General features: G+C 70.7%; 52 protein-coding genes, 1 tRNA gene and 1 pseudogene (1 of these 54 only partly in view). 12 read left to right on the forward strand and 42 right to left on the reverse strand.

What is annotated here, in order from left to right; all coding sequences use genetic code 11:
- From Q7L65_RS04515 to Q7L65_RS04525, 3 genes are all read left to right on the forward strand, one after another.
- Window positions 1-605 carry the 3' portion of a hypothetical protein gene (locus Q7L65_RS04515; protein WP_304719058.1) on the forward strand. It extends 280 nt beyond the left edge of the window, so the window shows 605 of its 885 coding nt (coding positions 281-885); its start codon lies off the left edge, out of view; the stop codon is at window positions 603-605.
- Between the two features lie 111 nt (window positions 606-716).
- Window positions 717-1,904, forward strand: coding sequence for a hypothetical protein (locus Q7L65_RS04520; RefSeq protein ID WP_304719059.1), 1,188 nt, complete (start codon window positions 717-719; stop codon window positions 1,902-1,904).
- A gap of 269 nt (window positions 1,905-2,173) precedes the next feature.
- Window positions 2,174-2,656 (forward strand): hypothetical protein, encoded by a 483-nt coding sequence (locus Q7L65_RS04525; protein ID WP_304719060.1) that lies wholly within the window; start codon window positions 2,174-2,176, stop codon window positions 2,654-2,656.
- A 73-nt stretch (window positions 2,657-2,729) separates the two neighbouring features.
- Here the strand turns inward: Q7L65_RS04525 and Q7L65_RS04530 are convergent, their stop codons facing one another.
- The 5 genes from Q7L65_RS04530 to Q7L65_RS04550 all read right to left on the reverse strand — a co-directional run bounded on the left by Q7L65_RS04530 (window position 2,730) and on the right by Q7L65_RS04550 (window position 4,722).
- Entirely contained in the window at window positions 2,730-3,017 is a 288-nt protein-coding gene (locus Q7L65_RS04530) for a helix-turn-helix transcriptional regulator (RefSeq protein ID WP_304719061.1), read from the reverse strand.
- The gene (locus Q7L65_RS04535) at window positions 3,017-3,475 is read right to left on the reverse strand and encodes a hypothetical protein (protein ID WP_304719062.1); all 459 of its coding nucleotides are present in this window, start codon (window positions 3,473-3,475) and stop codon (window positions 3,017-3,019) included. The genes Q7L65_RS04530 and Q7L65_RS04535 overlap by 1 nt, the downstream gene beginning before the upstream one ends.
- Window positions 3,472-3,891 carry a hypothetical protein gene (locus Q7L65_RS04540; RefSeq protein WP_304719063.1) on the reverse strand — a complete coding sequence of 140 codons (420 nt, stop codon included), beginning with the start codon at window positions 3,889-3,891 and terminating at the stop codon, window positions 3,472-3,474. Before Q7L65_RS04540 ends, Q7L65_RS04535 begins: the two co-directional genes overlap by 4 nt.
- An 11-nt stretch (window positions 3,892-3,902) precedes the next feature.
- The gene (locus tag Q7L65_RS04545; RefSeq protein WP_304719064.1) at window positions 3,903-4,358 is read right to left on the reverse strand and encodes a hypothetical protein; all 456 of its coding nucleotides are present in this window, start codon (window positions 4,356-4,358) and stop codon (window positions 3,903-3,905) included.
- Between the two features lie 290 nt (window positions 4,359-4,648).
- A tRNA-Pro gene (locus Q7L65_RS04550) sits at window positions 4,649-4,722 on the reverse strand.
- Window positions 4,723-4,776: 54 nt separating this feature from the next.
- Here Q7L65_RS04550 and Q7L65_RS04555 point away from each other — a divergent pair.
- The 5 genes from Q7L65_RS04555 (at window position 4,777) to Q7L65_RS04575 (ending at window position 9,410) form a co-directional block, all read left to right on the forward strand.
- Window positions 4,777-5,565, forward strand: a complete 789-nt coding sequence (locus Q7L65_RS04555) for a Nif3-like dinuclear metal center hexameric protein (RefSeq protein WP_304719065.1) — start codon at window positions 4,777-4,779, stop codon at window positions 5,563-5,565.
- A 96-nt stretch (window positions 5,566-5,661) separates the two neighbouring features.
- Window positions 5,662-5,850 carry a hypothetical protein gene (locus tag Q7L65_RS04560; protein WP_304719066.1) on the forward strand — a complete coding sequence of 63 codons (189 nt, stop codon included), beginning with the start codon at window positions 5,662-5,664 and terminating at the stop codon, window positions 5,848-5,850.
- 134 nt (window positions 5,851-5,984) lie between these two features.
- Window positions 5,985-7,787: a long-chain fatty acid--CoA ligase gene (locus tag Q7L65_RS04565; RefSeq protein ID WP_304719067.1), complete on the forward strand. Its 1,803-nt coding sequence runs from the start codon at window positions 5,985-5,987 to the stop codon at window positions 7,785-7,787.
- A 23-nt stretch (window positions 7,788-7,810) separates the two neighbouring features.
- On the forward strand, window positions 7,811-8,290 hold the full coding sequence (locus tag Q7L65_RS04570) for a hypothetical protein (RefSeq protein ID WP_304719068.1): 480 nt from the start codon (window positions 7,811-7,813) through the stop codon (window positions 8,288-8,290).
- A gap of 13 nt (window positions 8,291-8,303) precedes the next feature.
- Window positions 8,304-9,410, forward strand: a complete 1,107-nt coding sequence (locus Q7L65_RS04575; protein ID WP_304719069.1) for a histidinol-phosphate transaminase — start codon at window positions 8,304-8,306, stop codon at window positions 9,408-9,410.
- 32 nt (window positions 9,411-9,442) lie between these two features.
- Here Q7L65_RS04575 and Q7L65_RS04580 read toward each other — a convergent pair whose 3' ends face one another.
- Window positions 9,443-10,726 carry a patatin-like phospholipase family protein gene (locus Q7L65_RS04580; RefSeq protein ID WP_304719070.1) on the reverse strand — a complete coding sequence of 428 codons (1,284 nt, stop codon included), beginning with the start codon at window positions 10,724-10,726 and terminating at the stop codon, window positions 9,443-9,445.
- Window positions 10,727-10,819: 93 nt separating this feature from the next.
- Here Q7L65_RS04580 and dacB point away from each other — a divergent pair, with 93 nt between their 5' ends.
- The gene (gene dacB / locus Q7L65_RS04585; RefSeq protein ID WP_304719071.1) at window positions 10,820-12,229 is read left to right on the forward strand and encodes a D-alanyl-D-alanine carboxypeptidase/D-alanyl-D-alanine-endopeptidase; all 1,410 of its coding nucleotides are present in this window, start codon (window positions 10,820-10,822) and stop codon (window positions 12,227-12,229) included.
- A gap of 37 nt (window positions 12,230-12,266) precedes the next feature.
- Window positions 12,267-12,704, forward strand: coding sequence for a large conductance mechanosensitive channel protein MscL (mscL, locus tag Q7L65_RS04590; RefSeq protein ID WP_304719073.1), 438 nt, complete (start codon window positions 12,267-12,269; stop codon window positions 12,702-12,704).
- 68 nt (window positions 12,705-12,772) lie between these two features.
- Here mscL and Q7L65_RS04595 read toward each other — a convergent pair whose 3' ends face one another.
- The gene (locus Q7L65_RS04595) at window positions 12,773-14,011 is read right to left on the reverse strand and encodes an MFS transporter (RefSeq protein ID WP_304719074.1); all 1,239 of its coding nucleotides are present in this window, start codon (window positions 14,009-14,011) and stop codon (window positions 12,773-12,775) included.
- A gap of 100 nt (window positions 14,012-14,111) precedes the next feature.
- Here Q7L65_RS04595 and Q7L65_RS04600 point away from each other — a divergent pair, with 100 nt between their 5' ends.
- Window positions 14,112-15,020 carry a LysR family transcriptional regulator gene (locus Q7L65_RS04600; protein WP_304719075.1) on the forward strand — a complete coding sequence of 303 codons (909 nt, stop codon included), beginning with the start codon at window positions 14,112-14,114 and terminating at the stop codon, window positions 15,018-15,020.
- On the opposite strand, the gene Q7L65_RS04605 is transcribed toward Q7L65_RS04600, so the two are convergent.
- From Q7L65_RS04605 to Q7L65_RS04645, 9 genes are all read right to left on the reverse strand, one after another.
- Window positions 15,017-16,372 (reverse strand): glycosyltransferase family 39 protein, encoded by a 1,356-nt coding sequence (locus Q7L65_RS04605; RefSeq protein ID WP_304719076.1) that lies wholly within the window; start codon window positions 16,370-16,372, stop codon window positions 15,017-15,019. The two genes, Q7L65_RS04600 and Q7L65_RS04605, sit on opposite strands and share 4 nt — an antisense overlap.
- Before the next feature lie 57 nt (window positions 16,373-16,429).
- Entirely contained in the window at window positions 16,430-17,512 is a 1,083-nt protein-coding gene (locus tag Q7L65_RS04610) for a LysR family transcriptional regulator (protein WP_304719077.1), read from the reverse strand.
- 107 nt (window positions 17,513-17,619) lie between these two features.
- Window positions 17,620-18,615, reverse strand: a complete 996-nt coding sequence (locus Q7L65_RS04615; RefSeq protein WP_304719078.1) for a glycosyl hydrolase family 18 protein — start codon at window positions 18,613-18,615, stop codon at window positions 17,620-17,622.
- Window positions 18,612-20,534: a glycosyl hydrolase family 18 protein gene (locus Q7L65_RS04620; RefSeq protein WP_304719079.1), complete on the reverse strand. Its 1,923-nt coding sequence runs from the start codon at window positions 20,532-20,534 to the stop codon at window positions 18,612-18,614. Before Q7L65_RS04620 ends, Q7L65_RS04615 begins: the two co-directional genes overlap by 4 nt.
- Window positions 20,531-22,363 (reverse strand): glutamine--fructose-6-phosphate transaminase (isomerizing), encoded by a 1,833-nt coding sequence (gene glmS, locus Q7L65_RS04625; RefSeq protein ID WP_304719081.1) that lies wholly within the window; start codon window positions 22,361-22,363, stop codon window positions 20,531-20,533. The genes Q7L65_RS04620 and glmS overlap by 4 nt, the downstream gene beginning before the upstream one ends.
- Before the next feature lie 2 nt (window positions 22,364-22,365).
- Window positions 22,366-22,539 carry a hypothetical protein gene (locus Q7L65_RS04630; RefSeq protein WP_304719082.1) on the reverse strand — a complete coding sequence of 58 codons (174 nt, stop codon included), beginning with the start codon at window positions 22,537-22,539 and terminating at the stop codon, window positions 22,366-22,368.
- Window positions 22,536-23,849: a glycosyltransferase gene (locus tag Q7L65_RS04635; protein WP_304719083.1), complete on the reverse strand. Its 1,314-nt coding sequence runs from the start codon at window positions 23,847-23,849 to the stop codon at window positions 22,536-22,538. Before Q7L65_RS04635 ends, Q7L65_RS04630 begins: the two co-directional genes overlap by 4 nt.
- Entirely contained in the window at window positions 23,849-25,174 is a 1,326-nt protein-coding gene (locus Q7L65_RS04640; RefSeq protein ID WP_304719085.1) for a nucleotide sugar dehydrogenase, read from the reverse strand. The genes Q7L65_RS04635 and Q7L65_RS04640 overlap by 1 nt, the downstream gene beginning before the upstream one ends.
- A 326-nt stretch (window positions 25,175-25,500) precedes the next feature.
- Window positions 25,501-26,370, reverse strand: a complete 870-nt coding sequence (locus tag Q7L65_RS04645; protein ID WP_304719086.1) for a MerR family transcriptional regulator — start codon at window positions 26,368-26,370, stop codon at window positions 25,501-25,503.
- Window positions 26,371-26,566: 196 nt separating this feature from the next.
- Here Q7L65_RS04645 and Q7L65_RS04650 point away from each other — a divergent pair, with 196 nt between their 5' ends.
- Entirely contained in the window at window positions 26,567-27,208 is a 642-nt protein-coding gene (locus tag Q7L65_RS04650) for a TetR/AcrR family transcriptional regulator (RefSeq protein ID WP_304719087.1), read from the forward strand.
- Here Q7L65_RS04650 and ligA read toward each other — a convergent pair.
- From ligA to Q7L65_RS04780, 26 genes and pseudogenes are all read right to left on the reverse strand, one after another.
- A complete protein-coding gene (gene ligA, locus Q7L65_RS04655) occupies window positions 27,188-29,293 on the reverse strand; it encodes an NAD-dependent DNA ligase LigA (protein ID WP_304719088.1) in 2,106 nt (701 codons plus the stop codon). The two genes, Q7L65_RS04650 and ligA, sit on opposite strands and share 21 nt — an antisense overlap.
- Window positions 29,290-30,108, reverse strand: a complete 819-nt coding sequence (gene surE, locus Q7L65_RS04660; protein WP_304719090.1) for a 5'/3'-nucleotidase SurE — start codon at window positions 30,106-30,108, stop codon at window positions 29,290-29,292. The genes ligA and surE overlap by 4 nt, the downstream gene beginning before the upstream one ends.
- 7 nt (window positions 30,109-30,115) lie before the next feature.
- Window positions 30,116-30,889 carry a tRNA pseudouridine(38-40) synthase TruA gene (gene truA, locus Q7L65_RS04665; RefSeq protein WP_304719092.1) on the reverse strand — a complete coding sequence of 258 codons (774 nt, stop codon included), beginning with the start codon at window positions 30,887-30,889 and terminating at the stop codon, window positions 30,116-30,118.
- 107 nt (window positions 30,890-30,996) lie between these two features.
- The gene (rplQ, locus tag Q7L65_RS04670; RefSeq protein WP_304719093.1) at window positions 30,997-31,350 is read right to left on the reverse strand and encodes a 50S ribosomal protein L17; all 354 of its coding nucleotides are present in this window, start codon (window positions 31,348-31,350) and stop codon (window positions 30,997-30,999) included.
- Window positions 31,351-31,374: 24 nt separating this feature from the next.
- A complete protein-coding gene (locus Q7L65_RS04675) occupies window positions 31,375-32,370 on the reverse strand; it encodes a DNA-directed RNA polymerase subunit alpha (RefSeq protein ID WP_304719094.1) in 996 nt (331 codons plus the stop codon).
- Window positions 32,371-32,476: 106 nt separating this feature from the next.
- The gene (locus Q7L65_RS04680; RefSeq protein ID WP_304719096.1) at window positions 32,477-32,644 is read right to left on the reverse strand and encodes a hypothetical protein; all 168 of its coding nucleotides are present in this window, start codon (window positions 32,642-32,644) and stop codon (window positions 32,477-32,479) included.
- A 12-nt stretch (window positions 32,645-32,656) separates the two neighbouring features.
- Entirely contained in the window at window positions 32,657-33,055 is a 399-nt protein-coding gene (rpsK, locus tag Q7L65_RS04685) for a 30S ribosomal protein S11 (RefSeq protein WP_012932845.1), read from the reverse strand.
- A complete protein-coding gene (rpsM, locus tag Q7L65_RS04690) occupies window positions 33,056-33,436 on the reverse strand; it encodes a 30S ribosomal protein S13 (RefSeq protein ID WP_304719144.1) in 381 nt (126 codons plus the stop codon). It abuts the gene before it with no gap.
- A gap of 2 nt (window positions 33,437-33,438) precedes the next feature.
- A complete protein-coding gene (gene rpmJ / locus Q7L65_RS27680; protein WP_012932843.1) occupies window positions 33,439-33,552 on the reverse strand; it encodes a 50S ribosomal protein L36 in 114 nt (37 codons plus the stop codon).
- A 185-nt stretch (window positions 33,553-33,737) separates the two neighbouring features.
- Complete coding sequence (gene map, locus Q7L65_RS04700; protein ID WP_304719100.1) at window positions 33,738-34,511, reverse strand: type I methionyl aminopeptidase; 774 nt, start codon at window positions 34,509-34,511, stop codon at window positions 33,738-33,740.
- Complete coding sequence (locus Q7L65_RS04705) at window positions 34,508-35,182, reverse strand: adenylate kinase (protein WP_304719102.1); 675 nt, start codon at window positions 35,180-35,182, stop codon at window positions 34,508-34,510. The genes map and Q7L65_RS04705 overlap by 4 nt, the downstream gene beginning before the upstream one ends.
- Window positions 35,183-35,344: 162 nt before the next feature.
- Window positions 35,345-36,616 (reverse strand): preprotein translocase subunit SecY, encoded by a 1,272-nt coding sequence (gene secY, locus Q7L65_RS04710; RefSeq protein WP_304719105.1) that lies wholly within the window; start codon window positions 36,614-36,616, stop codon window positions 35,345-35,347.
- A gap of 14 nt (window positions 36,617-36,630) precedes the next feature.
- Window positions 36,631-37,143 carry a 50S ribosomal protein L15 gene (gene rplO / locus Q7L65_RS04715; protein ID WP_304719107.1) on the reverse strand — a complete coding sequence of 171 codons (513 nt, stop codon included), beginning with the start codon at window positions 37,141-37,143 and terminating at the stop codon, window positions 36,631-36,633.
- Window positions 37,140-37,328, reverse strand: coding sequence for a 50S ribosomal protein L30 (gene rpmD, locus Q7L65_RS04720; protein WP_304719108.1), 189 nt, complete (start codon window positions 37,326-37,328; stop codon window positions 37,140-37,142). Before rpmD ends, rplO begins: the two co-directional genes overlap by 4 nt.
- Window positions 37,325-37,939 (reverse strand): 30S ribosomal protein S5, encoded by a 615-nt coding sequence (rpsE, locus tag Q7L65_RS04725; RefSeq protein ID WP_370552508.1) that lies wholly within the window; start codon window positions 37,937-37,939, stop codon window positions 37,325-37,327. Before rpsE ends, rpmD begins: the two co-directional genes overlap by 4 nt.
- Window positions 37,940-37,978: 39 nt before the next feature.
- Entirely contained in the window at window positions 37,979-38,332 is a 354-nt protein-coding gene (gene rplR / locus Q7L65_RS04730) for a 50S ribosomal protein L18 (RefSeq protein ID WP_304719109.1), read from the reverse strand.
- On the reverse strand, window positions 38,329-38,862 hold the full coding sequence (gene rplF / locus Q7L65_RS04735) for a 50S ribosomal protein L6 (RefSeq protein WP_304719111.1): 534 nt from the start codon (window positions 38,860-38,862) through the stop codon (window positions 38,329-38,331). The genes rplR and rplF overlap by 4 nt, the downstream gene beginning before the upstream one ends.
- A 7-nt stretch (window positions 38,863-38,869) precedes the next feature.
- The gene (gene rpsH / locus Q7L65_RS04740) at window positions 38,870-39,277 is read right to left on the reverse strand and encodes a 30S ribosomal protein S8 (protein ID WP_304719112.1); all 408 of its coding nucleotides are present in this window, start codon (window positions 39,275-39,277) and stop codon (window positions 38,870-38,872) included.
- Between the two features lie 4 nt (window positions 39,278-39,281).
- Window positions 39,282-39,467 (reverse strand): type Z 30S ribosomal protein S14, encoded by a 186-nt coding sequence (locus Q7L65_RS04745; protein ID WP_304694357.1) that lies wholly within the window; start codon window positions 39,465-39,467, stop codon window positions 39,282-39,284.
- 4 nt (window positions 39,468-39,471) lie between these two features.
- Complete coding sequence (gene rplE, locus Q7L65_RS04750; protein ID WP_304719113.1) at window positions 39,472-40,053, reverse strand: 50S ribosomal protein L5; 582 nt, start codon at window positions 40,051-40,053, stop codon at window positions 39,472-39,474.
- Window positions 40,054-40,061: 8 nt separating this feature from the next.
- Window positions 40,062-40,382 carry a 50S ribosomal protein L24 gene (rplX, locus tag Q7L65_RS04755; RefSeq protein ID WP_304719115.1) on the reverse strand — a complete coding sequence of 107 codons (321 nt, stop codon included), beginning with the start codon at window positions 40,380-40,382 and terminating at the stop codon, window positions 40,062-40,064.
- Window positions 40,382-40,750, reverse strand: coding sequence for a 50S ribosomal protein L14 (gene rplN, locus Q7L65_RS04760; protein WP_012932830.1), 369 nt, complete (start codon window positions 40,748-40,750; stop codon window positions 40,382-40,384). Before rplN ends, rplX begins: the two co-directional genes overlap by 1 nt.
- Window positions 40,747-40,986: pseudogene (gene rpsQ / locus Q7L65_RS04765) on the reverse strand (30S ribosomal protein S17); the annotation flags it as partial. The pseudogene rpsQ and the gene rplN, both read right to left, overlap by 4 nt.
- Before the next feature lie 326 nt (window positions 40,987-41,312).
- Window positions 41,313-41,531, reverse strand: a complete 219-nt coding sequence (gene rpmC / locus Q7L65_RS04770) for a 50S ribosomal protein L29 (protein WP_304719116.1) — start codon at window positions 41,529-41,531, stop codon at window positions 41,313-41,315.
- A 1-nt stretch (window position 41,532) separates the two neighbouring features.
- Window positions 41,533-41,946 carry a 50S ribosomal protein L16 gene (rplP, locus tag Q7L65_RS04775; RefSeq protein WP_304719117.1) on the reverse strand — a complete coding sequence of 138 codons (414 nt, stop codon included), beginning with the start codon at window positions 41,944-41,946 and terminating at the stop codon, window positions 41,533-41,535.
- Window positions 41,933-42,275, reverse strand: a 343-nt coding sequence (locus tag Q7L65_RS04780; protein WP_304719119.1) for a hypothetical protein, incomplete at its 5' end; no start/stop codon positions are given. The genes rplP and Q7L65_RS04780, both read right to left, overlap by 14 nt.

Below are 42,275 nucleotides of genomic sequence, written 5' to 3' on the forward strand. Positions count from 1 at the left end.
GGTTGGGCTACAACGAGCTGAACTTCGTCGGCAACAACTCCGGCAGCGCGCACACGATCCTCGGCGGCTCCGACCCATACAGCGGATTCGCCGCGCGCCGCTCCAACGGGTCGCAGACCGCGACCGCCGCAGTGACGGGCGCGACGGTCGCTCCGTCGACGGTCGCTGCGGATGTGCGCAGTCAACTCGGCGTGCTGCGTACCGCGCCCGCGTCGGGGAAGATCCCGACGATCACCGGACCGGGCGACCAGGTGTCGCTGCGGACGACGCGTGATCGGCTGTGCCTGGACTCCGGGCTCGCCGGCGGCGAGATCACCTGTCAGGACCATGAGTTGGCCGCAGAGGGCTATCTCCTCGCAGCAACGGTCTGCGGGCTGGACCAGCCGCGCGAGGACATCGTCGTGTACGGGGTGGTCCCGGACGGCGTCTCAGCCGTCCAGGTCGAAACGGCGGAGGGCAGCGAACTCGGTCAAGCCGCTGTCACGTCCAACACGTTCCGCATCCAGCTGTCCAAGCTCGACGCGGCGTCGGCAGACCATCTGAACTGGGTCGGCCGGGACGGGTCAGTGCCGCTCGGCGTCATTCCGGACGACCTCGGTTGCTGATCCATTAGCTCCGACGACTCGGGGCGGCAGTGGCGTTCGTGCCGCTGCCGCCCCGGCGTCAGACAACCGCTAGCCTGAAATTTGGATGCAGGGGACGAGCAGGGAGGATTGATGATGTTGCGCTTTATTCGGGTCGTGGCATTCGGTGCATATGCGCTGCTCAGTGCGCTCACCATGACGACGGCGAACGCCACCGCAGCCGACCCGGCGCTGCCTGTCGGGCCGTCGATCACCCGGCCCAATCCTGCGATCACGATGCAACCGGGGTCCTATCGGCTGTTGCCGTTGCGTGCCAACGACCCGGACGGCGGCCTGCCGTGGGCGATGGCGACCTATCTCGCTCGACCCACCGCGAACACCCGCATCCTCGTACTCTGCACCGCGTTCGGACGCGTTCAGAACGACCAGCTCGGCATAGTCAGCGAGCAAGGGACGTTTCTGCCCATAACGCCTGGCGCAAGCCCACAAACAGCGTGCGGCGGAGTCAGTGCCAGCCACGGCGAGCGTGCAAGCGGCTACGTCATGGCCTCATGGCCCGCGAGATTCGGCCCCGCGTGCTCCCCGGCGACCGCACAGGCCGCCGCTGACGCCCCACCGCGCGCCTGCGACCTCGCCGCTTTGCGCACGCTCTTCGGCATCTCGCTCGGCCGCGGGGTCGAGAGCGCCGCCATCCAGGAGCACCGCCACGGTCCCTGGACGCCACTCGAGGACGGCGGTGAGGGCACGTTCCTGGCCGTCCGTCGCGGCCTCTTCACCGACGCGACGACACCGACGATCCGCATTCGAGCAACCACCTGCGGGCCAGACGCGCGTCTTGACCTTCAAGCGCAGGGCCGAAAGACAGGCAGATGCACGGCCACCGTCGACCTGCCAAGCGGCGTACGGCCGGCGCCGGAGAGCGCCGCATCCAGACGCGCACGCAGAGCCAAGCGTCTGAACGCACCGATCCGCATCGTGGAGCGCCACGGCACAGCGAGCATTCGCCGCTTCACCGCACGCGTCACGCTCCCCATCACCGTCGAGGTCTCAAACGAGGCATACGCCTACCGCCTGCGAGGACCGTCCGGTCCTGGCTGCAACCGCACACGCACCGACGACACAAGCACCGACCCACTCTCCAGCTACCTCATGATCGCCGGCAGACCGTACGACCTCCCGCTCCTCCCGCTGGACCTCAGACGCGGCGTCTGGTGCAGAGGCACCTACAGACTCACCGTCCTCTTCGTCCGGCGCGTCGCGACGAGCAACAGAGTCCGCACCATCGCCAAGGCGATTGCCGCGACGACATTCAAAGTCTGATAGGCAGCTCGGTCCTCCTGCGGGAGCTTGCGTTGCTCAGCTCGAACGATCGCGGCCGACGCGCGCGTCCGCACTCAAGCGCGATGTGCATCGACTTGTTGCGCCAACCCTCAGCTGAATCCCAGTGCGGGAAAGCGCTTCTCTACCTTCCCGGCATCCTCGACATTTCCTCAGGGTGGCACGACAAGCCACGACACATCTGAGCAAGATCAATGCCCACAAGAGTCAAGAGGTTGACACTTTTCGTCAAGTGTTATACGTTTTGTTACATGACCCGATCTACACCGCCAGAAGTCGCGGAGCGTCGGCGCCTCGAAGACATCCTGCGCGGCTGCGGGATCGAGCGCGACTGGCTCAGGTACAAGGACGGCATCAACCGCAGCATGGTCCGGTCCGTGGTGAGAGAAGCACGCGAAGCCGGCATCAACGTTCGCGAGATCTCACGCTTGACCGGACTCAGCACCCAGACGCTGCACACCTGGATGCAGCCCCATATGAGACACGTACCCGCAGCCCACTACGGACGACTTGGTCTGCCTCCAAGCAGCCTGGAGGAGGCAGCGCTGCGAACGATCGCCGAGGACCCGAACCGCAGCTGGACGCCGACCGAAGTCTACGAAGCCATACCACCCGAGTGGCTGCGCGGAACGGTCACGGTTGCCGAGACCGCCGACGCGCTGGAGACGCTCGCCCGCACCCATCAGATCTGGGACGCAGAAGACAGCGACGCCTACCGGCTCGCCCAGCCTTGAACCGAGCAGCCGGTGCTCGGGAGGGCGAGGCGAGCCGGTTTGGCTTTGATCCTCGATCTGGTCGGTGTCGGTTCTACTCGTGTGCTCGGCGCCGCCGTCGTCTCGGCGGCGGGTCGTGTCGGCGGGACTCGTAGAGCGCGAACAACTCCGAGAGCTTCATGTCGAGACCGTGTCCGACCTTCAGGAGGACCCGGAACGTGGGGTTGATCTCGCCGCGCTCGATTGCGCCGATGTAGTTGCGGTGCAGCCCCGCGCGGAACCCGAGGGTCTCCTGCGAGAGGTCTCGGCGTGCGCGCGACTCGCGCACTGCTCGGCCGAGCACCTCGTGCTCACGCGATTGCATCCGGCTGGGGGCGCCCATCACGTCTCCTCCGCGTCTGGGATCGCGACGCGGTTGTAGGCGAGCTGGACCAGGAGCGTGCCGCAGACACCCGCGACGATCGCGACGCTCTGAAGCTCCTCGCGATCGACACCCCCGCCGTCAGCGCGCTCATAGAGCCGCTCGATCGCGTGCTCGTGCAGCCGCAGCAACGCGCGCATGAGCGCGTCGGGGTCCATCGTGATCGCGAACTCGCGACACGGGTCCACTCGCGTCCAGCCAATGTCGTCCAGCAGCCGCATCAGGTCGCGGTAGCGATGGCGCAACATCCGCGCGTCGTTGGGCCGGTCGTCATCGACAGCCCAGAAGATGTCGCCGATCGACGCCAGCAGCGTCCGGATCAGCTCCCACAACGCGTCCCGCTCGACCCGCCCGACCGTCACCACCCCGGCCGCGTCGTCGGCGCCACGGGCATGGGTGCACCGCGCTGCGGAGGTCATGAGCGCTCCCCCGCACCGCCGCAACGGCACTCGGCAGGCTCGTCGCCGACCATCTGCGCCAACACCTCCACCGACGCCGACATCGTCAACACGGCATCACACGCCGCCGAGCGCATCACCACGCGACCGCTGCCGCCGAGGTAGTCGGCCACCAGACGCGTGGCCCGGTCGTGCAACCTCACCAACACGCGCGTCGCCGCCGGCGGGTCCATCGTGACCGCGAACGCGCTGCGCACGTCGTTCAGGTCCCAGCCGAGGTCATCCAGCAGCCGCAACAGCTCCTCGTAGTGCTCGCGCAGCCGCCGCGCCACTATCGCGTGCCCGTCCTCGATCGCGCGATGAATCTCGCCGAGCCCGTCCAACTCGATCACGACCTGCTGCCGCAACGCCTCCCGCTGGGAGCGACTGATCGTCATCCGCTCCCGCATCACGACCCACCGCCCGCGTCGTCGTCCTCGATCTCCGTCAGCTCGATCAGGATCTCGTCGGCGACACGCATCGCGACCGACGCCGCCTCCACCTCAAGGCCGCCTTTACCGGTCGGGTGCGGCGAATCGATCACCACACCAAGCGCATGCTCGTACAGACGGGCGAGCGCGCGCCGGTGCGGCCCCCACTCTCTCGCGAACGTGAACTCCCGTCCGGGGTCGTTCGCGCCCCAGCCGAGGTCCTCCAGCAGGTGGAGGTCCTCTCGCCAGCACCGACCCAGCTCGCGCGCCTCTCTGAGCCGGCCCGCCTCGATCACCGCGGCGAGCTCACCCACGCTCGCGATCCGCGCCACGATCAGATCGCGCAACACGCCCCGCTCAGAGGGGCTGATCGTCACGCCATGCGACCACCACCAGCACGCAGACGCAGAGAAGCTCCACACGCCCGCAGGCATGTGAGGAACAATGGACTTGCATCGAAGGCCTCCTTCGGTGCCGGGCCCGGGGTGTTCGCGCACCGCCGGGCCGCTTTCAGTTAGTGCTTCTTGCAGCGCTTGCGAATGTAGGTGGCTCACCCACCCACGGCAAGGCCCGATGCCAGCCGTCGCACCCTCGCGCGCCAGAAACCGGACCCTCCAGGCAGCGGATTCTGCGTGCGGCCTGCACAAAACGGCACCCCCAACGGCACCCCCCCCCGCCCCTCCCGGAACGACAAAACCCCCGCGTTAGCAGGGGTTTTGTGTAATCGGGGCGCCGAGATTTGAACTCGGGACCTCTCCGACCCGAACGGAGCGCGCTACCAGGCTGCGCCACGCCCCGATGACGCTGTTCAGTATTCCACAGCGGCGACTCGATGGTACGTTCCCCCCCACGATGGGCGCTCGCGTGGAAGAGATCGTCGCGTATGTCGACGAGCTGTTGGAGATCGACCGGTTCTCTGACTATGGGCCGAACGGGCTGCAGGTTCCGAACGTCGGCGAAGCGCGCGAGGTCACGACCGTCGTCACCGGGGTCTCGGCTCAGCTGGCGCTGTTCGAGCGAGCCGTGCAGGAGAGAGCGCAACTGGTCCTCGCGCACCACGGGATCCTGTGGGACTTCGAGCCGCGGCGGATCGGCGCCGCACATGCGAAGCGGCTCAGAACCCTCCTCTGCAACGACATCGCGCTCGCCGGCTACCACCTGCCGCTCGACGCGCACCCGGAGATCGGCAACAACGCGCTGATCGCCGCCGGCCTCGGCGCCGCCCGTACGGAGCCCGCCTTCACGCACAGCGGCACCCCGATCGGGGTGATCGCGCACTTCGAGTCCGACGATGATCCCGCCGAAGGCGTTCCCGCCCCGGAACTGTTCGCCCGTATCGCCACCCTCACCGACCGCGATCCGCTCGTGTTCGACGGCGGTCCACCGAACGTCAAACGCCTCGGCATCGTCTCCGGCTCTGCCGCGAACGACCTGACGAGCGCCATCGACCAACGTCTCGACGCCTTCATGACCGGCGAGCCCAAAGAGCACGTGATGGCGCAGGCGCGCGAGAACCAGATCCACTTCATCGCCGCCGGGCACTACGCGACGGAGACGTTCGGAATCCGGCGCGTCGGGGAGCTGGTGGCCGAGAAGTTTGGCGTTTCTCACCACTTCGTCGATCTCCCAAACCCCGTCTAGGCGCCAACCCGCGGCGTTCGGACCGGGAGGTTTGAGCCCGTCCGTCAACGGAGGTATAAACGGTCAACGGCATCCACACGGGAGGTCTTTCGACCGATGGCAAACCATCTGACGCCCACGGAGCTCGCACGCGAGGCAGGTCTCGACCGCCGCGACGTGATCATGAAGTGCCTGGAGATGGGGGTGCCCATCTACAACGGGCGCATCGACAGAACCCTCTTCTCCGCGAGCCTCGACGACCGGTACCAGGTCACCGCCTCGCCGACACCCCTCGCGACCGGATAGGTGGCAGGGCCGGGGGCGCCCGCAGCACCGGCACCACGGCGCGACTGGCCGCTCAGCCAGTAACCCGCGCGCGTCGGACGGGACCGGCCTAGAATCGCCCTTCTCCAGTTCCGCACCACGAGGAGGAGGATCAGATGGAGGCGAGCGTCACGCACAGCGCTGCCGACGCATCGACCGGGTCGCGCACCATCGCCGACCTGCTGTCCCGTGCGGTCGACCTCTACGGCGACCGGACCGCGGTGAAGGTCAAGCGCGACGGCGCCTGGAGCGACCTGACGTTCGCCGAGGTGGCCGAGATCTCCGACGAGATCTCGCTCGGCCTGATCGACCTCGGCATCGCCCCCGGCGAACGCGTCTCGATCCTCTGCCGCACCCGGCCCGAATGGACCTACGCCGACTGGGGCGCGATCCAGACCGGCGCCGTCGTCGTGCCGATCTACCAGACCAACTCGCCCGAAGAGTGCGAGTGGGTCCTGGCCGACTCCGACGCGGTCGCGGTCTTCGTCGAGAACCAGGGCGAGCTGCAGAAGGTCGAGCAGATCCGCGACCGTCTCCCCCATCTCAGACATGTGATCGTGATCGATCCGTCTGAGGTCGCGGACATGACGCAGGCGATCTCGCTCGACGACCTTCGCGCGCGTGGCCGCACGCGCGACCGCGCAGAGCTCACAGCCCGCTACGAGGCCGTCGAGCCGAGCGATCCCTTCACCTTCATCTACACCTCCGGCACGACCGGCCCGCCGAAGGGCTGCGTCCTCACGCACGGCAACTACCGCGCGATGCTCGACATGGCCGAGCAGGGCGGCGGCATCGTCGAGAACGAGCTGACCTACCTCTACCTGCCGCTCGCGCACTCCTACGCGCTCCTGATCCAGCTGCTCTCCTACGACGTCGGCGCCGCGATCGCCTACTGGTCCAACGACCCGCTGCAGATCATCGTCGAGCTGAACGAGGTCCACCCGACCAGCCTGCCCTCGGTCCCGCGCATCTTCGAGAAGATCTACACGCTCGTGACGGGCAACTACCCGCGCGAGCAGATCGACCAGGCGTCGCAGCTCGGCGTCACCGTCCGCCACATGCAGCTGAGAGGCGAGCCGGTCCCGCCCGACCTCCAGGCAGCGTTCGACAGAGCTGACGCGGAGCTGTTCGCCAACGTCCGCAACGCGTTCGGCGGCAACGTCCGCCAGGCCGTCTCCGGCGCCGCCCCGATCGCGAAGGAGATCCTCGAGTTCTTCTACGCCTGCGGCGTCCCCGTGCTGGAGGGCTACGGGATGACCGAGACCTCCACCGCCGCCACCTTCCAGTCGCCCGAGGAGCACAAGTTCGGCACGGTCGGCAAGCCGTTCCCCGGCGTCGAGCTGAGAGTCGCCGCCGACGGCGAGCTGCTGATCAAGGGCGCCAACGTCTTCGCCGGCTATCACAAGCGCGCCGACGCCTCCTTCGGCGCGATCAGAGACGGCTGGCTGCACACCGGCGACCTCGGCTCGATCGACGACGAGGGCTTCCTCTCGATCACCGGCCGCAAGAAGGACATCATCATCACCGCCGGCGGCAAGAACCTCACCCCGGCGAACATCGAGAACGACATGAAGCAGTGCCGCTGGGTCTCGCAGGCGGTGATGCACGGCGACCGCCGCCCCTACCCGGTGATGCTGCTGACGCTCGACGTCGAGACCGTCGTGCCGTGGGCGCAGCAGCAGGGGCTGCCCGAGGACATTCCGTCGCTGTCGCGCGAGCCGCAGCTGCTGGCGCTGATCCAGGCCGACCTCGACCGCGCCAACGCGAAGTACGCCCAGGTGGAGCAGGTGAAGAAGTTCCTCGTGCTCGAACACGACCTCTCGCAGGAGACCGGCGAGCTGACGCCGACGCTGAAGATCAAGCGCAACGTCGTCAACGAGAAGTACGCCGCGCGGTTCGATTCGCTCTACGACGAATGAACGCGTACCCTCATCTGTGAGAGATGCGTACGGATCCGAGCGAAACCGGCGGGCTGTTCATCACCCGCCGCCCTGGGACGAGACCGACCCAGTACAGAGCGCCGCCCAGAATCGCGGGCGAGAAGCGTCGGCGGGCGGACAGCTTCGTCGCGGGCGGACTGCTCGCGCTGATGATCGTCGTCAACCTGCTGTTCTGGGGTCCGCTCCCGCTCGCCTGCCTGTTCGTCGGCGGCCGCCTGCAGCATCTGACCGACAACGTCGGCGTCGGCCTGGCCGCCTCGTTCGCGACCCTGATCGGCGGCCTGCTGCTCGGCCTGATGGCGCTCAAGCGGCTGGACTACGCCTGGATCCTCGTGCGGCGCGCGAGCGGGCACGACCAGCGGCAGGGGATCATCGGCCGCATCTTCATGGTCTGCTGCGCGATCGGCGCGCCCGTCTTCCTCGTCTGGCTGCTCGGCTTCAGCGGCGCGCAGCTGTCGGGCGCCGGCAACATGGGCTTCTAGACTCCATCCTCCGATGGGCCTGCGGGGGTACTACAGACAGTTCGCCGGCATGACCGACGAGGAGGTCAGCGAGCAGCTGCGCGAGCAGTCGGCGCAGGCGCGCCGCAAGGCGCTGGCGAAGGTCGAGGCGATCGACCTGTCGCTGACGACCTGGCACGAGCTGCCGCACCCCGACGTCGTCGCGGCCGTCACGTTCGCCTCGCGCGGGCTGCTGAACCTCGCACCGGACCCGACCGCGGAGGAGATCCGCCACGCGCTCGCGCGGCGGGTCGGGCTCGAAGCGAACCGGATCGCCGTCGGCGACGGCGCCGCGCAGCTGCTGTCGTCGGCGACGCGCGCGCTCGTGAAGCCGGGCGAGGAGCTGCTGATCCCGTGGCCGTCGTACGGCCTCTACCCGCTGATGGCACAGCGCGCGGGCGCACAGGCGGTGCCGGTGCCCCAAGGTCATGACGTCGAGCGGCTGCTGTCCGCGGTCACCCCGCGCACGCGCGCGATCGTGCTCTGCAACCCCAACGACCCGACCGGCGGCTACATGCCGCCGTCGCAGCTGCGCGCGCTGCTCGACGCACTGCCGGAGCACGTCTCGCTGCTGCTCGACGAGGCGCTGATCGACTACGTCTCCGACGAGCGCGCCGCGGCCGCCTCGCTCGCGCTGCTCGATGCCCATCCGCGCCTGCTCGTCTTCCGCACCTTCTCGAAGATCTACGGTCTCGCGGGGCTGCGCTGCGGCTACGTGCTCGGCGGACCGGGGGCGGAGCAACTGGTCGCGCAGCTCGCGCCCGAGCTCGGCGTCGGCGTGCCGAGCCAGGCCGGCGTGCTGGAGGCGCTGCGGGTCTGCGACGCGCAGGTCGCGTCGCGTCGCGCGACCGTCCTCGCCGAGCGCGCGCGGATGGCCGAGCTGCTGCACGACGCGCCGCTCGACGCCGCGCCCAGCGAGACCAACTTCCTCTGGCTGCGCGCCCCCGGCCTCAGCTCCTCCGAGCTGACCGCCCGCCTGCGCCGCGGCGGCGCGATCGTGATGAGCGGCACGGCAGTCGGCGACGACGAGCACGTCCGCGCGACGATCCAGGCCCCGATCCACGCCGATCGGTTGCTGGAAGCGGCGCGGACGGCTTTCTAGTCGTCGCGAAGCGCCTGCGTCTGAGGCGCGTCTCAGTCGCTGGCGCTCTGGCGCAGCAGCGTGCTTCTCGTCTGCTCCAGAATCGCCCGCCACCGCGCCGTCTCGGCCGGCTCGGCCGTCGCGAAGTGCTTGACGACCTTGTTGACGCGCGTGGCGGAGATCTCGATGCCGTGTCTGGCCGCGACGCGGCGCAGCCTCGGATAGTCCGCCGACAGCTTCTGGGTGACCGATCTGAAACCGTGGCGGGCGATCGAGACGCGTGAGCGGTAGTCCATCACGCTCGTGCGGAACATCAGCTCGTCGCTCGGATCGGGCTCGATCAGGACGATGTCGACGCCGGGGTAGCGCTGCTCCCACTGGCGCTTCATCTCGTGCAGGCGGTTGTGGGCGATCAGCTTGAACGTCTGGTAGCCGACCTGCGGGAAGCCCATGTCGGAGATCCGCTTGCGCCCTGGCGCCTCGGGGTCGTTGACGTCGTTGACGTACGGGACGAGCGGATTGACGACGATCAGCAGTCTCGCGCCCGCCTCGACGGCGATGTCGAGGTTCGTCGTCGAGACGATCCCGCCGTCGACCAGCTCGCGATCACCGATCCGCACGGGCTTGTAGACCATCGGCAGCGCGGTCGAGGCGCGCACGGCGGTCGAGATCGGCACGTCGTCGAAGCCGGGCTGGCCGAACACGACCCGCTCGGCCGTGTCGAGGTCGGTCGCGGTCAGGTACAGCTCGTGCGTCAGCTCGCGGAAGTCGTCGCTGCGGCCCTCCCCGTCCAGCACCGCGCGCACGTACGACTCGATCCCGCCGCCGGAGTAGAGGCCCGACGGCATCCCCTCCGCCAGCCCCAGCACGACGTCGAGCGCCGACACCTGGCCGAGCTGGCCGAGCAGCCTGCCGGTCAGCTTCGCGGCGCGGAACGGGAAGCTGAGCGCGCTGCCGACCAGCTCGCGGACGTTCAGCGCCAGCACCGTCTTGAGGTCGACGTCGGGGAACGGCGTCGGCACCTGACGGTTGACGACGCGCATCATCTCCTCGGGCGTGATCCCGTTCGCCGTCATCGCGGCGACGAGCGAGCCGGCGCTCGTGCCGACGTAGACGTCGAAGTCGGTCACCGACCTGTTGACCGACAGCAGGTCCAGCGCGCGCAGCGCGCCGATCTCGTAGACCGCGCCCGTGACACCTCCGCCGCCCAACACCAGCGCAGTCTTCGACGGCCGCCCGGGGCGCCGCGCGGTCGAGCGCCGGCGGACCTGCGCAGCCGGCCCGCTGCCGTTGCGCCGCTCGCTGCCGGACGTCTCCAGTCTGACGACTCTGCCCATGGTTCCATAGTGTACGGAGGCGTTTCAAAGCAAACGCCGCTGTTCCGTCCGGCCCGACCGCGACTTTCCTGCGACACCGCTGTTCCGATCCCCATGCGCCGCACCGCTCTCCTCGCCACCGTCATCGCCCTCGCCGCCCCCGCCGCGTCGGCCGCCACCGCCGCCGCGGCGCCGCTCGACGCGTCCGTCGCGCGTGAGCTGGCGCGCGGAGGCGGCTCCAACGGCGCGTTCGTGCTCGACACGACGACCGGCAGAACGCTGGCCGCGGTGCGCGCGGACTCGATGCGGATACCGGCCTCGGTCGAGAAGCTCTACACGACCTCGACGGCGCTGCTGCGCTTCGGCGCCGACGCGACGCTCGACACCCAGGTGCTCGGGACCGGCACGCTGACGCCGGCCGGCGTCTGGAGGGGCGACCTGTACCTGCGCGGCAGGGGCGACCCGACGTTCGGCAGCGCGAGCTTCAGGCAATACGACGGCACCAGCGGCACGAGCGTCACGGAGCTGGCGGACGCGGTCTCCGCCGTCGGCATCACGAAGGTCACCGGCCGCGTCTTCGGCGACGAGTCGTGGTTCGACCTGCGCCGCGGCGGTCCGTCGACGAACTGGGGCTTCGACGTCTGGATCGGCGGCCCGCTCAGCGCGCTGCTGTACAACCGCGGCCTCGCGAACGAGAACGGCAGCTCGCTCGCCAAGCAGCCGGCGCAGTTCGCCGCGCAGCAGCTGACGAGCGCGTTGAGAGGCGCCGGCGTGAGGGTCGCCAAGGCGCCGGCGCTCGGCACCGCGCCCGCGAGCGCGCAGGAGCTGGCGGTCGTCCCGTCGCCGCCGATCTCGCAGCTGGCGGCGCTGACGCTGGTGCCGTCGGACAACCTCTTCGCCGAGCAGCTGATCAAGGTCGTCGGCGCCGAGTTCGGCACCAGCGGCTCGACGACGGCTGGCACCGCGGTCGCGCGCAGCACGCTGCAGCAGCGCTTCAAGATCAGCCCGCGGATCGCCGACGGCTCCGGCCTCTCGCGCGCGGACGCGACCAGCCCGCGCCAGGTCGTCACGCTGCTCGACGGGATGCGCGACGTGCCGGGGCTGCGCAGCGGCCTGCCGGTCGCGGGCCGCAGCGGCACGCTCGCCAATCGGATGCGCGGCACGATCGCGCAGGACCGCTGCCAGGCGAAGACCGGCACGCTCTCCAACGTCTCCGCGCTCGGCGGCTACTGCAGAACCGCCAACAACCACACGATCGCGTTCGCGTTCATGTTCAACAGCGTCAACACCTACTCGGCGAAGGCCGCGGAGGACCGCCTGACGCAGCTCGTCGCGCGCCAGCGCCCGACGGGATCGACGCGCGCGGGCGCGGCGCCGGGCGCCGGTTCCACGCCGCCGGCCGGCACCACGCCGGACGCGACGTCCGCTCCCGGCGCCTCCGCTCCCGCCAGATCGACCCGCTCCGCCTCGGCGCCGCCCACGTCGCCCGCCGCCGTCAACGGAGCGGTCCGCGCCCCGCGCTAGCGTCGTCTTCCGTCGAACAACCCGACGGGAGGCAGCAGTGCTGAAGGGCTTCAAGGACTTCATATCGCGCGGCAACGTGGTCGATCTGGCCGTCGCGGTCGTGATGGGCGCCGCGTTCGGCGCGGTCGTGACGGCGCTTGTCGCCGACTTCATCACCCCGATCATCGCCGCGATCGGCGGCCAGCCGGACTTCTCCGACCTCAGCTTCACGATCAACGGCAGCAAGTTCGCCTACGGCCACTTCATCAACGCCGTGATCGCGTTCGTGATCCTCGCCGCGGCGATCTACTTCCTCGTCGTGCTGCCGCTGGAGCGGGTGCTGAGACAGCCGGACTCCGAGAAGGACGCCGACGCCTCGGCGCGCGCATGCCCGGAGTGCCTCTCGTCGATCCCGGCGGAGGCGCGCCGCTGCATGTACTGCACCTCGGAGATCGAGCCGCTGACGGGCGGGACGACGGGAGCAGTGCCGGCTTAGGGCGGACGCCACTCGGGCGCGTGCCGTTTGGCAGGAGTGGCCGCGCCCGGCAGGGGGAGCGGCCGCTCTTACGCGACGGCGGGCACGGCCGTCGGCAGCGGCGGCGTCTGGCGCAGCCACAAGGACATCAACAGCGCGCACCCGAGCAGCGTGCCGCCGACCGACATGACCGCGGTCCACTGGCCGCCGCTCCAGGCCGCGCCGGCGGCGATCCCGCCGAGCGATGAACCGGCGTAGTAGGCCAGCAGATAGAGCGCGGAGGCCTGCGCGGCGGAGCCGGCGTGGTTGCTGCCGCGGCGCCCGACCCAACTGGAGGCGACCGAGTGACCGGCGAAGAAGCCCGCCGTCAGCGTCGCGACGCCGAGCACGATCAGCGGCAGCGCATGGGCGCCCGTCAGCGCCAGACCGGCGCCGGCGAGCACGATCGCGGCGGGCAGGACCCCACGGCGGCCGATGCGGTCGGCCAGGCGCCCGGCCCAGGCGGAGCTGAACGAGCCGATCGGGTAGACGAGGAAGATCGCCGCGACCGCCGCGTGGCTGAGTCCGTAGGGCGCGTCCTCGAGGCGAAACGTGAGGCCGTTGTAGACCGCGGCGAAGGTCGCCATCAGCAGCGCGCCGACGGCGTCGAGGCGCAGCAGGCCCGGCTCGGTCAGATGCACGCGCATCCCGCGCACGAGACGGCCCGGCTGGAACGGCCGCGAGTGGAAGTGCTGGGAGGCGGGCAGCAGCTTGGTCGCGGTGAGCGCGCAGACCAGCGCCATCCCGCCGACGCCGAGCAGCGCGACGCGCCAGCCGCCGTGGTCGGCGAAGACGCCGGTCAGCAGCCGGCCGAGCATCCCGCCGATCGCGTTGCCGCCGATGTACAGCCCTATCGAGAGCCCGAGCGACGAGCCGTGGATCTCTTCGGCGAGGTACGCCATCGCGACGGCGGGCAGCCCGGCGAGCGCGATCCCCTGCAGAGCCCGAAGCGCCAGCAGCGCCTCGAAGCTGGGAGCCGCGGCGCAGGCGAGCCCGAGCAGCGAGGCCAGCAGCAGCGACCACTTCATCACGCGCGTGCGGCCGTAGGCGTCGGCGAGCCAGCCGGCCGGGACGAGCGACAGCCCCAGCGCGGCGGTGGTGACGGCGAGCACGAGCGCGGACGCGGCCGGCGTGATCGAGAAGCTGTCCGACAGCAGCGGCAGCAGCGCCTGCGGCGAGAACAGCAGCGCGAAGGTCGCGACACCTGCTGCGAAGAGGGCGACCGATGCGCGTCTGAAGCCGGCTTCGCCGGCGCGGTGACGGTCTGGCAGGAGGGCTGCGTCAGGCACGAGATACAAGGTAGGACGGGCGCATGGATGTGTCCAATGCATGATTGACGATGAATCGATGCTGTGCGAGCATCTGTGAGATGGCTCCGCTCGGGACCCCATGACCTTCGAGGAGCTGCGCTGGTTCGTCGCGGTCGCCGAGGGCGAGCACGTGACCGCCGCGGCGGCGGAGCTGCACGTCAGCCAACCAGCGCTGTCGCGGGCGCTGGCGCGCGTGCAGGCGGACGTCGGCGTGCCGCTGTTCGACCGCGACGGGCGGCGGGTGCGGCTCAACCGCTACGGCCGCCTCTACCTCGAGCACGCCCGCCGCGCGCTCGCGCTGCTCGACGCCGGCCGCGACGAGCTGGCCGCGGCGACCGGGGCCAGCGGCAGCGGCACCGTCGTGCTCGCGTTCCTGCACACGCTCGGCAGCTGGCTCGTGCCGGCGCTGCTGCGCGGCTTCGGCGCCGCGCACCCCGGCGTCACGCTGCAGCTCGCGCAGGACAGCGCGGGCGAGATGCTGCACGCGCTGCAGAGCGGCAGCGCGGACCTCGTGCTGACGAGCCCGCGCCCGGACGACCCCGCGATCGGCTGGCACGCGCTCGCGAGCGAGCCGCTGCGGCTGGTGGTGCCCCCGGGCCACCGGCTCGCGGGCCGCAGACGCGTCCGCGTCGCCGACGTCGGCGAGGACCGCTTCATCGTGATGAAGCCCGCGTACGGCCTGCGCAGCCTCACCGACGAGCTGTGCGAGCGCGCCGGGATCAACCCGACGATCGCGTTCGAGGGCGACGACATCGGCACGCTGCGCGGCCTCGTCGCGGCCGGACTCGGCGTCTCGCTGCTGCCACCGCCGCAGTCGGCCGGCGCGGCGATCGCCGATCCCGCCACGCCACATCTCCAGCTGGCCGACAGAGGCGCCGCCCGCGAGCTGGGCCTCGCCTGGGAGAAGAACCGCTACCGCTCGCCCGCGACCGAGACCTTCCGCGAATACGTCGTCGCGAACGGGCGCGCGCTGGTGAGCGCCCTCTAGCTCTCCACCAGGATCAGCCCGGCTGCGAACGCGCCGATGTACAGCAGCGACAGCGCGACGATCGCGACGGGGCCGAGCGCGTCGCGCCAGGAGCGCAGGTCCGACGGGCGCAGCGCGAACAGGCAGACGAGCAGGACGAACGGGTCGAAGTACTTCTGGTAGGGCAGCCGCGTCGCGAGCTGCGCGACGAGGAAGCAGGCGAACAGCACGACCGGCAGCGAGCGCCAGCCGTAGCGGCGCACGCCGAGCGCCGCGAACGCGCTGCCGAGCGGCACGAGTATCCAGAACAGCCATGCGGTGTCGAGCAGCTGCGGGCCGGAGCGCGAGACGCGCCACAGATATCCCTCGTCGCCCCTGCCGTAGGAGAGCGGCACGACCAGCAGCACGACCAGCGCCACCGCCGCACCGGCCGCGGCGGTCAGCAGCCACGGCCGCAGCTCGTCGCGGTGGGCGCGCAGGCCGTCCAGCAGCGGGCGCCAGAACAGCAGCGGGCTGTAGACGCCGAGCACCGCGAGCGTGAACAGCGGCGAGCGCAGCGGCGACGCGTCGCGCCAGCCGAGCCTGCCCTCCTGCGGCGCGCAGAGGCCGCACGACGCAGGGTCGGCCCCGACGGGGACGATCCCTCTCCACGCGATCACGAGCGCGGCGAACGGCACCGCCGCGAGCGCGAGCAGCCCGAGCCCGTACGCGACCCGGCGCAGGTCGACGCCCGGCCGCGACAGCAGCCAGACGCCGCCGAACAGCCCGAGCCAGACGTAGGACTGCCGTGTCAGCAGCGCCAGCGCGACCCACAGGCAGGCGAGGGCGAATGCGTCCAATCGAAGTTTGTCCTGCGAGAACGCGAGAAAGCGGTCGATCGCCAGCAGCGCGAACAGCAGGCCGAGGTTGTCGGTCACGAGGATGAACGACTGGCCGAAGACGTACGGCGACAGCGTGAAGACGAGCGCGAGGCCGACCGCGGGCCAGCGCGCGAGTGCGACGTGGCGGCGCAGCAGTCGGTAGAGCACCAGCGTCACGCCGTAGGACGCGACCAGCCCGACGATCCGCAGCTTCCACAGCTCCATCCCGACGACGTCGCCCCAGATCGCGACAAGCAGGTGGTAGAGCGGCGTCTGCGCTGCCGGATAGTTGACGAGGTCGACGCCGGGGAACTGGTCGGCGAACTGCCGGATCGTCGGCAGGTGGTAGGTCAGCTCGTCGCCGCCGTGGTAGGTCGGCATCGTCACCGTCAACCCGCGCAGGATCGCGACGGTGAACAGATACGGCAGCGCGAGCACGCCGGCGACCTGCCAGCGCGCCGGCACCCGCGTCCACCAGCTCACGCTCGCCGCGCGGATCACCCCGGTTCCCATACGACCCTGAACGGTACCTGCCGGAGGATGTTGCGCAGGAAGTCGGTGCTGCGCCGACTAAGCCGCGGCCTCTGCCGCGCCGTCGTCGCCCGCCTCCCCAGGCTCGATTCGCCCGCAGACCTCGCTCACGATCCCCCGCAGCTCGACCGCCGCCGCTGACAGCAGCCGCTCGCGGTGCCAGAAGAGCCCGACGACCTGCGTCAGCGCGACGTCCTCCAGCGGCGCCACGGCGATCGTCGCGTCGCGTTCGTGCACGCTCACGCGCGGCAGCAGCGCGGCGCCGACGCCAGCCGCGACGAGCCCGCGCATCGTCTCGTCGATGTCGGTCCGGAAGACGACGTTCGGCTCCGTCCCAGCGGCCCGCAACTGGCCCTCCAGCGACGGACCGGTGCGCTCGTCGTGGCGGCCGATCAGCGGCTGCCCGGCGAGGTCGGGAAGCCGCACGACGCCGTCGTGGCGCGGGATCCGCCAGTGCGCGGGCATCGCCAGCACCCATCTCACGCGCAGCAGGTTGCGGCGCGCGAACGGTCCGTCGGGCAGCGGCATCCCGGCGAGGCCGAGGTCGAGCCGTCCCTGCTCGACCAGCTCGAACAGCGGCGCGTCGGCGGGGTACTCGCTCGCCTCCACGCGCGCGCCCGGCCGCCGCTGCCGGTAGACCGCCAGCGCGCTGCGCAGCACGCGGTGCCCGACGCCCTGCAGCACCCCGACCCGCACCGCCCCGGTCTCTCCCTGCGCCAGCTGCTGCAGGTCGGCGCGCGCGGCCGTCTGGCGCGCCAGCAGCGCCTCGGCGTGCGTCAGCAGGACCTCGCCGGCCTGTGTCAGATGCACCTCGTTGCCGCCGCGGGCGCGCTCGACCAGCCGCGTCCCGGCGGCCTCCTCCAGCGTCGCGATCTGGCGGCTGACGGCCGACTGCACGTAGCCCAGCTGCGTCCCCGCGACGCGGAAGGAGCCCGTCTTCGCGACCGCCACGAGCGCCGCGAGATGGCGCGGCTCGAACGGCGCCGCGCGGTCGGGCGTGGCGGAGTCGGACGCCGCGCGGTCGGGCGTGGCGGAGTCGGACGCGCGGTCGGACGCCGCGCGGTCCTGCGCGGCAGTGTCGGCGCCGGGCGCCGTCGTGACTGCTCGGATGGGCGTCGCCATCGGGCGAACGTAGGCGATCCCCCGCGACGGGCCGCTGTCGAACTGTTGCGCGGGCGGATTTGTCGACGTTCCGCGAGGGCGTGCTGCAACCTTGCTGCAACTCGCCGTCATCTCCGCACCGCCGCCATGCCGTCCCAGAACGAGCGCGGCTCGCGACCGAGCGAGAACAGCGCGACCCAGCGGAAGCCGGCCGCGCCGGCGGCACGCGCGCGAGCGCGCAGGCCGGCGGCGGTCGCGTGGTAGACGGTCTCGTCGCCGCAGGTGTACGACGCGTTGCCGTCCGCGATCGTGCGCGCCGTCCCGCAGCGCTCCCAGCGGCGGTCGGCGTCGACGGTCGAGACGAGTTGCCCCGGGCCGCCGGCGGCCCGCCAGACGTAGCCGAATGCGCCGAGGATCGGGACCGCCTTCGTGCGCGACACCGCCGCGGTCCCGCGCAGCACGCTGTCGAAGCCGGCGCTGGAGTCGAGCGGGCCGGGCGGGGCGTTCGGCCCGGTCTCGTTGTAGGTCGCGACCAGCAGCAGGTCGGCCGCCTTCGCCAGCGCCGGCAGGTCGTACGCGAGCGCGGAGCCGGCGCTCGCCGGACGCGGCGCGTACACGGCCAACCGCCGCCCAGCGCCGTGCAGCAGCGCCGCGAGCCGCTGCACGAACGCGCTGTAGTCGTCGCGCTGGGTCGGCAGCAGCTCTTCGACGTCGAGCGTGATGCCGGCGTAGCGGCCGTCGGCCGCCACCTCCGCGATCAACCGCGCGAGCCGCTCCCGCGCGGCCGGATCCGCGATCGCGGCCGAGCCGCCGGTGCGAGCGTTGACGACCGGCCAGACCGGCACTCCCGCTCTGCGCGCGGCCTCCAGCACCGGCCGCGGCTGCCACGGCTCGTGCAGGGCCTCGGTGTCGACGTCGACCTCGTACCAGTTCGGCGCGAGCACGCTGATGCGCTTGCCGACCTGCGCCAGCCGCGTCAGCTCGAGCCCGTCGGCGCGCGAGAGGAACGCGAACACGCGCGCCGGCGGCTTGGCGGGCGCCGGCGCGGGGCCGAGCGCCCCGCGCGCCAGCCCCGCCGCCGTCACCGCCGCGATCAGCGTCACGGTCGCCAGCGCCGTCCTCACCAGCTCGCTCCGGGCGCCAGCAGCGGGTCGTCCCAGATCCGCTGGTCCTCGCGCCCGAGCCGCCAGAAGCCGACGCCGCCGAGCCCGGCCTGCTCGGCGAGCCGGATCCGCCGGGCCGTCGTGTCGGCGTCGGGGAACCAGACCTCATGGGCGACCCCCGCGGCGTCCGTGTAGAGCGCCTGGTTGTTGTCGGTCAGCGGATCGAGCCGCACCGTCGCGTTCGCCGCCTGCAGCAGCGGGGTCAGGTCCTGGTACTCGTACGCCGTGGCGGTGTTGCCGGGCCCGCCGCCGCCGGGCCAGTCGAGCCCGTACAGGTTCGTCCCGAAGATGAACTTCTCGTGCTGCGGGATCGTCGCGACGTAGTCGACGATCTGCCGCACCCAGCCGATGTCGTCCTGCGGCCCCGGGTCCGAGGTCGACCAGTGGATCCCCCACGCCATCAGGAACAGGTAGTCGGCGCTCTGCGCCAGCTGCGGGTAGTCGAAGATCCCCGAGCGCGGGTGCGTGAGGATGTCTCTGACCTTCGGCGAGACCGACAGCGCGAGTCTGCGTCCGGCCGCGTGCAGCCGCTGCGCCAGTTCCTGCACGAACGCCGTGTAGGCCGCGCGATCGCTCGCGGCACCGGCCTCGAAGTCGAGCGAGATCCCGTCGTAGGCGTGGTCGGCGGCGAGCGCGGTCAGCTGGTCCAGCCAGCTCGCGCGCGTCGCCGGGTCGGTCAGGATTCTGTGCACGACGGCGGTCCGCTGGCAGTTGATCCGCGGCAGCACCGTGACGCTGCGCGCCTGCGCCCACTGCGTCACGAGCGGATCGTCCTTGCCCTCCAACGCGACGGCGGCGGTGCAGTCGAAGTAGGTCGGGTGCACGACGCCGATCTGGCGGTAGTGCGCGCGGAAGTCGGCGAAGCTCTGGTCGGTCGAGGCGAGCAGGAACGCGTGCGCGTGGCCGCTCGTCGGGACCGGGTCCTGCGTGCGCGTGTCGGCGACCGCGGGCTCGCTCGCGTAGCCGCTGTCGTCGATCGCGATCACGGAGACGCGGTAGTCGGTGCTCGGGGCGAGGTTGTCGAGCACCGTCGAGGTCGCGTCGAGCTGGCGCACGACGACGCCGTCGCGCAGGATCCGGTAGCCCGTGACGCGGCCGGCCCTGACCGTGCTCGGCTGCCACGACGCGCCGATCGCGTTCTCGGAGACGGAGACCGCCTGCAGGCCGCCGGGCGGCGTCGGCGGCGCGTGCGACGTCGTCGTCGTGACGGGCGCCGTCGGCGCGCTCGTGCGGCCGCGGCCGTCGACGGCGACGACCGCGAAGCTGTACGTGCGGTTGGGCGCCGCGGCCAGTCTCCAGCTCGTGCCGTTGGTCTGCCCGACCGTGACGCCGTCGCGCAGCAGCCGGTAGCCGCCGCGGCCGCCGTCGCCCTGCTCGCCCGGCTGCCACGTCAGCAGCAGCCCGCTCTCGTCGCCGCTGACGGCGAGGAAGCGCGGCGCGCCCGGCATCCGGTAGCGCACCTCGACCCGCGCCGCCGCGCTGCATCTGCGCGCGCGCCGTCTGCTGTCGAGCGCGGTCACGACGAAGCGGTGGCGCTGGTCGAACGCGACGTTGACCTTCAGCGTGCGCTTCGTCGTCTGCACGACGACTCTGCCGTCGCGGCTGACGCGCCACGCGGCGGCGCGTCTGCCTCTCGCGCGCGTCGCCGCGCTGCGCGGGACGCTCCAGCTGAGCGTCCCGCTGGTCTCCCCGAGCTGCCGTCTGAACTGCAGCCGCGCGGGTCTGACGGCGGCGCAGCGGAAGGGGGCGGCCTTCTGCTTCTGCGCATGGCGAGGATGCTCGGCCTGATGTCTTCTGGCAGCAGTCGCCGAACCTGCACCGGATCCGAGTGCGAGCGCGATTCCCGTCGTCGCGATCGCGACCCATCCCAACCGCGTCATTCGACCGTCACCGTCTTCGCGAGGTTGCGCGGCCGGTCGGGGTCGAGGCCGCGGGCGCGGGCGATGCCGTAGGCGAGCAGCTGCAGCGGGACCGTCGCCGGCACCGGCGACAGCAGCGGATCGGTCGGCGGCACGAGCACCAGCTCGTCGGCCTCGTCGGCGATCACGCCGGCCGCGCCCTCGGTCGCGATCGCGAGCACGTGCGCACCGCGCGCGCGGACCTCGGCGACGTTGGAGCGCAGCTTGTCGAGCACCGGCGAGTCGGTCGCGACGACCACGACCGGCGTCCCCTCGCGCAGCAGCGCGATCGGCCCGTGCTTCATCTCCCCCGCCGCGTAGGCGTCGGACGGGACGTAGGCGACCTCCTTCAGCTTCAGCGCCCCCTCCAGCGCCACCGGCAGCCCGACGTGGCGCCCGAGGAAGAGGAAGAAGCCCTCGTCGCTCCAGCGCTCGACCGCTCGCTCGATCGGCGCGGCCGAGGCCGCGCGCGCGGCCTCGACGACGTCCGGCAGCCGCTCCAGCTCGTCCAGCAGCAGCGCCGCGCGGCTGGGCGTCAGCGTCCCGCGCGCGAGCCCGACCCGCAGCGACAGTCCGGCCAGCGCCGCGACCTGCGTCACGAACGTCTTGGTCGCCGCGACGCTGACCTCCGGCCCGGCGTCGGTCAGCACCGTCGCGTCGGCCTCGCGCGTGATCTGCGAGCCGCTCGCGTTCGTCAGTCCAAGCACGTGCGCGCCGCGCTCGCGCGCCACCCGCAGCGCCCCGAGCGTGTCGGCCGTCTCGCCCGACTGCGTGATCCCCAGCACGACGTCGCCCGGTCCCACGTCCGGGTCGCGATGGCGCCACTCCGACGCGACGTCCGTCTCCGCGCGCACCCCGCCCCACGTCTCCAGCAGATAGCGCCCGACGAGCCCCGCGTGGTAGGAGGTCCCGCAGGCGATCAGCGACACGCGCCGGGCGCGCGCGAGCGGTCCGACATCCCACCCCGCCGCCGCCTGCGCGCGCAGCGTTCGCCGCAGCGCCTGCGGCTGCTCCTCGATCTCGGCGAGCATGAACGAGTCGTGGCCGTTGCGGCTCGGGCGCGCGTGCGCGCCGGCGTCCGCCAGCAGCAGCTGGCGCGGCTGCACGATCCCGCCGCGCGCGTCGAGCACCTGCAACCCGTCCGCGCGCGCGACCACGACCGTGTCGTCGTCGAGCGCGTGCGCGCCGCGCAGGTCGTCCGGCAGGCCGACGAGCGCGGAGCCGAGGAAGCGCTCCTCGTCGCCGTAGCCGACGACGAGCGGGCAGGCGCGGCGCGTGCCGACCAGCACGCCCGGCTCCTGCGGGCTCGTCGCGACGAACGCGAAGTGGCCGTCGAGCTGTGCGATCGCGTGCCGCACCGCCTCCGCCAGGCCGCGGTCGAGGGCGCCGGCGACGAGGTGCGCGACGACCTCGGCGTCGGTCTCGGAGGAGAAGACGGCGCCGTCGCGGCGCAGTTGTGAGCGCAGCGCGACGTGGTTCTCGACGATCCCGTTGAGGACGATCTGCACGCGCTCGCCGTCGTCGCTGAGCGGATGCGCGTTGCCCTCGCTGACGCGCCCGTGCGTCGCCCAGCGCGTGTGGCCGATGCCGGTCCGCGACGCCTGCAGCGCCTCCGCGTCCGGGTGCCGCGCGACCGCGCCGCGCAGCTCCGCGATCCCGCCGACGCTGCGCACCCGCAGCGCGAGCGCCGCATCGTCGTCCAGCAGCGCGACCCCGGCGGAGTCGTAGCCGCGGTACTCCAGTCGTTCGAGGCCGTCGAGCAGCAGGTCGATGCAGGGACGGTTGCCGACGTAGCCGACGATTCCGCACATGGCTATCGCTTCCCTTCGGGGGTCTGGGGAACGGAGTGGTGGGCCGGCGCCGACCCGAACAGCTCGTTGACGCGGTGCTGCGCCGCGGGCACGACGAGCGGCGCGACGGCGAGGAGCGGCAGCGCAGACAGCGGGACGAGCGTGAACGCGGCCGCGCGGCGAAGGCGGCGCCTCATGCCGCCGTCTCCAGCTCCGGCAGCGGCTGCTTGCCGGCGGTCGACGGCCGCGTCCCCCACGACGAGCTGCGCGCCGTGAGGATCGCCCAGTAGGTCTGCCACAGCATGAAGGCGAGGTAGAAGAAGCAGAACAAGATGCCGTAGACCCAGCGCGGGTCGTAGCGGCGCTGGCGCACGACGTAGTAGAGGCCGTAGGCGACCGCGAGCATGTAGATCCCGGCGGCGTAGACGAGCGGCGCCCCGGTCCCCTCCACCAGCGGCAGCCACAGCAGCGCCCGCAGCGCGACGATCGGCGCGACCAGCGCGATCGCGATCCCGACGTACGCCGACAGCGCCGCGACCGGATGCTTGCGCCAGACGAAGCGTGCGAGGATCAGCGACTCACGCGTCCACGACCGCTTCCAACGCAGCTGTTGCACGAGAAACTGCTTTGTCCGCGCTGGAACCTCCGTGTGCGAGACGGCGTTGGCGGCATAGCGGACCTTCCAGTCGCGCAGCACGAGGTTCGTCAGCGCGCGGTCGTCGCCGAACGTCGCCGGCGAGCCGAGGAAGGTCTGGTGCTCCCACCAGTCGAGGTGCGGCAGGATCGCCTCCCGCCGGTACGCCGAGAAGCAGCCCGAGCAGCAGGTGACGCAGGCGAAGACCGACTCGGCCGCCTTCACGACCTGGAACGCGACGAAGTAGCGCACGACCTGCATCCGCGTGAGCCACGACTCGTCGACGTTGGCGACGTCGGCATGGCCGCAGACGGCGCCGACGCGCGGCTGTGCGAACGCCTGCACGAGCTTGTGCAGCGCATCCGGCTCGACCGAGCTGTCGGAGTCGACGAACGCGAGGATCTCCGCGTCGGTCGCGCGCATCCCGGCCGCCATCGCGGCGCGCTTGCCCTGGTTGTGACCGAGCGCGATCACGCGCACGCGCGGCTCCTGCGACGCGACCTCGCGCATCCGCGCGAGCGTCGCGTCGGTCGAGCCGTCGTCGACGGCGACCAGCTCCAGCTTGTCGACCGGATAGTCGAGCGCTAGCAGCGAGCGCAGCGAGCGCGCGATCACCGCCTCCTCGTTGAACGCCGGCATCACGATCGCGACGTGCGGTTGGTGGCCGACGTCGGCCGGCGGCTTGTACGGCAGCGACAGCACGAAGCGGCTGACGATGTAGGTCACGACGACGACCCCGTACGCGGCGAAGATCGCATCGCCCGCGACCGCGTCGAACCACAGCCCGTGGTAGACGACCGCGAGCGTCAACAGCAGCACGAGGTAGGCGGCGGCGAGGATCCGCACCAGGCGATCGGCGAGGGTCGGAGCCATCAGACCAGGTGCCGGTTGCGGCCGAGCCGGACGCGGTAGGTCGCGTCGAGGACGTGCTCGCAGTCGTCCAGCCACGCGCGCTCGGCGCCGTCGTGCAGCGCGGTCACGACGACGAGGTCGAACGGCGCGGGCGTCGGCTGCGGGACCGAGCGCAGCACGCGCTCGCCCGCCAGCCGCACCTCTGCCACGCGCGGGTCGTGGTAGGCGACGTCGACGCCGGCGCCGTGCAACTGCTCGGCGATCGCCAGCCCGGGTGACTCGCGCGCGTCGGCGACGCCGGGCTTGTAGGCCATCCCGACGACGAGCGCGGTCGCCTCGTCCCACGCGATCCCACGCCCGCGCAGCAGCGACAGCGCGCGCTCGGCGACCGCGCCGGGCCGCGCCTCGATCGCCGCCATCGCCTGCTCGGCGATCGGCGCCGCGACGCCGTCGCCGCGCAGCGGCTCCAGCAGGTAGTACGGATCGACCGGGATGCAGTGCCCGCCGACGCCCGGCCCCGGGTAGTGCGCGAGGAAGCCATACGGCTTCGTCGCCGCCGCGTCGACGACCTCGACGGGATCGATCCCGAGGTGCGCGCTGACGCCCGCCATCTCGTTCGCGAACGCGAGGTTCACCGCGCGGAACGTGTTCTCGTAGAGCTTCGTCAGCTCGGCAGCCTCCAGCGAGGAGACCGTGTGGATGCGGTCGGCGGTCGGCGCCAGCAGCTCCCGCGTGCGCGCCGTGCAGCGTGCGGTCGCGCCGCCGACGACGCGCGGCACCGCGCGCTGCTGGACGGTCGGGTCGCCCGGCAGGATCCGCTCCGGCGCGAACGCGACGAAGACGTCCTCGCCGGCGCGCAGCCCGCGCTCGGCGAGCGGCTCGACGAGCAACTCGCGCGTCGAGCCGACGTAGGTCGTCGAGGTCAGCACGATCGTCTGCCCGGCGCGCGCGTGCGCGACGACGTTGGCGCAGGCGGCCCGCAGCGCGGCCGGATGCGGGCGGCGCTGCTCGTCGACCGGCGTCGGCACGCAGACGATCACCGCGTCGGCGGCGGCGACGGCGGCCGGGATCGAGCTGAGCCGCAGCCGCCCGTCGCCGAGCGCGCCCTCCAGCCGCAGCACGTCGGTCCTCGGCAGGTCGACGTCGCGGGAGCGGATCGCGAGCAGCCGCCGCTCGCTCACGTCGATCCCGATCACGGGCGCACCGGCCGCGTGCAGCGCGAGCGCCGTCGGCAGCCCGACGTAGCCGAGCCCGACGACCGCGATCGTCGCGGGCGCGGTCTCGACGCGAGTGACGGGAACGCGGGCAGCGGGCGCTTCGACCTCGAGGACGCGTGCTTCCGGCATGGCAGTGCCTCCTGTGGTGGCAGGTGAAGAGAGAGGAGCGGTGCGACGCGCCGGGGGCGAGCGGTGAACCCGCACTGCCGACGCGCCGCAAGAAGTACACGCCACCGCCGCACGCTTTAGCCGCTCGCTCGCGCACCACCGCCGCGGTCGACGCACCTGTAACCGGCGCGCCGCGTGACCACGGGCGCTCCGCGCCGCCGCCCGCGATCATTCGCGTCTCGCATGACCAACATGCGAGGACGCCTGACGGCTCCGTTCAGCGGGGGCGCGAGCGTTCAGGCGGGCGCGCCGCTCGTCCGGGCGCGCCGCTCGTCCGTGCGCGCCGCTCAGCCGCTGACGGCCGGCGGCAGCTCGCCGCGCTGCTGCCATGCCGCCGGCTGCTCGCCCTGCAGCAGCGCGAGCAGCTGCCAGTGGGCGGCGAGCGCAGCGGGGTCGAGCTGCTCGACGCCCGCGGAGCGCCCGCGCAGCCTGCAGCGGAAGAGCGCGACCGGGCGCGCCGTGCCGGCCCGCGCTGCATAGGCGAAGCGCGCGACCTCGTCGTCGCTGGCAGCGCCGCCGGCGATCACCAGCGCGCTCGGTCTGAACAGCTCGACCGCCGCCGTCAGCCCGCGCGTCGAGCGCACCGGCACGGTCAGCAGCTGCGCCCCGCTGCGTGCGCAGAAGAGCTGCAGCGCGTGCAGCTGGATCGCGTCGGCGTCCAGTTCGTGCGCCGTCGCGTCGGCGATCAGCAGGCGCGTGCTGCGCGGCCCCTGCGTCGCCAGCCGTCGCGCCCAGCGCAGCCACTCGCCGGTCCACGAGGCCGCGAACGCCCACTCGACGCTGTCGGCGCCGTGGCGCTCGCCGACCTCCGCCAGCGCCGGCAGCAGCACCTCCTCGACGGCCCGCTCCAGCGAGCGGACCGCGAGCGCGCCCTCCGCCACCCGTCCCGCGCGATCGCCGTCGAACGCGCACAGCGGCCCGACCAGCGACGGCGCGTCGTACATGTCGCCCTGCCGCACACGCGAGATCGCGGAGGAGATCGACAGCCCCTGCTCCAGCGCGTCGCGCAGCGCGGCGATGTCGGCGTGGCGATACAGACGGTGCCCGCCCGGAGAGCGATCCGGCCGCGGAAAGCCGAAGCGGTGCTCCCACGCGCGCAGCGTGCTGGGACTGACGTTGAGCCGCCTGGCGGCCTCCCGGACCTTGAGATATTCCACGCTGACCGTTCCAACCCCCGCTTCAGGCACCCCGAGTTCAGGATTGTAAGCACTGATCTGTACGGACAAAATCTCCGTATGTGTTCGGCATGAGTACGAGATTGTCGAAGGCTGCTCAAAGCTCGCGAAACCGACGGATCGCCCACTATGATCCGACCGGGCGCGTCGGCGGTCATCGCGACAGGCTCAGCGGGATGTGAGCAGCATCGAGAGCGACAGGCCGGACATAGACACAGGGCGACGTGCGTCGGCCCGCGGGCGCAGCGGCGCGCCGATCCCCGACGCCGTCTTCCGCGCGACCGAGGAGCTGCTCGCGGAGGGCCTGCTGCAGCGGCTGACGGTCAGCCGCATCCTGGCGCGCGCGAGCGTCTCGCGCACGAGCTTCTACTACCACTTCCCCTCCAAGGACGCGGTCCTCGTCGCGATGCTCGAACAGGTCGCCGCGCACGCCGACGCGCAGATCGCGCAGCTGTCGGACCGCCAGCTCGAGGCTGACGCGGCGATCCGCGTCGCGCTGGAGGCGAGCGTCGAGCTGTGGGAGCGCCACAGCGCGATCCTGCTGGTGGCGCAGGGCGCGCTGCGCGACGACTCAGAGCTGGGCGAGCAGTGGCGCACGCTCGTCGAGGAGCGCTTCGTGCGGCCGTTCGCGGAGCGCCTGCGCCGGCAGCAGGCGGCCGGCCGCCTCGCCGCCGGCCACGACCCGCTCGCGCTGTCGCGCGCGCTGCACTGGATGACCGAGCAGGCGCTCTACGCCCACATCGCCGGCACCGACCGCACGCCGCCGCGGATCGTCGTCGACGCGCTCGCGCACGTCTGGTCAGCCAGCCTCGGGCGCTGAGCCCTCCAGCAGCGCCTCCAACCCCGCCTCATCCACCACGGGCACTCTCAGACGCTCCGCCTTCTCCAGCTTCGTCCCCGCTCTCTCCCCCGCGACGACGTAGTCGGTTCTTCTCGACACCGACGACGTCACGCGCCCGCCGGCGGCGAGGATCCGCTCGGTCGCCTGCTCGCGCGTCAGCGTCGGCAGCGTGCCCGTCAGCACGATCGCCTTGTCGGCGAGCGGCCCCTCGCCGGGCGGCGGCCCCTCCTCCTCCATCCGCACGCCGAGCGCGCGCAGGTCGTCGATCACCGCGCGCAGGCGCTCGTCGTGCAGTTGGTCGTGGATCAGCTCGCCGACGATCGGCCCGATCCCGGGCGTGCCGGCGATCTCCTCCGTGCTCGCGTCCAGCAGTGCGTCGATCGTGCGGAAGCGCTGTGCGAGGTTGCGGCCGGTGACCGTCCCGATCCCCTCGATCGAGAGCGCGAACAGGACTCTGCCGAACGGCCGCTGCTTCGACGCCGCGATCGCCGCGACCGCGTTGCGCGCCGAGACCTCGCCGAAGCGGTCCAGCTGCACCAGCTGCTCCTCGGTCAGGCGGTAGTAGTCGCCGGGCGTTCTCAGCAGGCCGTGCTCCATCAGCACCGAGACCTGTTTCTCGCCGATCCCGTCGACGTCCATCCCCGCGCGCCCGACGAAGCTCTGCAGCTGCTGCCAGCGGCGGCCGGGGCAGACGCGGTTGGGGCACTTCGTGAAGACGCCCTCGCCCTTGACCGTCGGCGTGTCGCAGATCGGGCATCTCGCGGGCGGGCGCACCGGCGGGCTGCGATCGGAGCGCTCCGCGACGTGCGGCGCGGGCGAGATCACCTGCGGGATCACGTCGCCGGCCCGCAGCACGATCACGTCGTCGCCCGGGCGGACGTCCTTGCGCGCGAGGTCCTCCTCGTTGTGCAGCGTCGCGAGCTTGACGGTGACGCCGCCGACGTGGACCGGCTCCAGCTGCGCGAACGGGTGCAGGGTGCCGAACTTGCCGACGTTCCACATCACGTCGATCAGTCTCGTGACGGCGGTCGTCGGCGGGAACTTCCACGCGATCGCCCAGCGCGGGTCGCGACCGACGACGCCGAGGCGCCGCTGCAGCTCGAAGTCGTCGACCTTCACGACGACCCCGTCGATCTCGAACGGCAGCTCGGCGCGCCGCTCCTGCCACTGCTCGCAGCGCGCGACGACCTCCTCGGCCGTTCTGAGCCGCGCGATGTCGGGATTGACCGGGAAGCCGCGGTCGTGCAGCCAGTCGAGCGCCTCGTGGTGGCTGGAGAACGCGATCCCCTCGGTCTCGCCGACCTGGTAGCACCACATCGACAACGGCCGCTCGGCGGCGAGGCGCGCGTCGAGCTGGCGGATCGTGCCCGCGGCCGAGTTGCGCGGGTTCATGAAGGTCGATCTGCCGGCCTCGGCACGGCGCGTGTTGAGCGCCTCGAAGTCGGCCAGCGACATGTAGACCTCGCCGCGCACCTCGATCCACGCCGGCGCACCGTCGATCTGCTTGGGGATCTGCTCGATCGTGCGGATGTTGTGCGTGACGTCCTCGCCGGTCTCGCCGTCGCCGCGCGTGACGCCGCGTATCAGCACGCCGTTCTCGTAGTGCAGCGACATCGCGAGCCCGTCGACCTTCGGCTCGACGACGTAGTCGAAGGCCGGGTCCTCGATCCCCTCGCGCGCGAGGAAGGCGCGCATCCGCTCGACCCACGCCAGCAGCTCCTCCTCTCTGCGCGCGTTGGCCAGTGACAGCATCCGCCGTCTGTGTCTGACCTTTCTCAGCTCCGACACGACCTGCCCGCCGCCGACCTTCTGCGTCGGGGAGTCGGGTGTCAGCAGCTCGGGATGCTCCGCCTCGATCGTGCGCAGCTCGTCCAGCAGCGCGTCGTACTCGTCGTCCCCGATCTCCGGGTCGTCGTCGACGTAGTAGCGGCGCCCGTGGTACTCCAGCAGTCTGCGCAGCTCGGCTGCGCGGGCCGGCAGATCGTTCCGCCCGCTGGAAGAACGAGCCGCCAGGCGAGTTCTTCCAGCCGGATCCGAGCCGTCAGGCGAGGATCTCGCGTTCACTCGACTTCCCGCGCCGCGGGCGCGATCAGCCGCTCGAGGTCGTGGCCGCGCAGCGGCTCCAACCCGTCGTGGCTCGTCAGGTCGAAGTGGATCGGCGTGACCGAGAGCCGGCCGTTGGCGACGGCCGCGATGTCGGTGCCGTCGTCGTCGAGCAGCTCGGCGGCGTCGCCGTAGATGCGGAACAGGCGGCGGCGCGGGTGCTCCTCGTCGGCCAGCTCCAGCGCGTCCCTGTAGAAGCGCTTGCCCAGGCGCGTCACCTCGACGCCGGTCGGATGCGTACCGGGAGCGTTCACGTTCAGCAGGATGCCCGGCTGCAGCGGGACGGAATCCAGCTCCTCGACGAGCCGCGCCGTGAACGCCGCGACCGCCTCGAAGTCGAACGCCTCGCCCTGGCGGAAGTCGGTCTCGCGCGCGGTCGACTGCTGCGAGACCGCGATCCCGGGCAGCTCCAGCAGCAGCGCCTCGAACGCCGCCGCGACGGTGCCGGAGTAGGTCACGTCGTCGCCGATGTTGAGCCCGTGGTTGATGCCGGAGACGACCAGCTCGGGCTGGAAGCCGTCGACCAGCCCCAGCCGCGTCAGCCGCACGCAGTCGACCGGCGTCCCGTCGGTCGCGTAGCCGATGCTGCCGTCCTCGAAGTCGACCTCCTCGACCCACAGCGGCCGCCGCGTCGTGATCGAGCGCGCCGTCGCCGAGCGGTTGCCGTCGGGCGCGACGACGAGCAGCTCGACGCCGTCGAGCGCGACCAGGTGACGCCGCAGCGCGTTGATGCCGTCGGCCTGGATGCCGTCGTCGTTCGTCAGCAGGATCTTCATCGTGCGCTCATCGTATTGAAGGCTCCAGCACCGGCCGCCCGTCGTAGCCGATGCCGACGAGGTAGAGCCCGTGCGCCGGCGCGGTCGCGCCGGCGCGCTCCCGCGGCGCTCCGTCCAGCAGCGCGACGAAGTCCCGCAGCGTGCGCCGTCCGGCGCCGACCTCCAGCATCGTCGCGACCAGCACGCGGTTCATGTTGCGCATGAACGAGTCGGCTTCGATCTCGAACGCGAGCACGTCGCCCTCCCGGCGCCAGCGCGCGGTGCGCACCTCGCGCCGGAAGCGCGTGTGGATCGTGTCGGTCGGCGTGAAGGCCGTGAAGTCGTGGATCCCGTGCAGCGCCGCGGCGCAGGCGTCGAGCGCGTCGGCGTCGAGCGGGCGCGAGTGCCACAGCGCCCTGCCGCGCTCGTGCGGGCCGCGCATCCGGCGCGCCAGCACGCGGTAGCGGTAGGCGCGGCTGGTCGCGTCGTGGCGCGCGCTGAAGCCCGGCGGAGCGCTGCGCGCGTCGATCACGGCGACGTCGTGCGGCAGCAGCGTGTTGAGCTTGTGCGCCGGCACGAGCGCGCCCTCGTAGGAGGCGACCTGCGCCAGCGCGTGCACGCCGGCGTCGGTCCGGCCGGCGACGGTGAGGAAGCTGCCGCTGGTGGGGCCGCGACGCAGAACGACCGCGAGTGCCCGTTCCAGCTCTTCCTGGACCGTGCGCCGACCGGGCTGCGTGGCCCAGCCGGCGAACTCGCGGCCGTCGTATTCGAGCGTGAGGCGGGTGACGTGCGGCCCACTCACGAAGCAACCTTCAACGCCGGAAGGACGAGCCCGTGGAAGCTACGGCCAGAGGCCTTGCTTCCATTGGCGAGTTCCTCCAATCTGACGCGAGGCCGCAGGCCGCAGCGTCAGACGAGCTCCAGGAAGACCATCTCGGTCGAGTCGGAGCGACGCGGGCCGAGCTTGAGGATGCGACAGTATCCGCCTCTGCGCTCCGTGTAGCGGGGCGCGATCTCCTCGAACAGCTTGTAGACCGTGTACTTGTCCTGGCCGAGCGCCGACAGCGCCTGGCGACGAGCGTGCAGGTCACCGCGCTTGGCGAGCGTGATGAGCTTCTCCAGCTCAGGCTTGACGGCCTTCGCCTTCGTCTCGGAGGTTCTGATCCGCTCGTGCTGGATGACCTCTTTGCAGAGGTTGGTCAGCAGGGCCTTCCGGTGAGCGGAGGAGCGGCTGAGCTGGTAGCGAGTTCGCTGGTGACGCATGGGGTCGGTGACCTTACCTGGTTCTCAGTCCTGACGCAGGTGGAGGCCACGGGCCTCCAGCGTCTCGATGACTTCGTCGATCGACTTCTTGCCGAAGTTCGGGATGGCGTTGAGCTCGTTCTCGGTCTTGGAGATCAGATCCCCGACCGTCTGGATGCCCGCACGCTTGAGGCAGTTGTAGGAGCGCACGCCGAGCTCCAGCTCCTCGATCAGGATGTCGTCCATCGCGTTCGCGGGACGGCCACCCGGGCCGCCGGCGGGACCGCCGCCGACGCCGCCACCGGCGAGGCCGGGCTCGAGCGCGCCGAGGCCACCCGTGTCGCGCAGCTCGATCACGCGGTCGGCGTCGGTGAAGATCGCCAGCTGCGAGATCAGGATCTCCGCCGCCTCGCGCAGCGCGGCGTGCGGATCGATCGAGCCGTCGGTCTCGATGTCGAGCGTCAGCTTGTCGAAGTCCGTCTTCTGGCCGACGCGCGCCTGCTCGACGGCGTACGCGACACGACGCACGGGCGAGAAGATCGAGTCGATCGGGATCACGCCGATCGGCTGGTCCGGCGACTTGTTCTCCTCCGCCGGACGGTAGCCGCGGCCGCGGCCGATCGTCAGGTAGACCTCGAGCTTCGTCTTCTTCTCGAGCGTCGCGATGTGCGCGTCCGGGTTGAGGATCTCGACGCCCGAGGGCAGGTCGATGTCCTTCGCGGTGATGTCGCCGGGACCCGTCACGACGAGCGGGGCCTCGATCTCCGTCGCGTCGGAGTGCATGCGGCAGACGATGCCCTTGAGGTTGAGGACGATGTCGGTGACATCCTCCTTCACACCCGGGATCGTGGAGAACTCGTGCGCGACACCCTCGATCCGGACGCTCGTGACCGCGGCGCCGGCGAGCGAGGAGAGCAGGACGCGGCGGAGAGAGTTGCCGAACGTGTAGCCGAACCCGCGATCGAGCGGCTCGATCGTGAAGGAGCCGCGGTTCTCCTCGACGGTCTCTGTGGTGATTCGGGGGACTTGGAAGTCAAGCATCGGGTTCGGTTCCAATCGTGTCGTGTCGTGAGCGCCGCCCGCCGCGGGGCGGTCTTCCGGGCGTCGCGGAGGCCGGAGGCGAGCCGGCCTCGCGACGGGGCAAGACTTACTTCGAGTGCAGCTCGCCGCGGGACGCCAGCAGGCGCACCAGGTCGGCACCGCTCATCGCGGAGCCTTCCGTGCGCTCACCGCTGCGGCGCTGCGAGCCGGCGAGGAAGAGGCTGCTGCTCTTCCCGCGGCACTGCGCGCATGCGGGGCCGGCATCCGCAGCCACGCTGCGACTCCCCTAGACCCGCCGCCGCTTCCGCGGGCGGCAGCCGTTGTGCGCCTGGGGCGTGACGTCCTTGACGCCCGTGACCTCGAGGCCGGCGGCCTGCAGCGAACGGATCGCGGTCTCGCGGCCGGAACCCGGGCCCTTCACGAAGACCTCGACCTTCTGGAGGCCGTGCTCGATGCCCTTGCGCGCAGCCGCGTCAGCGGTGACCTGCGCGGCGAACGGCGTCGACTTGCGGGAGCCCTTGAAACCGGCGCCGCCGGCGGACTCCCAAGCGATCACGTTCCCCTCGCGGTCGGTCAGCGAGACGATCGTGTTGTTGAAGCTCGTCTTGATGTGGGCCTGGCCGACCGGGATGTTCTTGCGGACTCTGCGACGGCCACGCTGCGGGCGCTTCGGAGCTGGACTCACTTACTTCTTCCCCGCCTTCTTCTTGCCCGCCACAGACATGCGCTTGGGGCCCTTGCGCGTACGCGCGTTGGTCTTGGTCTTCTGACCGCGGACCGGAAGGCCGCGGCGATGACGGAGGCCGCGGTAGCAGCCGATCTCCATCAGGCGCTTGATGTTCTGCGAACGCTCACGGCGCAGATCGCCCTCGACGACGAGGTCGTCGATCGCGTCGCGCAGCTTCCCGACTTCGTCCTCGGTCAGGTCGCGCACGTAGGTATCGGGCGAGATGCCGAGGGTCGAGCAAAGCTCGTTGGCTCTCGAGCGGCCGATGCCGTAGATGTAGGTGAGCCCGATCTCAACGCGCTTGTTGAGCGGGATGTTGATGCCTGCGATACGAGCCATGGTCAGCCCTGCCGCTGCTTGTGACGCGGGTTCGAGCAGATGACCAGCACGCGCCCATGGCGGCGAATGATCTTGCACTTCTCGCACATCGGCTTGACCGACGGTCGTACCTTCATGATCCCTTTCGGCTGATTCCAATCGACTCGGCTCTGGCCGCCGTGGCGGCGGCCGCTACCGCGTCGAGGACGAAGCACGCGCGAAAGCCTGCCGGTTCCGAGCGCGACGGTGGATGGTACCAAACCCGCGTGCAGGACCTCGCCCCCACGCGTCGTGGCATACAGACAGTCCGGACGGAACAGGCTCAGGCCGCGGCCTGTTCGCCGCTGGTGTGCCAAGGCGTCAGCACACGCGGACCGTCTCTCGTGACGGCGATCGTGAACTCGAAGTGGGCGGCGAGCGAGCCGTCCTGCGAGTAGATCGCCCAGTGGTCGTCGGCCATCCGCACCGGATGGCGGCCGGCGGTGACCATCGGCTCGATCGCCAGCACCATCCCCTCCTCCAGCAGCGGGCCTCTGCCCGCGGGGCCGTAGTTGGGGATCTGCGGGTCCTCGTGCATGTCGCGGCCGATGCCGTGGCCGACGAGCGAGCGCACGATCGACAGGCCCTCGTTCTCGACGTAGGTCTGGATCGCGTTGGAGACGTCGCCGAGCCGGTTGCCGGCTCTGACCTGCGGCACCGCCGCCATCAGCGAGCCCTCGGTCGTGTCGAGCAGCTTCTGCGCGAGCGCGGAGACGGGGCCGACGGGGAAGGTGCGCGCCGCGTCGGCGACCCAGCCGTCGTAGACGACGCCGACGTCGACTGAGATGATGTCGCCGCGCTCGAGTCTGTACGGGCCCGGGATGCCGTGGACGACCATCGAGTTGGGCGAGGCGCAGATCGAGCCCGGGAAGCCGCGGTAGCCCTTGAAGGCGGGCACGGCTCCCTGCGAGCGGATGAACTTCTCCGCCGCGTCATCGAGCTCCTTCGTCGTGACGCCGGGGCGGATCTTGCCCTGGAGCAGGTTGAGCGTGCGGACGAGGATGGCGCCCGCCGCCGCCATCTTGTCGATCTCCTCCGGTGTCTTCTTGACGATCACAGGTCTTCTTCGAGCCGCAGCGTGGCGAGCACGGCGCGGATGTGGTCGTGAACCTCCGTCGGGCTGCGCGTGCCATCGACGCGGCGCAGCAGGCCCTTCTCGTCGTAGTACGAGATCAGCGGTTCCGTCTCGCGATGGTAGACCTCGAGCCGCTTCTTCACGACTTCCGGTCTGTCGTCGTCGCGCTGGATCAGCCGCGAGCCGTCGATGTCGCAACGGCCCTCGTGCTTCGGCGGGTCCGTCTCGACGTGGTACGGGCGCCCGGTCTTCGCGCTCACGCGACGGCCGGTGATCCGCTTGAGGAGGTCCTCGTCCGGGACGTCGATCAGCAACACCGCGGTGATGCGCCGGTCGAGCCTCTCGAAGGCGGCCCCGATCGCGTCCGCCTGCGCACGATTGCGCGGGAAGCCGTCGAGGATGAAGCCGTCGAGGCAGTCGTCGGCGCTGATGCGCTCGACGATCAGGTCGATGACGAGTTCGTCGGGAACGAGGTCGCCGGCGTCCATGAACGCCTTTGCAGCTCTCCCGAGCTCGGTGCCGTCCTTGACGGCGGCACGGAGGATGTCGCCGGTGGCGACGTAGGGCAGGCGGAAGTCGTCCTGCAGACGCGCCGCTTGGGTGCCCTTGCCGGCCCCAGGGGGACCGAAGAGGATGAGGTTCAGCTCACGCACGAGGTGCGCAAACTTACAGGATGTGAACGCCGATAGGCGCGCTGCCCTGCCCGGAGCGTCAACGCACCGGAAGTTCCGGTGCGCCGACGAAGCGGGAGTTCCCACCGGCGCGCCGCGCAGTGCGGCGCGACGCCGTGGAACTCCGAAGGGCCGAAGGCCCCGCTATCTCAGGAAACCTTCGTAGTTGCGCATCATCAGCTGTGCTTCGAGCTGCTTCATCGTGTCGAGCGCGACACCGATGACGATCAGGATCGACGTACCGCCGAAGAAGAAGTTGGCGTTCGTCTGGTTGATCAGGATCGTCGGGAAGATCGCGACCAGCGCGAGGAAGATCGCGCCTGGGAACGTCAGGCGGGCGAGGATGCGGTCGAGGAACTCGGCCGTAGGTCGCCCTGGTCGTACCCCTGGGATGAAGCCGCCGTAGCGTTTGAGGTTGTCCGCCTGTTCCACCGGATTGAATGTGATCGCGGTGTACATGTAGGTGAACATGATGATGAAGAGCGACTCGCCGACCAGGTAGGCCCAGCCGGACGGACTGAAGAAGTTCGCCAGGTCCGTCGCCCACGGGGTGTTGAGCAGCTGCCCGATCGTCGGCGGGAAGGCCATGATGCTGGCCGCGAAGATGACCGGGATGACGCCGGCCATGTTGACGCGCAGCGGCAGGTACGTCTGGCCGCCCTGTGTCATCCGCTGTCCGATCACCCGTCGTGCGTACTGCACGGGGATGCGGCGCTGCCCCTCCTGCACGAAGACGATCGCGGCGATCACGGCGAGTGCCAGGAACGGCATCATCACCTTGAAGACCGGATCCGGGCTGGTCCACCAGGCGCGCACGCCCTGCGGGAAGCCCGCGACGATCGAGGCCATGATCATCAGCGAGATGCCGTTGCCGATGCCGCGCTGGGTGATCAGCTCGCCCATCCACATGACGAGCATGCAGCCGGCGGTCAGGCAGATCGCGATCAACATCACCTTCGCGAGCGTGAAGTTGGTGATGATCGACGTCCCCGCCTCCTGCTGGAAGGAGCGGAAGAGGAAGACGTACGCTATGGACTGGGCGAAGGCGAGTCCGACCGTCAGGTAGCGCGTGTACTGCGTGATGCGCTGCTGACCGACCTCGCCCTCTCTCTGCAGTCTCTCGAGCGACGGCACGACGACCGTCAGCAACTGCAGGATGATCGACGCTGTGACGTACGGCATGATCCCGAGCGCGAACAGCGCGATGCGGGACAGACCTCCTCCGGAGAAGAGGTTGAGGAAGTTCAGGATGCCGCCGTTGGAGAAGTTCTGCTGAATCTCCTCCACCGCTCTGGAGTTGATGCCAGGCGCGGGGATGTGCGAACCCAGTCGGTAGAGAGCCAGAAGAAGCGCCGTGAAGGCGAGCTTCTTCCGGATCTCCGCGACCGTGAACGCGTTCAGGATCGTCGAGAGCACGGCCCTGTGTCCACTTAGGGCTCGAGGAGCTGCGCGGTCCCGCCGGCGGCTTCGATGCGCTCCCGCGCAGCCGCACTGAAGGCATGGGCCGACACGGTCAACGGCTTGGTGATCTCGCCCTTGGCGAGCACCTTCACCGGAATGCCTCTGCGCGTGCCGAGGCCCTTCGCGCGCATCGCGTCGAGCGTGACCTCGGCGCCGGACTCGAACCGCTCGTCCAGATCACCCAGGTTGACCGGCTGGGTGTGCGTACGGAACATCTCGAACGGCATCGACTTCTTCATGTGCGGGCCGCGCAGCTTGCGCATCCGCATGTGAATCGGCATCTGGCCGCCCTCGAAACGAGCGCGATCCTTCGAGCCGGCGCGCGAGCCGGCGCCCTTCTGGCCGCGGCCGGAAGTCTTGCCGGTGCCGGAGCCCTCGCCGCGACCGACGCGCTTGCGCGTCTTGCGGTGACCCGGAGCGGGTCTCAGGTTGTGGAGGCCGATGCGCTCCTCGCGCTCGACCTCGTCCTTCACAGGGCTCATGCGGCTTCTTCCTCGACCTTGACGAGATGACGGACGGCGTGCACCATGCCCCGCATCTGCGGGGAGTCCTGCTGCTCCACCGTCTGGCCGATCTTGCGCAGGCCGATCGAGCGGAGCGTGTCGAGCTGGCGCTGGTTGGCGCCGTTTCTCGACTTGATCTGGGTGATTCTCAGCGTCGTGCTCATGCCCCGGCCTCCGGTGCGGCGGCAGCCGCCGCCGCGGCGACCGGCTCGGCCGGCGCCTCGTCGCCCTCGGTCAAGTCCTCGCCGACGGGCTCGCCCATGTGCAGGCCGAGCACCGCGTTGACGGACAGGCCACGCAGCTCCGCGACCTCCTCCGGGCGACGGAGCGACTCGAGGCCGGCCATCGTCGCCTTGACGAGGTTGATCGGGTTCTGCGTGCCGAGGCTCTTCGACAGGATGTCGTGGATGCCGGCGAGCTCGAGCACCGCGCGCACGCCGCCGCCGGCGATCACGCCGGTACCGGGCGAGGCGGGCTTGAGCAGCACGCGGCCGGAGCCGAAGATACCGAGCGTCGGATGCGTGATCGTCGAGCCGTGCTTCGGCACGCGGATCAGATTCTTCTTGGCGCGCTCGACGCCCTTCTGAATCGCGACGGGCACCTCGTTGGCCTTGCCGTAGCCGACGCCGACGATCTCACGCTCGTCTCCCACCACCACGAGCGCGGTGAAGGAGAAGCGACGGCCGCCCTTGACGACCTTTGCAACACGATTGATCTCTACGACCCGCTCTTGCAGGTCGTAGCCGGAGGCTGATACGGAACGGTCGATGGCCATGGGATCCTAAGGTAGCGGGTAAGACGGGTCAGACGCCACTCAGAACGCGAGGCCGCCCTCGCGGGCGCCCTCGGCGAGTGCTTTGACGCGGCCGTGGTACTGGTAGCCGCCGCGGTCGAACACCGCGGTCTCGACGCCGGCGGCCTTCGCGCGCTCGGCAAGCAGCTCGCCGACACGGCGAGCCTGCTCGGTCGCGCGCAGGTCGCGCACGCCGTCTTCGGTCCAGTTGACGGCCGCGAGCGTGTGACCGCGATCGTCGTCGATGAGTTGGGCGCTGATGCCCTTGTTCGAGCGAAACACCGAGATGCGCGGACGCTCGGCCGAGCCCGCGACCTTCGCGCGGACACGGCGGCGACGCTTGAGGCGCTTCGCAGGCTTGCTGAGAACGGTCATGCGCGCTTGCCAACCTTCCGGGCGACGTACTCGCCCTCGTAACGGATGCCCTTGCCCTTGTAGGGCTCCGGCTTCCGCTGCTTGCGGATGTTCGCGGCAACCTCGCCGACGAGCTGCTTCGAGATCCCTCTGACCGTGATTCTGGTCGGAACCGGAACGTCGAACTCGATGCCGTCGGGAGCTCTGATCGGGACCGGGTGCGAGTAGCCGAGCGCGAGCTCGAGGTCTCTGCCCTTGAGCAGCGCGCGGTAACCGACGCCCTGGATCTCGAGTCTCTTCTCAAAGCCCGACGTGACGCCCTCGACCATGTTCGCGACGAGCGAACGCGTGAGGCCGTGCAGCGCACGATGCTCGCCGCGGTTGGTCGGGCGCGTGACGACGAGCTCGCCGTCGACCTGCTCCACCGTGATGTCGCGGTGGATTCTCTCGAACAGCTCGCCGCGCGGGCCGTTGACGGTGACGCGCTCGGGCTCGATCGCGACCGTGACGCCGGCGGGGACGGGGATGGGCTTGCGGCCGATGCGACTCATGCCAGCCTCACCACACCTTGGCCACGACCTCGCCACCGACGCCCTTGGAGCGCGCCTCGTGACCGGTCATGACGCCCTGGGACGTCGAGATGATGGCAGTGCCGAGACCACCCTGGATCTTCGGGATGTCGCTGTGGCCGACGTACGTACGCTGGCCCGGGCGCGACACGCGCTGGATGCCCTGGATGACGGGACGGCGGTTGCCCGTGTACTTCAGTCTGATCTTGATCAGCTCCGCAGGCTGCTCGGGGCTGGCCGGCTCAAACGTGTAGCCGTCGATGTAGCCCTGCTCCTTGAGGATGCGGGCCAGCTCACGCTTCAGCTTCGACGACGGGATCGACACGATGTCGTGCGAAGCCCGCGCGCCGTTGCGCACACGCGTGAGGAAGTCGGCGATGGGATCGGTCATCGACATGGCGTTACCAGGAGCTCTTCGTCATCCCGGGGATGTAACCGTTGTGTGCCAGCTCGCGCAGGCAGATACGGCACATGCCGAACTTTCTGTAGACCGCGCGGGGACGGCCGCAACGGCGGCAGCGCGTGTACGCGCGCGTTCTGTACTTCGGGGTCCGCAGCTGCCGGACGCGCTGTGAGGTCTTCGCCATGGAGTTAGCTCCCTGTCGTCACGGGTGCCCCGCCAGGGCGCCCGTCCTTCGCGAACGGCATGCCGAAACTGCTCAGCAGCGCGAAGGCTTCGTCGTCGGTTTCCGCGGTGGTCGTGAACGTGATGTCCAGACCGCGGACCTGATCGACCTTGTCGTAATCGATCTCGGGGAAGATGATCTGTTCTCTGACGCCCATCGAGTAGTTCCCGCGGCCGTCGAACGACCTCGGGTTGAGCCCGCGGAAGTCGCGGATTCGCGGGATCGCGACCGACAGCAGCCGGTCGAGGAACTCGTAGGCGCGGTCGTCGCGCAGCGTCACGCTGAGCCCGACCGGCATCCCCTCGCGCAGCTTGAACGCGGCGATCGACTTGCGCGATCTCCGGACGTTGGGCTTCTGGCCCGCGATCGCGGCCAACTGCTCCTCGGCCTGCGCGAGCTGCTTGGAGTCCTGCTTGGCCTCGCCGACGCCCATGTTGAGCGTGATCTTGGTGATCTTGGGCGCCTGCATCAGTGAGGAGTAACCGAACGAGTCCACCAGTCTGGGGCGGATCTCGGACACATAGCGTTCTTTGAGTCGTGCGGTCATGTTCGTACTCAGTCGATGCGGGTGCCGGAGCGGCGGGCGACGCGGAAGCGTCTGCCCTCATGGATTTCGATACCGACGCGAGTCGGCTTGTTGTCCTTCGGGTCGAGCAGCGCCACGTTCGAGACGTGGATGCCGCCCTCGCGCTCGATCACGCCGGCGACCGAGTCGGGACGACCGGGCGTCGGGCGCTGATGGCGCTTGACGATGTTGAGGCCTTCGACGTAGACGCGATCCTTCTCAGGCTCGACGCGCAGCACTCTGCCCGTCTTGCCCTTGTCCTTGCCGGTGATGACGATGACCTGGTCGTCTCTGCGAATGCGGGCGGGCATCAGAGCACCTCCGGCGCGAGCGAGACGATCTTCATGAAGTTGCGCTCACGCAGCTCGCGCGCGACGGGACCGAAGATGCGCGTCCCGCGCGGGTTGTTCTGCGCGTCGATGATGACCGCGGCGTTCTCGTCGAAGCCGATGTACGTGCCGTCTTCACGGCCGTACGTCTTCTTCGTGCGAACGACCACAGCGGTCACGACCTCGCCCTTCTTGACCGAGCCCTGCGGGCTGGCCTGCTTCACCGTCGCGACGATGATGTCCCCCACGCCGGCGTACTTGCGGCGCGAACCGCCGCGCACGCGGATGCAGAGGATCTCGCGGGCGCCGGTGTTGTCGGCGACCTTGAGTCGGGTCTCGTTCTGAATCACTTGGCACGCTCCACAACCTCGACGAGGCGCCAGCGCTTCAGGCGCGACAGCGGGCGAGACTCGCGGATGATGACCGTGTCACCGGCATGCGCGTCGTTGCTCTCGTCATGCGCATGGAAGGTCGTCGAGCTGCGGACGATCTTCTCGTACTTGCGGTGACGACGTGCGACGTCGATGCGGACGGTGATGGTCTTGTCGGCCTTGTCGGAGACGACGACGCCCTGACGTTCCTTCTGTCTGCCCTCGCCGTGCTCGCGCGGCGGCGTCGGCTCGCCGTTCGGCGTCGCCTTCGCGGCCTCGCGCGCCTTCGCGCGGAGGTTGCGGCGTCTCGCCGCGTTCTTCGCGCGCTTGGCGGCGCGCTCGGCCTGGCGCTCCTCGATCGAGCGCGCGGGGCGCGTCCCGACCTTGGCGGCCTTGGCGGCGCGCGCCTGCTGGCGACGCTCCTTCGGCGCGAGCTGTGGCACGGGCTCACCCTTCGGCGCGCTCGGCGCCGCGGTCTCCGCGGTCGTCTCGGGCGCCGGAGTGGTCTCCTCGACGGTTCTGTTCTCTTCGTCGGCCATCGCTAGCGACTCAGTTCCTTGTTGTCAGCTTCAGTTCCGCGCTCACGGACGACCGTGAGCGTGCGCGCGACCTCGCGCTTGGCGAGTCGCAAGCGGGAGGTGTCCTCCAGCTCGCCGGTCGCGTGCTGGAAACGCAGGCCGAACAGCTCGCGCCGCGCAGTCTGCAGGTGTTCGTTGAGAGCGGCGTCATCCATGTCACGCAGCTCTGTCGCAGTGGTCATGTCAGCCCTCCTCTCGCAGGACGAATCTTGTCTTCAGTGGCAGCTTGTGGCCGGCGAGGCGCATCGCCTCGCGGGCCAACTCCTCGGACACGCCGCCCAGCTCGAACATCACGCGGCCCGGCTTGACGACGGCGACCCAGCCCTCCGGAGAGCCCTTGCCGGAACCCATGCGGGTCTCGGCCGGCTTCTTCGTGAAGGGCTTGTCCGGATACACGTTGATCCAGACCTTGCCGCCACGTCTGATCTTGCGGGTCATCGCGATACGCGCGGCCTCGATCTGTCGGTTGGTCAGCCAGCCCTCTTCGAGCGCCTTGAGGCCGAACTCGCCGAACTGGACCTTGACCTGCCCGCGCGACAGCCCGCGGCGCCGGCCGCGGTGCTGCTTGCGGAACTTCACACGCTTAGGGGAGAGCATCAGCCCTGACCTCCGGAACCGCGATTGCCACCTGCGGCGCCACCGGCCGGACCGCGTCCGCCGCCGCCGCCGGGACCGCGCCCGCCGCCGGGACCGCCCGGACCGCGACCACCGCCACCGGGGCCACCCGGGCCACGACCGCCGCCGCCACCGGGACCGCCCGGACCGCGACCGCCACCGGGACCGCGCCCGCCGCCGGGACCGCCCGGACCGCGACCGCCGCCGCCACCGGGACCGCCCGGACCGCGACCGCCGCCACCGCCGGGACCGCGCCCGCCGCCGGGACCGCCCGGACCGCGTCCGCCGCCACCGGGCCCGCGGCCCCAAGG

It is taken from the genome of Conexibacter sp. CPCC 206217 (assembly GCF_030646165.1).
GTDB lineage: Bacteria > Actinomycetota > Thermoleophilia > Solirubrobacterales > Solirubrobacteraceae > Conexibacter.

What these genes read in the sequence shown, in the direction of transcription:
- rplP (WP_304719117.1), bottom strand. Translation starts at nt 41,946, where the DNA reads ATGCTCTCCCCTAAGCGTGTGAAGTTCCGCAAGCAGCACCGCGGCCGG.
- Q7L65_RS04580 (WP_304719070.1), bottom strand. Translation starts at nt 10,726, where the DNA reads ATGGGCAGAGTCGTCAGACTGGAGACGTCCGGCAGCGAGCGGCGCAAC.
- rpmJ (WP_012932843.1), bottom strand. Translation starts at nt 33,552, where the DNA reads ATGAAGGTACGACCGTCGGTCAAGCCGATGTGCGAGAAGTGCAAGATC.
- rpsE (WP_370552508.1), bottom strand. Translation starts at nt 37,939, where the DNA reads ATGGCCATCGACCGTTCCGTATCAGCCTCCGGCTACGACCTGCAAGAG.
- glmS (WP_304719081.1), bottom strand. Translation starts at nt 22,363, where the DNA reads ATGTGCGGAATCGTCGGCTACGTCGGCAACCGTCCCTGCATCGACCTG.
- rplE (WP_304719113.1), bottom strand. Translation starts at nt 40,053, where the DNA reads ATGACCGCACGACTCAAAGAACGCTATGTGTCCGAGATCCGCCCCAGA.
- Q7L65_RS04635 (WP_304719083.1), bottom strand. Translation starts at nt 23,849, where the DNA reads ATGGCTCCGACCCTCGCCGATCGCCTGGTGCGGATCCTCGCCGCCGCC.
- Q7L65_RS04535 (WP_304719062.1), bottom strand. Translation starts at nt 3,475, where the DNA reads ATGACCTCCGCAGCGCGGTGCACCCATGCCCGTGGCGCCGACGACGCG.
- Q7L65_RS04540 (WP_304719063.1), bottom strand. Translation starts at nt 3,891, where the DNA reads ATGACGATCAGTCGCTCCCAGCGGGAGGCGTTGCGGCAGCAGGTCGTG.
- Q7L65_RS04570 (WP_304719068.1), top strand. Translation starts at nt 7,811, where the DNA reads ATGCGTACGGATCCGAGCGAAACCGGCGGGCTGTTCATCACCCGCCGC.
- rplF (WP_304719111.1), bottom strand. Translation starts at nt 38,862, where the DNA reads ATGAGTCGCATCGGCCGCAAGCCCATCCCCGTCCCCGCCGGCGTCACG.
- Q7L65_RS04745 (WP_304694357.1), bottom strand. Translation starts at nt 39,467, where the DNA reads ATGGCGAAGACCTCACAGCGCGTCCGGCAGCTGCGGACCCCGAAGTAC.
- surE (WP_304719090.1), bottom strand. Translation starts at nt 30,108, where the DNA reads ATGAAGATCCTGCTGACGAACGACGACGGCATCCAGGCCGACGGCATC.
- Q7L65_RS04620 (WP_304719079.1), bottom strand. Translation starts at nt 20,534, where the DNA reads ATGACGCGGTTGGGATGGGTCGCGATCGCGACGACGGGAATCGCGCTC.
- rpmD (WP_304719108.1), bottom strand. Translation starts at nt 37,328, where the DNA reads ATGAGCACGACGCTGAGAATCACCCAGATCAAGTCGAGAAACGGCGCC.
- rplQ (WP_304719093.1), bottom strand. Translation starts at nt 31,350, where the DNA reads ATGCGTCACCAGCGAACTCGCTACCAGCTCAGCCGCTCCTCCGCTCAC.
- Q7L65_RS04520 (WP_304719059.1), top strand. Translation starts at nt 717, where the DNA reads ATGATGTTGCGCTTTATTCGGGTCGTGGCATTCGGTGCATATGCGCTG.
- rpsM (WP_304719144.1), bottom strand. Translation starts at nt 33,436, where the DNA reads ATGGCTCGTATCGCAGGCATCAACATCCCGCTCAACAAGCGCGTTGAG.
- Q7L65_RS04530 (WP_304719061.1), bottom strand. Translation starts at nt 3,017, where the DNA reads ATGGGCGCCCCCAGCCGGATGCAATCGCGTGAGCACGAGGTGCTCGGC.
- rplX (WP_304719115.1), bottom strand. Translation starts at nt 40,382, where the DNA reads ATGCCCGCCCGCATTCGCAGAGACGACCAGGTCATCGTCATCACCGGC.
- Q7L65_RS04575 (WP_304719069.1), top strand. Translation starts at nt 8,304, where the DNA reads ATGGGCCTGCGGGGGTACTACAGACAGTTCGCCGGCATGACCGACGAG.
- Q7L65_RS04630 (WP_304719082.1), bottom strand. Translation starts at nt 22,539, where the DNA reads ATGAGGCGCCGCCTTCGCCGCGCGGCCGCGTTCACGCTCGTCCCGCTG.
- Q7L65_RS04560 (WP_304719066.1), top strand. Translation starts at nt 5,662, where the DNA reads ATGGCAAACCATCTGACGCCCACGGAGCTCGCACGCGAGGCAGGTCTC.
- Q7L65_RS04600 (WP_304719075.1), top strand. Translation starts at nt 14,112, where the DNA reads ATGACCTTCGAGGAGCTGCGCTGGTTCGTCGCGGTCGCCGAGGGCGAG.
- Q7L65_RS04565 (WP_304719067.1), top strand. Translation starts at nt 5,985, where the DNA reads ATGGAGGCGAGCGTCACGCACAGCGCTGCCGACGCATCGACCGGGTCG.
- rpsH (WP_304719112.1), bottom strand. Translation starts at nt 39,277, where the DNA reads ATGTCGATGACCGATCCCATCGCCGACTTCCTCACGCGTGTGCGCAAC.
- rplO (WP_304719107.1), bottom strand. Translation starts at nt 37,143, where the DNA reads ATGAGCCCTGTGAAGGACGAGGTCGAGCGCGAGGAGCGCATCGGCCTC.
- dacB (WP_304719071.1), top strand. Translation starts at nt 10,820, where the DNA reads ATGCGCCGCACCGCTCTCCTCGCCACCGTCATCGCCCTCGCCGCCCCC.
- Q7L65_RS04675 (WP_304719094.1), bottom strand. Translation starts at nt 32,370, where the DNA reads ATGCTTGACTTCCAAGTCCCCCGAATCACCACAGAGACCGTCGAGGAG.
- rplR (WP_304719109.1), bottom strand. Translation starts at nt 38,332, where the DNA reads ATGACCGTTCTCAGCAAGCCTGCGAAGCGCCTCAAGCGTCGCCGCCGT.
- Q7L65_RS04525 (WP_304719060.1), top strand. Translation starts at nt 2,174, where the DNA reads ATGACCCGATCTACACCGCCAGAAGTCGCGGAGCGTCGGCGCCTCGAA.
- Q7L65_RS04555 (WP_304719065.1), top strand. Translation starts at nt 4,777, where the DNA reads ATGGGCGCTCGCGTGGAAGAGATCGTCGCGTATGTCGACGAGCTGTTG.
- Q7L65_RS04610 (WP_304719077.1), bottom strand. Translation starts at nt 17,512, where the DNA reads ATGGCGACGCCCATCCGAGCAGTCACGACGGCGCCCGGCGCCGACACT.
- Q7L65_RS04545 (WP_304719064.1), bottom strand. Translation starts at nt 4,358, where the DNA reads ATGCCTGCGGGCGTGTGGAGCTTCTCTGCGTCTGCGTGCTGGTGGTGG.
- rpmC (WP_304719116.1), bottom strand. Translation starts at nt 41,531, where the DNA reads ATGACCACTGCGACAGAGCTGCGTGACATGGATGACGCCGCTCTCAAC.
- Q7L65_RS04640 (WP_304719085.1), bottom strand. Translation starts at nt 25,174, where the DNA reads ATGCCGGAAGCACGCGTCCTCGAGGTCGAAGCGCCCGCTGCCCGCGTT.
- Q7L65_RS04605 (WP_304719076.1), bottom strand. Translation starts at nt 16,372, where the DNA reads ATGGGAACCGGGGTGATCCGCGCGGCGAGCGTGAGCTGGTGGACGCGG.